Below are 43,093 nucleotides of genomic sequence, written 5' to 3' on the forward strand. Positions count from 1 at the left end.
AATTTTGTGGCTGCACAACTTTATAAAAGCCCAACAGAGCTGAAACCAAATCCTCAGCGCTGAAGCCGCTGTCGGTGTACCAGCTAAAAAACGGCATCGACTGCCAGTTCTCGAACGCAATCGCCGTTTCCATCATCATCGCCAGCGTAATGCTGTGCCTTTCTGCAAGCGTTCGCCCTCGTTTGATATTCCAGCGCGAACAGCGGCCGGTACGAACCTGTTTGTACGTCATTGTTTGCTGATACTCAACCAGATAGTAAGGCTGCCCGCTGGCCTCGCCCCTTTCCATTTGTCCAAGGCAATCCGTTATATCACCCCCACGCGCATGCCCTAAATCTATCCAGCCTAAAACTTCTGAATAGATCAACCCATACTCTTTTGTCCCTGATGCCTGGGGATCAATAATATCCTTACGTTTGCTCATAGCTATCCCTGCATGGTTAACAACAAGGTTTTGGCGAAAAAACAGCCCGTGCCATAAGCAAAATAAGGGAGAAGCGCAGCCGCACACTTAAGACCTGTCTCGAAAATGTACCAGGAAAAGGGCATTGCCCGGGATAACGTGATCGTCTGGCAGACGCCGGTCCGGGTGGCTGCAACAGCGTGATGCTACTGGCTTAGTAAACCTGGAAGCGCTGCGGATAGTCGTTGCTGTCCGGCTGGTTAGCGCACAGCTGGGTGAGAGTCTGGCTACGGAAGGGAATGACCTGGGTGCGATTATCTACGCTGACAATTTGGTAAAACTGCGGCAGGTTGAAATTAACGAAGCTGGAGCCGTAGGTAAAACGATCGTGCGAAGAGGAGTAGAAGCGGCTCACGTCGCGCACCAGCTCCTCTTTGCTGCCTTCGCAGTGGTGATAAACCTCAATGCGATTGGCCTCATCCAGAATATAGATATTGAAGCCGCTATCGTTATTGGTGTCCTCAAAAAAGAACTGGATGATCCCTTCGCTGGCATAGCCATTAACCACCGGCGGCAGCTGAACCTGCTCGGTCTCAACTTTAATCGACAGGCCGTGCAGCTTGTTGTTGGAAATCGCGCCGTAAAATTCCACCGCGTTTTCCAGTTTCTGCACCGAGACGCCCAGGCGTTCAAAAAAGAGCCCCCATGTCTGACCGGCGACGCGCAGGGCTTTAAAGCGGCCCGGATCCTGACGCGTGCTGGAGAGACGCAGCTCAATGCATTCGGAAACCAGCTGCTGGACGCGCGTACGGATCAGCCCGCGCAGATGCTGGCTATAGCAGAACACTTCAACCGCATCGGGCGGTGCTGCATCCTGATGCATCTTACCGAGAATGGTTTTTAACGCATCCAGCATCGCCTGCTCGCCGCTGAAGTGCAGCGTACGCACTTCATTCCACGAGTTACGGTAAAGCAGGTCGATACTGCCGATCAGGCACTGCTGCTGCTGGCCAAAGCTGAACACGTCCAGCTTACGGAAATCAAAATGCACGACCTGATTACGGAAGGCGGCGGTCGGGTCATATTCCAGATTAACGATCAACGCCAGATGACGAATTTCGCACGGGCTGTAGAGCGCTTTCGCCGTAGGGGCCGGCAGCCGCAGCGGGAAATGGTGCGAAACATCCGCTACCAGCTCCTGCAACCGCGCCAGATCGCAGATTTCGTTGCCTTTAATATGCAGACGGGTTCTTTCCGTCAGTAAGCCGTTAAACCAGGCCCAGGCCACCAGCTTATTCAGGTAGCGGTTATACTCCAGCGGCTGATGGCTGATAATCGAACTCATATCCGGCGCCTGGTTATACAGATACCAGCCTGACCGGTTAGCACGCCCGGCCGGAACATGAATAAAGGTTAAATGCGTTTCGGACAAATCGGGCGAAATCTGCGGGTTAACCAGCGTCACTTTGCCCGGCAGCGCTTCAAAAGCGGCATACAGCTTACGCGTCAGCACGCCAATATCCTGCGGGCTGGCGCTAACGCTTAAGTTGTTACGGCGCGCAAAACGAATCAGATTGCGATAGCTCTGCATCATCGCATCCAGCAGTTCATTATGCGCTTCACGCACACGTTCGATTTTCCAGTCGGCCCGGCTATCGAGCACCGCAAGACGCGCCTCGTCCCAACCCCATTCGCTGACCAGCTGCGCCAGAATCTCGCGCCGCCAGCCGGAGCGATGCGCGCTTTCATCCTGCGACAGTTTTTCACAGACTTTCAGGTAAAAGCAGCGCCGTACCAGATCGAGTCGGGCATGATCGTCGATGCTGGTCAGATAGTGCGTTACGCGTTCCAGCATCATGCAGTAGGGATCAAGACCGAACGACACGATTTCGCCATCGTGCAGGCGCTGTTTGATATCCATAGCCAGCAGGCGAGTCTGGGGATACTCCCAGGAGTAAGCCTCCAGCAGCAGGGTTTTCAATACGGCTTTATAGGGCGAGTCGATGCTTTTATAGAGCTGCCACAAGCTGGCGCCAAAATATTCTTCGGCAGAAAGCGTACTTAGCCCGCCCAGGTCGAGCCATTCATTTGGCGTGAGCACCCCTTGCGCATAAAGCGACATCACGTAGTCGTCGTAATGCTCTTCTTCTTCACCCGGCACCATATTCCACAGGATGCGCTTGCCAGCCATACGCACGGCGGTACGATAAAACTCATCCAGCAGTAATATATGCTGCGTTGAGCCGCAATCTTCGCCGCCCAGGCTGCCACTTTCATTATGGCGAAAGCGATTCTCGTCGATCAGAAAGAAGCTGACTTCAACGCCCATCGCCGCGCACCACTTCTGCAGCAGCTGACATTTTTTCTGCAGCGCCAGACGCTCTTCACCATCCAGCCATGACTGATGGCAAACCCAAATATCCAGGTCGGAAGTGCTGTTCTGTCCAACGGAAGAGGTACTGCCCATAGAATAGAGGCCGGTAATCGGCATCTCTCCTTTGGGCGGTATCGCGACAGGCTGGCTCGACTTGCGTTCAATTTCCTGCAAATAATGCAGTTGGCTTTCATCGGACGTGTAGAAGCTGATGCCGTAGGGAACGTTACCTTCAAGGTAACCCGGCATCAAAGGATGATGATGATGTAATAGGGTTGGCAGCAGACCGTATACCTGCTGGAAAGCAGGGCCCATTGCAGCCAGTGCGCGATCGACACGCAGTTGGTTGATGGCATCCAGTCTCTGTTTCAGTGTCTCAATGTAGAGGTACAAGACGTCTCGCCTGATTGTCCCAGTGCTTATAAATAACCCTGTTTCCGTACTCCGCCGCTTCATTAAAAAATTTTTCGGGCAGATTACTGCTGGAAACGTGATCAATCTAACACCTGGCAGATTGACCGTAAAGAAAGTTGCGCTACTTAACAGTTTAGCACGCTTTATCCACCGATCGATCTGTCCTGTCCCTTTTACGCTTTCCTTTACTCGTCTAAAAATCGTGGAAACTGACAGCCTTCCTGTATCAATGATAGGATAATCAATGAACGATCAAAACGGTATCAAGCATGTTAGATAAAATTTTAAGAATTGCCACCAGACAAAGTCCACTGGCGTTATGGCAGGCACAATATGTTCAGCAGCGTCTGATGGCCTGTCATCCGGGGCTGCAGGTGGAGCTGGTGCCGATGGTAACGCGCGGCGACATTATTCTTGACACCCCGCTGGCAAAAGTGGGCGGCAAGGGGCTTTTCGTCAAAGAGCTCGAACTGGCGATGCTTGAAAACCGGGCCGATATCGCGGTGCACTCTATGAAAGATGTGCCGGTAGAATTTCCGCAAGGTTTGGGCCTGGTCACCATTTGTGAGCGCGAAGATCCGCTGGACGCCTTTGTCTCGAATCACTACGCCACGCTGGATGCGTTACCGCAGGGCGCTGTGGTCGGCACCTCCAGCCTACGTCGTCAGTGTCAGCTGGCGGAGCTACGGCCCGACCTGACGATTCGCTCGCTGCGTGGCAACGTCGGTACGCGACTCTCAAAGCTGGACGCTGGTGAATATGACGCCATTATTCTGGCTGCCGCCGGTCTGAAACGCCTCGGCCTGCAGGATCGCATTCGTTATGCCATCCCCGCCGAAGTTTCTTTGCCTGCCGTGGGTCAGGGCGCCGTGGGGATTGAGTGTCGTCTGGACGATGAACAGACCATTATGCTGCTGGCGGCATTAAATGATGACGATACCGCGACGCGTGTAAAAGCGGAACGCGCTATGAATACGCGGCTGGAAGGTGGCTGTCAGGTTCCGATCGGTAGCTATGCCGTGCTTGAAGGCGATGATATTTGGCTACGCGGCCTGGTGGGTTCACCAGATGGTACATCCATGATCCGTGGCGAACGTCGCGGCCCGCGCACTCAGGCGGAGCAGCTGGGTATCTCCCTGGCGGATGAACTGCTTCAGAACGGCGCACGAGAGATCTTGCGCGAGGTTTATCAGGGAAATCCTCCAGCATGAGCATTCTTGTCACCCGCCCTTCCCCCTCAGGCGATGAGCTGGTGACGCGCCTGTGTGCGCTGGGTCATACGGCCTGGAGCTTTCCATTAATTGAGTTTTCCCCTGGACGTGAACTGGCGCAGCTGGCGCAGCAGCTTACTGCCCTGGCGCCTGGCGACCTGGTTTTTGTCCTTTCTCAGCATGTTATGCATTACGCGCAGCCCTGTTTGCAGCAGACGGGTTTAACATGGCCCGCTTCGCTGGACTATTATGCTATAGGGCGCACTACCGCCCTGGCGTTGCATCGTGCGTGCGGGCAGAACGTCCTCTGGCCGCCAGAGCATGAAACCAGCGAAATGCTGTTGCAATTGCCCACGCTGCGGCGGCTGAAGGGTAAAAAAGCGTTGATCCTACGCGGCAACGGTGGTCGCGAACTGCTTGGCACCACGCTGGCGCAGCGCGGAGCTGAGGTTCGCTTCCTGGAGTGCTACCAGCGTTGTGAAAAGTTTTATCATGGCCCCAGCGAAGGAAAACGCTGGCGTGACCGCGGTATTGATACGCTGGTGGTTACCAGCGGCGAGATGCTGCAACAACTTCATCGGTTATTCCCTGCGATAGATCGTGAGGAATGGCTGCTGGGCTGTCGGCTACTGGTCGTCAGCGAACGTTTGGCTACCCTGGCCCAGGAACTTGGCTGGCGTAATATCAAGGTAGCTGATGGTGCTGATAACGACGCGCTGGTGCGCGCGTTACAAACAACTTGAAAATGGGATGTGCCACAATGACGGAACAAAAAGATTCCTCCGCCATGGTTGAAGAGACAACGCCTGCGGTAGAAACCACGACTCCGCCTGCAAAAAAACCGACGCGTAAATCATCAGGCCAAACCGGCACCGCGCTGGGTGCTCTGGCGATTGTAGTTGCGTTGGCGATTGGGGCTGGGCTATGGGTCAATGGGCGTCATCAGGCGCAGCAACAGGCGCAGGTCAGCCAGACGTTAAGCGAACAGATCTCCGCGCTGACGCAGCAAAGCGAACGCGAAAAAGCGCAGCTGAAACAACAGCTGAGCACGCAGAGCAACGAACTGCATACCGCCCAGGCCCAGCAGGCAGCCCTGAGCCAACAGCTGGATGAATTGAAAGAAAAAGTGGCCACCATTTCAGGTAACGATTCTCGAACCTGGCTACTGGCGCAGGCCGATTATCTGGTAAAACTGGCCGGGCGTAAGCTGTGGAGCGATCAGGATGTGACTACCGCAGCGGCGCTGTTGAAAAGTGCTGATGCCAGCCTTGCGGATATGAACGATCCCAGTCTGGTTCCGGTGCGTCGGGCTATTACCCAGGATATCAGCAACCTTTCGGCGGTGAGCCAGGTTGACTATGACGGCATTATTTTAAAGCTGAATCAGCTCTCTAACGGCGTCGATAATCTGCGTCTGGCGGATAACGACAGCGATGATGCGCCCATGGATGCTGACAGTAATGAACTTAGCTCTTCGCTGCGAGAATGGCGTCAGAACCTGGTAAAAAGCTGGCACAACTTTATGGATGATTTTATTACCATCCGCCGCCGCGACAATACTGCAGAGCCGCTGTTAGCGCCGAATCAGGATGTTTACCTGCGTGAAAATATTCGCTCACGCCTGCTTATTGCCGCCCAGGCGGTGCCGCGTCATCAGGATGAGATCTATCGGCAGTCGGTGGATACCGTATCGACCTGGGTACGCGCCTGGTTTGATACCAGCGATGCCAGTACCAAATCTTTCCTGGCGCAGCTTGATGATTTAAGCCAGCAGACGGTTTCAATGGAAATTCCGGAGTCGCTGGAAAGCCAGCCGTTGCTGGACAAGCTGATGCAAACGCGGGTGCGTAACCTGCTGGCGCAGCCCGCTGAACCGGCAGCACAGCCGCAGCAGGGAGAGTAACGATGCTAAAAGTTTTTATACTATTTCTGTTGCTGATTGCCGGTGTGGTTATCGGTCCTATGATTGCGGGTCATCAGGGCTATGTGCTGATCCAGACCGACAACTGGAATATTGAAACCAGCGTAACCGGCCTGGCGATCATGCTCATTATCTCGCTGTTGGTGATCCTGGCCGTGGAATGGTTGCTGCGTCGCCTGTTCCGTACCGGCGCTAAAACCCGCGGCTGGTTTATGGGGCGCAAACGTAATCGCGCCCGTCGCCAAACGCATGAAGCGCTGCTTAAGCTGGCGGAAGGCGACTATCGCCAGGTAGAAAAATTGCTTTCGCGCAATGCCGATCATGCTGAGCAGCCAGTGGTCAACTACCTGTTGGCGGCAGAGGCGGCACAGCAACGCGGCGATGAGATGCGGGCGAACCAGCATCTGGAAAGAGCTGCAGAGCTGGCGCATAACGATCCTATCCCGGTGGAAATTACCCGCGTTCGTCTTCAGCTGGCACGTAATGAAGATCATGCTGCCCGTCATGGCATCGATCGTTTGCTGGACGTGGCTCCGCGCCATCCCGAAGTGCTGCGCCTGGCGGAACAGGCTTATATACGTACCGGCGGCTGGAGCGCGCTGATCGATATCCTGCCGGCGATGGAAAAAACGCAGGTGGCAGATGACGAGCATATTAAAGCGCTGCGTCAGCAGGCCTGGCTGGGTTTGATGAACCAGGCGATGGCGGAACAGGGTAGCGAAGGTCTGAAGCGCTGGTGGCAAAGCCTGACCCGTAAAACGCGCCACGAAACGGCGCTGCAGGTGGCAATGGCGGATCATTTAATTGCCTGCGACGATCATGATACCGCTCAACAGATCGTGCTGGATGGGCTGAAGCGTCACTATGATGAGCGCCTGATCCTGCTGATGCCTCGACTGAAAACCGGCAATCCGGAACAGCTGGAAAAAGCGCTGCGCCAGCAGATTAAACAGCACGGCGCTACACCATTGCTCTATAGCACCCTGGGTCAACTGTTAATGAAACATGGCGAGTGGCAGCAGGCAAGTGAAGCGTTCAGAGAAGCCCTGAAACAGCGCCCGGATGGTTTTGATTACGCCTGGCTGGCCGATACGCTGGATAAGCTGCATCATCCGGAAGAGGCCGCCCAGATGCGTCGCGAAGGTCTGTTGCTGACGTTAAAAAATAACCGCTAATAACAGCGTAAAAAAGCCGGGATAAAATCCGGCTTTTTTATGCGTGCTGTAATCCGCGATAAAAATTTAGCAAAGCTGTTTTCCTGACGTGACGATTGCCGTCTTGTTGCCGGAACAGCATAAGCGATGCAGTACTCAGATAAAAAAACACCTGCCTAAAACAGGCAGGTGTAAAGATCAGGTCGGTAAGACAACCGGATTGGTACCCGACTCAACGTAGTGCCCTTAAATCCAATAAGGCGAACGATATTGGCTGGCTGGACAACGGGTACCCTAATTTGGCTCTGCATCATTCCTGGTTTATGAAGCCGAAGCGAACATAAGAGGTGGAATGAGCATCTACGCAGATAGTATTGCATAAGCTGTGCCAGTCTGCGCTGATCTTTTCCGTTATTGTCTATCTCTTTGAATCAAGAAAAAATAGTCTGACGCCCTGTTTTAAGCAGCATATTGTTGTCATAAACAGGCGACAGCCTGCCAATAATTTGTCTCCATTTTGAGACAGCCCACACCCAACCAAAAGAGTTTATTTATAATCAATAGATTATATGTCTCTAGTCAGAGACATACGTGTTAGAAACAGCAAGAGCAGCATACGCTTAAACAAAAACCTTGTTACGTATCCGGGATGCAAACTCTTAGTCGATGCCCATCCGGATCAAGCGCCACGAAAGTTCTGCCAAATACCGCATCTTTTGGTGGCTGTTCTATTTCCACTCCTGCTCTGACCCAGCGCGTATAGAGCGCTTCTACAGCCTCGTTATTCGTCACCATAAAACATAGCTCCGTGCGATTATTCTGCCCGTTTGAGACAAAATCTTTTGCCTGAGTCGACCATAGCCCCAGGCTCAGACCATTATCAAAAGTAAAAGCGGCCCAGGTGGGAAGCACGACATCCGCTGGTTTTTCAAAAAGACGTTCATAAAACATACTGCTCTGTTCCGGACTCGAAACATAGAGGATTAACAAATTTGGCATTACCATGCTTTAATCTCCTGACCACAGAAAGATATGACTATGCCAGGGAGCCATGACAGAACGTGTCAGCATCAGGACCAAAACGGGCTGAACGCCTGCTAAATCTTCTTCAGATCCTGCGCCGACATCGCTATCCGGTTAGCGGTAATCATCTTGCTCAGGAATTACATATCAGCTTACGCACCCTTTATCGGGATATTACTTCATTGAGAACCCAGGGAGCCGATATTCAGGGAGAAGCCGGGACAGGATATATCCTTACGGCAGACTATCTGTTGCCTCCCCTGATGTTTACTCCTGAGCAACTGGAGGCGCTGGCCCTGGGGCTGCGCTGGGTTTCGCTATATAGCGATGCGGCTTTAAGCCAGGCGGCAGATGAGACTTTGAGTAATATTGCCTCTGTCCTGCCCGCTCGCCTTCAACCGGTTCTCACCCATTCAACGTTGCTTGTTGGCCGATCCGAAAACAAAAAAGAAAAAAGTGAAAATTTTAGTACGCTGCGTATGGCTATCAGAAGAGGATTAAAGATACGTATTGGCTATGAAGATCAAACAGGCAAGCAAAGTGAAAGGACGCTTTGGCCTTTTGCATTGGGTTATTTACCAGAGAGAAAGATGTTGACCGCCTGGTGCGAGCTGCGTAACGATTTTCGTCATTTTGATATAAACCGGCTCGGTTTTGTGCAGATGCTGGATGCACGCTATCCATATTCACGGCAGCGGTTGCTGAAACAGTGGCGTCAGGCGGGTTGTGATAAGGTCATTGGGGATAATAAATAAAGCAGAAGCAGAAGCAGAAGCAGAATATCAGATACAAAAAAACCTGCATAAGCAGGTTAATAAGATGGTCGGCGAGAGAGGATTCGAACCTCCGACCCACTGGTCCCAAACCAGTTGCGCTACCAAGCTGCGCTACTCGCCGACATAATGCTCTTATCTTACTTTCTTTTGCCTGGTGCGAAGAGAGGGACTTGAACCCTCACGTCCGTTAAGACACTAACACCTGAAGCTAGCGCGTCTACCAATTCCGCCACCTTCGCATGTTCCAGCAAAAGTTGGGGTGGCTAATGGGACTCGAACCCACGACAACTGGAATCACAATCCAGGGCTCTACCAACTGAGCTATAGCCACCATTACTTCTTACTACTAACGCGGTAAATGTTACCACCGCAGCTCTTGCGCCCGATTAATGGCGCGCCCGACAGGATTCGAACCTGAGACCTCTGCCTCCGGAGGGCAGCGCTCTATCCAGCTGAGCTACGGGCGCGTAGCGCCGTTGCGGATGGGGATACTACGGATTTGCACCCAAGCTGTCCAGTGCTTTTTTAATAAAAAAACGCGTTTGATTACGCTTTGTGCATTCCGTCTAAACAAACGCCAGTTCAGGTCGGCAAACGAATAAAAACCCCTCATTTAGCCGTTTGCCGCCCTGAAATAGCCGATCTTTATAACTGACCGCGATAGTAATAACGCAGGAATTTTATCAGACGCAGCTGACGACGCAGACGGCTGGGCTGGCTTAACAAGCGATAAAGCCATTCCAGCCCCAAACGCTGCCAGATAACCGGCGCGCGCTTCACATGTCCGGTAAAGACATCATAAGTGCCGCCTACGCCCATATAGAGCGCCTGCGGACAAACCTTTCGACACGCCTGCATCAGCAGTTCCTGCTTCGGTGACCCCATTGCCACCGTAACGATCTGCGCCCCGCTCTGTGCTACGCGTTTAAAAAGCGCTTCGCTGTCGTCTGCACTGAAATAGCCGTGCTGGGTGCCCACAATATTAACCTGCCACTGCTGGCGCAGCTTCGCTACCGTCTCTTCCATTACCTGCGGCTTGCCGCCGATCAGAAAGACCGGAATGCCTTGCTGCCCGGCACGCGCCATCAGCGCTTCCCACAAATCGGCCCCGGCGATGCGCGTAACCTGCGCCTGCGGATACTTTTTGCGGATCGCGCGCACAATGCTAATGCCGTCCGGGTATTTGATCTCCGCTGCATCAATCAGCTGACGCAGCGCCGGGTTTTCCTCATAGGCCAGCACCTTTTCCGCATTAATGGCGACCAGGGTGCCGCTACGTGCCTTGCCATCCGGGCAAAGATAGTCCAGGCATTCAGCCATGCCGGAAAAAGCGTGCAGCCTGATGCCACGAATCTGGTATTGGGGCGCCTTCGGCGTGACATCCATTTTAATAATCCTCACATCTTTCCGGCGTCGCGGCAGGCGTTTCCGCCAATATGCCAGCGCGTCGACGCGGACGAATCAAACCGGCGCTGTCCAGCAGCCAGAAAAGTAACTTAGCTATCATCACGCAGGCGGCAAAAATCAGGCAGAAGAAAACCACGCGGCTGACGAAGGCGTCCAGCCCTTCACGTGCCAGCACAATCATGTTGAACACCGCACCGAAACAGAAGCTTTGCAAGATTGCAGAGGTATAGCGGTTAGCGTGTTGTTTGCCTCCTTCATAAAGCCAGTCGAACCACTTAATAATCAGGCCCACCGCAACCGCGCCCACCGGAATAGCGGCTACGCCACCCATGACGATCAACGATCCCAACAAAGTGGGAGAGATCGCCAGACCTGAGTGGTTGTTCAGCACTTCCCAGGTGAAGTAGTTCGCGCTGTTCAGCACCAGTGAAGGTCGGCTCGGCCACAGCCAGCCGGGAATATAGACATAGAAATCACGAACAATCGGCGCCAGCCCCTGAAAGTGAATGTTGTCGTAGTTTTGTAACAGCAGCGCCAGGTTTTCCCACGGCGAGAAAGTGTCACGCGTCAGATAAAGAAATGTGTACAGCGCCTCGGCGCCGCTGACGTCAAGGTTATAGCGCCGCAGCGCCAGCCAGAACATCCCTACAATACCGAATGCGCCGGCGGCCGCCAGCATCCACAACGTGATCCAGCCGCGAATAATGCCGATGAACAAAAACAGGGCAAACGCAATAATGATGTTGGCGCGCGTGCCGCCAACAATGGCATAGGTCAGCAGGCCAAAGGCAACGGTGCTGGCAAGGAAAAATAGCCAGGCGCGTCGTCCTGGCTTCAGGAAGTAAACCACCAGCATTGCCGGAATAAAGAAATAGAAGAAGCGCTTGAGCGCCACGCTGGACACTTCACTGGAAAATATCTCGCTGTATGCATGCAGGCGAAACAGCAGAAAACCGTTACGCATAAAGAATATCGCCACGGTTACCAGCGCCAGCAGCGCCAGAATGCCCCAAATCAGATGCGCCTCTACCCGATTCACACTCAACAAGCTGCGCCCGCTATCAGTCCGTCGCGCCCGCAGACGCGTTTTATAGCTGACATAATAAATGGCGTAAAAACTGCCGGCCGCCAGCAACGCCTGCAATAAGAACGTCGGCGGTACTACCGTGACATCAAACCGGAAGACCAGCAAACTGGTTAAGGGAAAGCCGAAATAGAAGGTCAGCAAAAACAGTAGCGAGAAAAAGACGTTAAAGTTAAAGCGTACCCGCCGGAATTCGCGCCATGTCAGGGTCAGAATAAAGCCCAGCGACACCAGCCAGACCAGCAACAGGCCACCAAACTGCGCGAGACTCATTGCGCTCCTCCTTCTGCCAGCGTGAGCGCCTGCTTCCAGCCGCTAACAAAGGCTGGATCAAAGAAGGCGATGCCGGTTTTATCTATGCCAGAAAGCTGCTGACGAGCCTGAGCAACAATGTCCAGACTCAGCGCATCAGTATCAAACAATACGGGAAGCTGTTGCTCCACCATATCCTGCCAGAACGGGTTTTTCCGATTCAGTACCACCGGCACGTTGGCCTGCATCAGCAGACAAAGCGTCCCTATGCCCTGCTGACGCTCAAAAACAAAATAGCCCAGGTCGCAGTCGGCGATCAGTTGCAGATAGTCGTCAAACGCCATTTTATCGGTCAACAACGCCACCTGCCCATGGGGAAACAGATCGCGTGCAGCAGCGCTTACCTGATCGATATAAGCCTGATTATTGGGCGGATAACCGAGCGGCACTATCACCCTGACCTGTTCGCCAAACTGTTGCCGGATAGTCTGTAGCGCCGGAATGTGGCGATTGCTGGGATCGCCGGAGTTACCTAACAGCAGCGTAAAGGTTTTATCCTGACGCTGACGCGCTGGCATCGCCTGATGCATACGCGTAGGGAAATAGAGCAGCGAAGCTGGCACGCGCCGATGGCGCTGCTGATAATGGCTAATATCACCCCGGGTAGCGAACAGGTGCGCGACTCGTCCCTGCGCCAGTCGACGCAGCTGATAAAACAGACGGAACTTCAGGCTGCGTGACTCTTCATACAGATCCGCCCCCCAGACATGCCAGTAAACCTGATTGCGCCGCAGACTGCCGCTCAGTAATGCCAGCCACAGCCAGGGATTAAACTGCCCGTGCAGGAAAAAGTGGGTTTGCCGATCGCGCGCGCGTTGTAGCACCGCCTGGGCCAGCGCTTTTTTACTGGCAAAAATTTGCACCTGCAATGCCGGCCAGGCGGCGGCCAGCGTCATATCCTGGCTGACGACCATAAAGGTGCGCGGCGTGCGGCACGGCTGCGCTTCCCGCATTACATCATTAAAAAAACGCAGGATAGTCTGGTTATGATGCGGAATATCCGAACCCAGTACATGAATCAATGTCGTCATACTCTTCGGCGATAAATCAAAAAAGCGCATAAACAGAGCGCAAAATAGACAATATAGGTAGCCATATACGCCTGCGCGGCGCCGATGGCACCATAAGACGGTATTAACCAGCGCGAAAAAGCGGTCAGCAAAACAAACTGGCTAAGCTCGGCGGCAATATAAAAACGCAGCGAGGCTTTCGCAATCACCAAATAGCCGAAAACGTAAGCTCCAACCTTCAGCACATCGCCAATAAGCTGCCAGATAAAAAGGTCGCGCATGCCGGTGAACTGGCTGGAAAACAGCAGCCAGATCGCTACATCGCGCAGCAGCCAGACGCAAAAACCTACGGCAGCCACCGCTGGTAGCACAAAACGCAGCGTGCGGAAAATCTCGCGTGAGATTTCCGCTTTTGTATTCAGGCGTGAGAGCGTCGGCAGTAGCCAAACGCTAAAGGTGGCGGTAATAAACTGCAGCCAGGCATCGGATATGGTGGTAACGCCCTGCCATAGCCCGACTTCTTCCCAGCTATAGCGCGCTGCCAGCAGGTTACGCATCATCATCCAGGCAATAGGAAGCGTAGCGGACGTAATAAGCGCCATCAGCGTAAACTTAGCCAGCTGACGCGCCAACTCACTCCGCCAGCGCGGTGCCAGCGCGCGCAGCGGCAAGTGGTCGCGCTTTATCAGCAGCAGCAGCGCCGGAATGGCGATCAGCGCCGGCACCAGCGCCAGCCCAACCAGTGCGCCGCTATAGCCGCCCAGCCAGTAACAGATGACATAACCGATTACGCCGATGAGGCTGCCTGCCATCAGCGACAGCGCATTGCCCATCGCATCGCGGAACCCTTTCATGATTGCCAGCGCCAGATTGGCCCAGGCGATACCCATCTGCAAAAATGCCACGATGCGAATCACCTGCTGATAACGATCGTGACCAAACAGCAGCTGGCTAATGGGCGCGGCAGCCAGCAGAAAAATCACCGCCAACAGCGTGGAAAAGCCCAGCACCATGGTGACGGCAGTGCCGGTAACGGCGGCCAATTGCTGCGGCTGCTGTTGATACTGCGCGACATACTTAGTGACGCCATTAAAGATACCGGCACCCGCCAGCACGCCCAGCACGGTGATCAGCTGGCGGAAGTTGCCCGCCTGCCCTACTCCTTCCGGCCCAAAGCTGACTGCCAGCAGCTTTACCACCAGCAAGCCGACAGCAATTTTTACCAGCGTGGACGCTGCGGTCCACACCGAGGCTTTAGCTAATGACATATCAGGAGAAGAAACTCAGCAGAGAGTTGATAACGGTGCTTTGATTGTTATCTGACAGGTTATAGAACAGCGGCAGACGCAGCAGGCGTTCGCTTTCAACGGTGGTATAGCGATCCTCGCCCGCAAAGCGGCCAAACTGCTCTCCCGCAGGCGAGCTATGCAGCGGAATGTAATGAAAGACCGCCAGGATCTCCGCCTCTTTTAGCCAGTTAATCAGCGCCGCCCGATCGTCCGCATCGCGCAGTTTAATGTAAAACATATGGGCATTGTGTTGGCAATCTAAAGGGATGCCCGGCAGTTCAATACGGCCCCGAGCCGCAACCGGCTTTAGGGCATCATGATAACGCTGCCAGAGATGCAGCCGTTGCTGATTAATCCGCGTTGCCGCTTCCAGTTGCGCCCACAGATAGGCTGCCTGCAGATCGGACATAAGATAGCTGGAGCCGATATCGCGCCAGGTATATTTATCCACCTGCCCACGGAAAAACTGGCTCCGGTTAGTGCCTTTTTCACGAATGATTTCTGCCCGTTCCACCAGCGCGCTGTCATTGATCAGCGTGGCGCCGCCTTCACCGCCCGCGGTGTAGTTTTTCGTTTCGTGAAAGCTGAAACAACCGATGTGGCCGATGCTGCCCAGCGCCCGCCCTTTGTATGTAGACATGACGCCCTGCGCCGCGTCCTCAATCACATACAGTTGGTACTTGCGCGCCAGCGCCATAATCACGTCCATGTCACAGGCAACGCCTGCATAGTGAACCGGCACAATAGCCCGCGTTTTTTCAGTGATGGCCGCTTCGATACGGGTTTCATCAATGTTCAGCGTATCAGGACGCACATCCACAAACACAATCTTCGCGCCGCGCAGCACAAACGCATTGGCGGTAGAAACAAAAGTGTAGCTCGGCATAATCACTTCATCACCGGGCTGAATATTGATCAGCAACGCGGCCATTTCCAGCGATGCGGTGCAGGAGGGCGTCAGCAGAACCTTTTTACTGCCGAAACGCTGCTCCATCCACTGCTGACAGCGACGCGTAAAGCCGCCGTCGCCGCACAGCTTGCCGCTACTCATGGCGGATTGCATATATTCAACTTCGGTTCCCACCACCGGTGGCGCATTAAATGGAATCATGACGTTACCTGTATAACCAGTAAGCAGTGCTCTCAAGAGTGGCACCACAACGAAGATAGAGCCGCATTGCGGCCAGATTGCTGAGCTGCGTCGCAACATGCAATTTGTTACGCCGCCGCGCCCGGCACCAGTCAAGCGCCGCCAGCATCAGCCGGGTCCCAACGCCCTGGCCCTGCGCTGTCGGCAGGGTCGCCAGCAGGCCGATACGCGCCTCATCAACGCCCAGCTCGCGCAGCGAAACGAAGCCCTGCAGCTTGCCCTGTTCATCATGCGCGATCAGACACTGGTTATCGAACGTGCCGCGTACTGCGTTTTCGATCCATTGCGCATAAAAGCGGGCGCTGTCGTGCGGCTGATACCAGGGCGCGCGAAAGCGGCTGTAAGCGAAAGCGGCGCCAGCGGCGGTACGCAATGCCGGAATATGTTCCGGTCGCGCGATACGTATACCGGATTGACGCTCCCCGGCGGTGACGGCAAGCAGTAGATCCGCCTCTCCTTCCACCAGGTGGAACCCCAGCTGCTGTAGCGTATCCAGCTGTGCGGTCTGCTGGCTGTCGACTTTTGCCTGCACCACATCAAACGCGTCGAGCTGCGCCAAATCGAGCGTGGCGGAGGCATCCCATGCCAGTTGAGCGCTGTTGTGTTGGAAAAAGGCGTTTTCCCAGTCGAGCGTTTTAATACTGGCGTGGACGCGCATGTAAGATATCCAGTAGATACTGACCGTAGCCGGTTTTTTGCAGCGCCTGAGCCGCACGGCGCAGGCCATCATCATCCAGCCAGCCGTTGCGCCAGGCGATCTCCTCCAGACAGGCGATTTTAAAGCCCTGCCGTTTTTCAACCGTTTGCACAAAGGTGCTGGCTTCAATCAGGCTGTCATGCGTACCGGTATCCAGCCAGGCAAAGCCACGGCCCAGCAGTTCAACGCTGAGTTCGCCCTGTTCCAGATAACGCTGGTTAATAGAGGTGATTTCCAGCTCGCCGCGTGACGAAGGCTTAACCTGGCGTGCGAACTCCACGACCTGGCTATCGTAAAAATAAAGCCCGGTAATCGCCCAGTTAGATCGGGGTTTAACGGGTTTCTCTTCCAGTGAAATCGCGCGGAAATCGTCGTCAAACTCCACCACGCCAAAGCGCTCGGGATCCATAACCTGATAGCCAAAAACTGTCGCGCCCTGACTACGCGCCGCCACTTTTTTCAATTTGGGACTGAAGCCCTGACCGAACCAGATATTATCGCCCAGCGCCAGACAGCTCGGCTCGCCGTTAAGAAACGTTTCGCCAATAATAAAAGCCTGCGCCAGGCCATCCGGGCTGGGCTGGGCCGCATACGCCAGCCGGATGCCGAATTCGCTGCCGTCGCCCAACAGGCGCTGGAAGTGCGGCATATCATCCGGCGTGGTAATAATCAGAATTTCGCGGATGCCTGCCAGCATTAATACTGACAGGGGATAGTAGATCATCGGCTTGTCATAGATGGGCAGCAGCTGTTTCGAGATCCCTCGCGTGATAGGATGCAACCGCGTACCGGATCCACCGGCCAGAATAATGCCTTTCATGGTGATTCGCCTCAGTGAGGGGAAGAAAGCCCGAGCCGCTCGCCCTGATAGCTGCCATCAAGAATGCTGCGCCACCAGTTCTCATGACTCAAATACCACTGCACCGTTTTACGCAGGCCGCTTTCAAACGTCTCCTGCGGACGCCAGCCCAGCTCGCGCTCGATTTTTCCGGCATTAATCGCGTAGCGCTGATCATGACCAGGGCGGTCGGTAACAAAGGTAATCAGATCGCGGAAGTGCGCAATGCCCGCCGGTTTGGTCGGCGCCAGCTCTTCCAGCAGGTCGCAAAGCGTATTTACAACGTCGATATTACGCTGTTCGTTATGACCGCCAATATTATAGGTTTCTCCGGCCTGGCCAGTGCTCACTACGGTTACCAGCGCGCGCGCATGATCTTCCACATACAGCCAGTCGCGAATTTGTCCGCCATCGCCATAAACCGGCAGCGGTTTGCCTGCCAGCGCATTGATAATCATCAGCGGAATAAGCTTTTCGGGAAAATGGTAAGGACCATAGTTATTAGAACAGTTGGTCACGATAACCGGCAGGCCGTAGGTGCGCATCCAGGCACGAACCAGGTGATCGCTGCTGGCTTTACTGGCGGAGTAAGGACTGCTGGGCGCGTAAGGCGTGGTTTCGGTAAAGAAGTCATCGCTGCCATGCAGATCGCCAAACACTTCATCGGTGGAAATATGATGGAAAACAAACGCCGCCTGCTTTTCAGCTGACAGGCCGCGCCAGTAATGACGCGCCGCTTCCAGCAGCTGCCAGGTGCCGACAATATTGGTTTCAATAAATGGCCAGGAGCTGTCGATAGAGCGATCAACGTGGCTTTCCGCCGCCAGATGCATAATGCAGTCGGGCTGATAGCGTGTCAGCAGGCGATCCAGCGCGGCGCGATCGCAAATATCGACGTGCTCAAAAGCAAAGCGATCGCTATCCGCAACCGGAGCCAACGAAGAGAGATTGCCGGCGTAGGTCAGCTTATCGACCACCGCCACCCGGTGTCCGGTATGCTGGATAAGATGGCGAACCACCGCCGAACCGATAAAGCCTGCGCCGCCGGTAACCAGAAATTGCTTCATCGCCACACTCCTTTCGTGTCCACTACCCAGCGCTGGGTGACCTGCTCGCCGCTTACCGCTTTAAAAACGTGGTGATCAACCAGCATCACCAGAACATCCGCCTGCGTGAGCGCCTGCTCCAGCGTTACCAGTGTCGCTTCATCAGCCAGCGCCGCCGGGATCTGCTGCACATTAGGCTCCACCACCCAGGTCGTGCCGCTATGCCAGGAGGCGACCAGATGCGCAACCTCCATCGCTGGGCTTTCCCGTAAATCGTCAATGTTAGGTTTAAAGGCCAGGCCAAAGCAGGCAATGGTTAATTCGCTGGCGCGCTTGCCGCTCTCGCTCAGGCAGTCGGCAACCGCTGCTTTCACTTGATCCAGCACCCAGTGCGGCTTGGCGTCGTTTACTTCACGCGCGGTGCGGATAAGACGCGCCAGCTCTGGATTCTGCGCGACGATAAACCAGGGATCGACTGCAATACAGTGGCCGCCGACGCCCGGCCCCGGCTGCAGAATATTGACGCGCGGGTGACGGTTGGCCAGCGCTATCAGTTCCCACACGTTGATGCCCTGCTGCGCGCAAATCAGCGACAATTCGTTGGCAAAAGCGATATTAACGTCACGGAAGCTGTTTTCGGTCAGCTTGCACATCTCAGCGGTGCGGGCATTGGTGACTACGCATTCGCCCTCAAGGAAAATGCGGTACAGCTCGCTGGCGCGCTCAGAGCAGGCTGGCGTCATGCCGCCGATCACCCGATCGTTTTTAATCAGCTCAACCATTACCTGACCGGGCAGCACCCGCTCAGGACAGTAGGCGATGTGAATATCGGGGCTATCCGGCTGCTGCTGTGGAAACGATAAGTCAGGACGCGCTTCAGCCAGCCAGTCTGCCATCTGTTCCGTCGCGCCGACCGGCGAGGTGGATTCCAGGATCACTAAATCGCCCGGCTTTAACACCGGCGCAAGCGACAGCGCGGCTGCCTGAACATAGGTCATATCAGGCTGATGGTCGCCTTTAAACGGCGTGGGAACAGCGATCAAAAACGCATCGGCCGCCACCGGCTGCGTGGCGGCACGAAGAAACCCCTGCTGTACGGCCTGCTTAACTACCGTATCCAGATCCGGTTCGACGATATGAATTTCGCCACGGTTTATGGTCTCAACGGCGTGCGCATTGATATCAATTCCCACAACATGCTGCTGGCGCGATGCAAACGCGGCGGCGGTAGGCAGCCCGATGTAGCCCAGGCCAATAACCGAAATCGTTCTAAAACTCATAATGTTACTCTGTGATTTTTTAACGCCTGCAGAATGCGGGCACAGGCATGGCCATCGCCATACGGATTATGCGCATGGCTCATCGCCTGCCAGGCTTCTTCATGGGTGAGCAGATGGGTAACCTCTGCCACAATCTTCTCTTCGCGGGTTCCAACCAGGCGCACCGTTCCGGCCTCAATCGCCTCGGGACGCTCCGTGGTTTCGCGCATGACCAGAACCGGTTTACCCAGCGAAGGCGCTTCTTCCTGAATGCCGCCGGAGTCGGTCAGAATGAGCCAGGCCCGATTCATCAGCCAGACAAAGGGCAAATACTCCTGCGGCTCAATAAGAATAATATTGTCGATGCCGCTCAGGATACGTTTAACGGGCTCGCTGACGTTGGGGTTCAGGTGCACCGGGTAAACTATCTGGATATCAGGATGCTGACGCGCCAGCGTCGCCAGCGCGCTGCAAATGCGCTCAAAACCGTCGCCAAAGCTTTCACGGCGGTGCCCGGTAACCAGAATCAACTTTTTCGCCGCATCAAGAAAAGGATAACGCGCGGCCAGGCTCTCGTGGTGCTGGCGATCGGAGAGAATGCGATCGCGCACCCAGAACAGCGCATCAATAACCGTATTACCGGTAACAAATATCTGCTTATCCGACAGGTTTTCCCGCAACAGGTTCTGCCGGGAGTATTCAGTAGGGGTAAAGTGCCACGTAGCCAGATGGCCGGTCAGTTTACGGTTCGCTTCCTCAGGCCATGGCGAATAGAGATCGCCGGTGCGCAGCCCGGCCTCAACGTGCCCCACCGGGATGCGATGATAAAAAGCGGCCAGGCTGGCTGCCAGCGTTGTGGTGGTATCGCCATGCACCAGCACGACATCAGGACGGAAAGAGGCAAATACGCCTTTTAGCCCCTCCAGTATCCGGCTGGTGATTTCCGTGAGTCCCTGCTCCGGACGCATAATATCCAGATCATAGTCTGGCTTTAGCGTGAAAAGGCGCAGAACCTGATCGAGCATCTCGCGATGCTGGGCCGTCACACACAGGCGGGCATCAAATGCGGCATCGTTCGCCAGCGCATGCACCAGCGGAGCCATTTTGATAGCTTCCGGCCTCGTGCCAAAAACGGTAAGTACTTTCACTGTTTTTCTCTTCGTTCGTTAGCCGTGTCAGTCACAGCGACACCTGCAACGCGCGTATCAGGCACGAGGACGGCGAATAAGGGCAACGCCTGCACCCACCAACGCGCCAATGGCGCCCCACATAATCATGACCAACGTCCGGCGCGGGCTGTCGCGCTTCACCGGCTCTTCCGGGGTGCGCAAATAGCGGTAGGTCTGAAACTTCTGCTCAAGCGTAGGCCCAACGTTCAACGTATCGAGCATGGCCCGATTTTGATCATAGTCCAGATCGTATGTCGGCCCATTCGCCTGCAGGTTTTCCAGGCGCGCCTGCAGCATCGGCCTGCCAAGCAAAAAGAGTTCTGAATCGGGCAGCTGCTCCGATGGCGTACTGGTTTTTGCCTGGTCGATCCCCTGCTGTTGCGCAATTTTTAGCGCCTGCTCTACGCTGCGTAGCTGCCGTTGATACACCGCATTGGCCACCTTTTCCTGGCGTTTGACCTGCGCTTTCAGTTGAACGGTACGCGCCGCCCAGGCCGCCGTCAGTTCCTGATTTAAATGACGCGCCGCGCGTTCGCTGGCGAAAGCAACATACTGACGCAGCAGATTGTTGGCATCTACTGCGGTTTCCGCTACCAGCCTGACGCTATCGCTCAGGTTTTTCGCGCTGTCCGCCGGGCTGAACTGAATATTGCTGACCATTTCGTCCAGCAGCGCGGCATCTTTATGGACATTGCCGCTTTTGCGGTGCTTATAGTAGTCAGTTTGTAACCAGAATTCGCGCCGCGTGTCCCATGAAGAGAGTTGCATAAGAAATTCCTGGTAGGCATCGTCCATTACCGAGGGCTGCGGTACCGTCAGCGCGGTGGCGCCATTACGGTTATCCAGGTTGCGTAAGAATTGCTGCTGCGAATAGTAGCCGCCAATCATATTTACCGTGGGACGATCGGTGATTGCCGTGGTGCTCCACTCCTGTTTAACCAGCAGAGACCAGATAAACGCCAGTAGCATGCCCAACAGCGCCAGCCCGATAATCCAACGTTTGCCGCGCCACAGCGCGCAAAACAGGCCACGAATATCCAATTCGTTATCCACGAAGTCAGAGGTCATATGCAGGGTATCCTTGTCCAGAGGGCGCTTAGCCCGGGTGCTTATTTTTATTAGCGCGACGCAGGCGGCGCTTGAGACGTTTGATCATGCGGGCAACGCGCCAGGCGCGCTTGATGCAGTAGCCGTAGAGGACGAAAGCAAACAGAAAAAGCAGCAGCATCACCCACTCAGGAATAAACGCCAGATACTCACCCAATACGCCTACAGCAGCCAGTAGCGCAGCGGCAAGCGTGATCAGCACAAACGCCTGTCGTGAAGTAAACCCGGCGCGCATGATCAAATGATGAATATGCTGACGATCGGCAGAGAAAGGACTCATTCCTTTACGCAGTCGGCGATACATGATCGCCACCATATCCATCAGCGGAATGGCAATCAGCCACAGCGCCGTAACCGGCGTAATGGGGTGCGTAACGCCCTGGGTGGTTTCCAGCAGGATCCAGATAATGGTAAAGCCAATCAGCGTACTGCCCGCATCGCCCATAAACACTTTATAGCGTTTACCGAAAACGCCCAGATTAAGGAGAATATAGGGAAGCGTGGCGGCAATCATGGCAAAGCACCACATCGCCAGGCTGTGCTGGCCGTCGAAAAAGAGGATGATGCCCATTGCGCCAAAGGTCACGCAGGACAAACCGCCCAGCAGACCATCAATGCCGTCAACCATATTGAAAGCATTGATTGCCGCCCAAACGGCAAACAGCGTCAACACATAGCCAAATGGCCCGACAACCAGTTCCATTGGTCCGATAATATAGCCAAGACTGAGCAAGTAGAGTTTGCCCACCACCATCATCACTATCGCGATAGCAGCCTGTACGACGGCACGAATCTTGACGCTAATGTCAAAACGGTCATCCAGCGCCCCAACCAATACCAGCACACCGGCACAGGCCAGATAGAGTATCGCGTGGGGCAGATAATAATTAGTGATAACAAAAGTAAAGCAGATGCCTGCATAAACGGAGATGCCGCCAACCAGCGGAATCAGTCCCTGATGACGTTTACGATAATTCGGGCGGTCAACCAGGCCGACTTTTTTAGCTGCTTTGCGGGCAAAAAAAATGAATGCCAGTGAAAACAGAAAAATTAGACCAAGCTCGGTACTCATGGTGAGTAAATTCACATTAACAACTCTCAGCTAAGACACCGGGTAAATATAAGCAATAATTATGCCTGCCACCCTGACTGACGTCCTGATAACGCGATTTGGCCGCACGACCGCTGGTTATTTAAGCAAAAGCGTCTGCTTTTATTACACTTAGCGACCGGTGACGTCCGACAGTCGCTTTATCCTATAGCCCAAAAATAAAAAACGCCACGTCTGAGCGTGGCGTTACCCGAGTTTTCTTACCGTGCTAAAGAGTCTTGAACTCTCCCTAACGCAACGGCTAAAAAATTATGAACGTTTCATCATGTCGAAGAATTCATCGTTGGTCTTGGTCATGGCCAACTTATTGATGAGGAATTCCATTGCGTCGATTTCGCCCATCGGGTGAATAATCTTGCGCAGGATCCACATCTTCTGCAGCTCTTCCTGGGAAGTGAGCAGTTCTTCTTTACGCGTCCCGGAACGGTTGTAGTCGATAGCCGGGAACACGCGTTTTTCAGCGATTTTACGTGCGAGATGCAGCTCCATGTTACCGGTGCCTTTGAACTCTTCGTAAATCACTTCATCCATCTTCGAACCGGTATCTACCAGCGCAGTAGCGATAATGGTCAGGCTGCCGCCTTCTTCCACGTTACGCGCCGCACCAAAGAAGCGTTTCGGACGATGCAGGGCGTTTGCATCCACACCACCGGTCAGAACCTTACCGGAAGCTGGCACGACGGTGTTGTAAGCACGCGCCAGACGCGTGATGGAGTCGAGCAGAATAATAACGTCTTTTTTATGCTCAACCAGGCGCTTGGCCTTTTCGATCACCATTTCGGCAACCTGAACGTGACGAGATGCTGGCTCATCAAAGGTAGAAGCAACCACTTCGCCTTTGACCAGACGCTGCATCTCGGTCACTTCTTCAGGACGTTCGTCAATCAGCAGCACCATCAGCACGCAGTCAGGATGGTTGTAGGCAATGCTCTGCGCAATATTCTGCAGCAGCATGGTTTTACCCGCTTTCGGCGGTGCAACAATCAGACCACGCTGGCCACGGCCAATCGGTGAAGCGAGATCCAGCACGCGTGCGGTCAGGTCTTCTGTTGAGCCGTTACCGCGCTCCATACGTAAACGAGAGTTCGCGTGCAGCGGCGTCAGGTTTTCAAACAGAATCTTACTGCGCGCATTTTCCGGTTTATCGTAGTTGACCTCGTTAACCTTCAGCAGTGCAAAGTAACGCTCGCCCTCTTTCGGCGGACGAATTTTGCCTGAAATGGTATCACCAGTGCGAAGGTTAAAGCGGCGAATTTGGCTGGGGGAAACATAGATGTCGTCAGGACCGGCGAGGTAGGAGCTATCTGCGGAGCGGAGGAAACCAAATCCGTCCTGCAGTATCTCCAGTACGCCATCACCGAAGATATCCTCACCGCTTTTCGCGTGTTGTTTGAGGATAGCAAAAATGATGTCCTGCTTACGCATGCGCGCCAGGTTTTCCAGCCCCATGTTCTCGCCAAGAGTAATCAGCTCTGAAACCGGCGTATTTTTTAGTTCGGTAAGATTCATAATGGTGGGTTCTTAAACTCGGGGTATATCTCGAAAAGGTTGTCGTGAATGGTATGGCAAAAGAAGGTCCATGCCCGTTAATGGCTCCGTTTCCGTGTCTGCTCGATGATCTTATGCGTGAATGCCGATCTGAAAACGAGGAGACGGTTGAAAACAGATGCCGGAAATTGTGATGCTAACCGTCAGATTGTTGAGGCACTGGGAAGATAACGCCAGCGTTCAACAAGGGAAACAAACTACAGGTAAGTTCGTAATGCAGTAGATTTAACTTAGCACGCTTCATGCCGGGCGTCTAGCGGTCTGGCAAAAATTACTCTGACCGCCAGCGCCGGCAATGAATCAGCTCAGGTTCGCGTTCAGGAACTCTTTGAGCTGGCCTTTCGACAGCGCACCAACTTTGGTCGCTGCAACTTCACCATTTTTAAACAGCAGCAGCGTCGGGATGCCGCGAATACCGTATTTCGGCGCCGTTTCCGGGTTCTCATCGATATTCAGTTTGGCAATGGTCAGCTTACCGTCATACTCTTCTGCTACTTCGTCGAGGATCGGGGCGATCATTTTGCACGGACCACACCATTCTGCCCAGAAGTCCACCAGCGTTAAACCTTCGGCTTTCAGCACGTCAGTTTCAAAGCTATTGTCGGTTAGATGAACGATTTTATCGCTGCTCATGTCTTACTCCACAAGATTATGCCTGGCTGGTTGGCGTAAAATCTGCCAACGTAGGTTGACTTTATTTCACCGGATACGCTTTCGTAAAGCAATAGTAAGCTGATATTCTACCACACTATGAGCAAAACACACTTAACCGAACAGAAGTTTTCCGACTTCGCCCTGCACCCACAGGTTATCGAAGCCCTTGAAAAGAAAGGCTTCCATAATTGTACGCCTATCCAGGCGTTAGCATTGCCCCTTACACTGGAAGGGCGCGATGTCGCGGGCCAGGCGCAAACCGGAACCGGCAAAACGATGGCGTTTCTAACGTCAACGTTCCATTATTTGCTTTCTCACCCTGCAGCCGAAGGCCGTCAGATCAATCAGCCACGCGCGCTGATTATGGCTCCGACGCGCGAACTGGCCGTACAGATTCATGCCGATGCTGAACCGCTGGCGCAGTCCACCGGCCTGAAGCTGGGTCTCGCCTATGGCGGCGACGGCTATGACAAACAGCTAAAAGTGCTGGAAAAAGGCGTCGATATCCTGGTGGGCACCACCGGTCGCCTGATCGATTACGCTAAGCAGAACCACATTAACCTGGGCGCAATTCAGGTGGTGGTGCTGGATGAGGCCGATCGCATGTTCGATCTGGGCTTCATTAAAGATATTCGTTGGCTGTTCCGCCGTATGCCTGCGGCAAATCAGCGTCTGAGCATGTTGTTCTCCGCCACGCTTTCTTATCGCGTACGCGAGCTGGCGTTTGAGCATATGAACAACGTCGAGCATATCGAAATCGAGCCGGATCAGAAAACGGGCCACCGCATTCAGGAAGAGCTGTTCTACCCTTCTAATGAAGAAAAGATGCGCCTGTTGCAAACGCTTATTGAAGAAGAGTGGCCGGACCGCGCCATTATTTTCGCCAATACCAAACATCGTTGCGAAGATATCTGGGGCCATCTGGCAGCAGATGGACACCGTGTAGGGTTGCTGACCGGCGACGTGGCGCAGAAAAAACGCCTGCGTATCCTGGAAGACTTTACCCGTGGCGACGTAGACATTCTGGTTGCGACCGATGTTGCCGCACGCGGTTTGCATATTCCGGCAGTGACGCACGTCTTTAACTACGATCTGCCTGACGATTGCGAAGATTACGTTCACCGTATCGGTCGTACCGGACGCGCCGGCGCCAGTGGTCACTCTATCAGCCTCGCCTGTGAAGAGTACGCGCTGAACCTGCCTGCCATCGAAGAGTATATTGGTCACGGCATTCCGGTCAGTAAATATAACAGCGACGCGTTGATGACCGATCTTCCGCCGCCGAAACGCCTGACGCGTAACCGTCCGGGTAGCGGTCCGCGCCGTGCTGCGGGCAACAACCGTCGCAGCGGTGCACCGCGTAACAATAACCGTAAACGTTCAGGTTAATCACACCATGTTCAGCGCGTCGTCACTTTATGCTGCGATTGATTTGGGCTCTAACAGCTTTCATATGTTAGTGGTGCGCGAGGTGGCGGGAAATATTCAGACCGTCGCCCGCATCAAGCGTAAAGTGCGCCTCGCCGCCGGCCTTAACAGCGCCGGAGAGCTTTCTGAAGAAGCGATGGAGCGAGGCTTACAGTGCCTGAGGCTGTTTTCAGAGCAGCTGCAGGATATCCCTGCCGATCAGATTCGTGTGGTTGCCACCGCAACGCTGCGTCTGGCGGCAAACGCGAAACATTTCCTCGCCCAGGCCGAAGCGATTCTTGGCTGTTTAGTTAACGTTATTAGCGGCGAAGAAGAAGCGCGGCTGATTTACCAGGGCGTAGCGCATACTACCGGTGGCTCTGATGAACGCCTGGTGGTGGATATCGGCGGCGGTAGCACTGAACTGGTTACCGGAACCGGCGCGCAAACAACCGCGCTGTTCAGTCTGTCGATGGGCTGCGTCACCTGGCTGGAGCGTTATTTCGCTGACCGGCATTTAGGTAAAAAGAACTTTGAGCAGGCGGAACAGGCCGCTCGCGCCATGATTCAGCCTGTCGCGGGACGATTGCGCGATCAGGGCTGGCAAATTTGCGTGGGCGCTTCCGGCACCGTGCAGGCGCTACAGGAAATCATGGTAGCGCAGGGCATGGATGAGCGTATTACGCTGGATAAACTGCAGCAGCTTAAACAGCGTGCGATCAAATGTGGCAAGCTCGAAGAGCTGGAGATCGAAGGCCTGACTCTGGAGCGGGCACTGGTTTTCCCCAGCGGCCTCTCTATTCTGATTGCCATCTTTGAAGAATTAAATATTGAAAGCATGACGTTGGCAGGCGGCGCTCTGCGTGAAGGCTTGCTGTACGGTATGCTGCACTATCCGGTCGATCGGGATATTCGTAGCCGAACCATCCACAATGTTCAGCGTCGTTTTATCATCGACGTTGAACAGGCGGAGCGCGTACGTCAGCTGGCGATGAGCTTTGTTCAGCAGGTAAGCCCGCACTGGAAGCTGGATGCTTATTGTCGTGAGCTGCTGGAAAATGCCTGTCTGATCCATGAAATTGGTCTGAGCGTGGATTTCCGTCTTGCCACCCAGCATGCCGCTTATCTGGTGCGCCATCTTGATCTGCCCGGGTTTACGCCCGCTCAGAAAAAGCTGTTGGCCACGCTGTTGCAGAATCAAAGTAACGGTATTGACCTGGCGCTGCTGAACCAGCAAAACGCTGTGCCGCCCCGCATGGCAGAACGGATGTGTCGGCTGCTGCGTCTGGCGGTGATTTTCGCCAGCCGTCGTCGTGATGACAGTTTGCCAACGGTGCAGTTGCACAGTGAAGACGAGGCGCTACAGGTGCTGTTGCCGTCAGGCTGGTTGCAGGCTCACCCGCTGGGCGCGGAGATGCTGGAGCAGGAGAGCCGCTGGCAATCCTATGTGCACTGGCCGCTCAGGATAATTTAGCAGTTGGGCTGCGTCATTGCAGACGCAGCCTTCTCTGTCAGGTTCCTTTCCTGGCTTTATCCAGCATCGCACGCAAACCGGCAACCCGACTTTGCCCGGTTTTCATGCGCTCTTCCGCACTGACAACTTTACGTTCAGTTTCCCACATCAGATCATCCTGCGGCAGCTCCAGCAAAAAACGGCTGGGCTGCGGACGTACCAGTTCGCCATATTGCCGACGCTCGCGGCACAGCGTGAACGTGAGCTCTTTTTGCGCGCGGGTAATGCCAACGTAGGCCAGCCGCCGCTCTTCCTCGATGTTATCTTCATCAATGCTGCTCTGATGCGGCAACAGCCCCTCTTCCATGCCGACCAGGTAGACATAAGGAAACTCCAGGCCTTTCGACGCGTGCAGCGTCATTAGCTGAACCTGATCTAACTCCTCATCGCTTTCGCCACGCTCCATCATGTCGCGCAGCGTAAAACGGGTTACCACCTGCGTCAGCGTCATTGGCTCATCCAGTTCGCTGCCTTCCAGCATCTCCGTCATCCACTGGAAGAGCGTATTAACGTTTTTCATGCGCATTTCAGCGGCCTTCGGGCTGGCGGAAGTTTCAAACAGCCAGCTTTCGTAGTCGATGCCGCGAATGAGATCGCGTACCGCATTTATCGGCTCCCGCTCCGCCAGCTGGGCAATTTCCCGTAGCCAGCCGGTAAAACGCTGCAGATTTTCCAGGCTGCGCCCGGTCAGCGTTTGGCCCAGTCCTAAATCAAAGCTGGCGCTGAACAGACTTTTGTTACGCTGATTCGCCCATTCGCCCAGCTTTTGCAGCGTTGCCGGGCCAATCTCACGACGCGGCGTATTGATAATGCGTAAAAAAGCGCTGTCATCATCCGGATTGGTTAATACGCGCAGGTAGGCCAGCAGATCCTTGATTTCAGGACGTGAAAAGAAAGATGTCCCGCCCGAAATACGGTAGGGAATGCGGTTTTGCATCAGCATCTTTTCAAATACGCGCGACTGATGATTGCCACGATAAAGAATGGCGTAATCTTTATACTGCGTTTTGTTAATAAAATGGTGCGCAATAAGCTCGCCGGTCACGCGCTCCGCCTCATGATCTTCATGATTCGCGCTCAGCACCTTAAGCTCGGCGCCGTAGCCCAGCTGTGAAAACAGACGCTTTTCAAACACGTGCGGATTATTGGCGATCAAAATATTCGCCGCTTTCAGGATGCGCTCGGTGGAGCGATAGTTCTGCTCCAGCTTAATCACCTGCAGCGCCGGAAAGTCCTCTTTCAGCAGCACCAGGTTTTGCGGCCGCGCGCCGCGCCAGGAATAGATTGACTGATCGTCGTCACCGACCACGGTAAAGCGCGCCCGCGCACCCACCAACAGCTTTACCAGTTCATACTGGCTGGTGTTGGTATCCTGATACTCATCCACCAGCAGATAGCGAATGCGCTGCTGCCAGCGTTCACGCACCTCCTGATTGCGCTGCAACAATAGCGTCGGCAACAGGATTAAGTCATCGAAGTCCAGCACGTTACAGGATTTAAGATGACGATCGTACAGTTCATAACAGTGAGCAAAGATACGATCCCGCTCTGACTGCGCCCGCGCCTGGGCGTGTGCAGGATCAATCAGATCGTTTTTCCAGTTGGAAATGGTAGAAACCAGCAGCTGCAGCAGATTTTTATCATTTTCCAGCCACTGCTCGGTTAAATCTTTTAGCAGCGCCAGCTGATCCTGGTCATCAAACAGGGAAAAGTTAGATTTCATCCCCAGCGCGGCATATTCACGCTTGATGATTTCCAGTCCCAGCGTGTGGAAGGTAGAGATCATCAGCCCGCGCGCTTCTTTCCGGCCCAGGGTTTGCGCCACGCGCTCTTTCATTTCACGTGAGGCTTTATTGGTAAAGGTGACCGCCGCAATATGGCGAGCCTGATAGCCGCACTCACGGATCAGATGGGCAATTTTATTGGTAATGACGCGCGTCTTGCCGGAACCCGCGCCCGCCAGCACCAGGCACGGGCCGGTGACATATTCGACGGCTTGTTGTTGGCTGGGATTCAGACGCATAGAAGTACTCAGTGAAAATAAGGAGGGTTAACTAACAGCGTGGTAGTATATCCAGCAGCATCCATACGACTCAAGGCACGATCATGGCAAAAACCGCAGCGGCAATGCATATCCTTGTAAAAGAAGAGAAACTGGCTCAGGAGCTGTTAGCGCAGCTGGAAAAGGGCGCAGACTTTGAAAAACTGGCGAAGAAACACTCAACCTGTCCGAGCGGACGTAAAGGCGGACACCTGGGCGAGTTTAAAAAAGGGGCAATGGTGCCGGCTTTCGATAAAGTCGTGTTTTCCTGCCCTCTGCTGACGCCTTACGGACCTCTGCACACCCAGTTTGGCTATCACATCATCAAGGTGCTGTACCGCAACTAATAAAAAACCGGTGTTGAACACACCGGTTTTGTCTGTTTCCGCTTTGCTTATCAAGTCCGGGCCACAGGGACTCCGCTATGGTGTTCGTCCTGCAGCAAGGGGCAGGTAAGAACAGCCCCAGCAGCATGGATAACGGTGTGCTGGGGCGTGCAAACATGGTCAACGCAACGGCAAGCTAAAAGACGCTATCAGCCCGCGACAGAAATACGTTTCATATCGGTCATATAACCACGCAGTTTACGTCCCACCGCCTCAATCGGGTGATTACGTACCGCTTCGTTAACGTCACGCAGCTGAGCGTTATCTACTGCGGCTGGCGCAACCTCTTTGCCTAAATCACCCGCCTGCAGCGTGGTCATGAACTCTTTCAACAATGGCACGGCGGCGTTAGCAAACAGGTAGTTGCCATATTCAGCGGTATCGGAGATTACCACGTTCATTTCATACAGACGCTTACGGGCAATGGTATTGGCGATCAGCGGCAGTTCATGCAGTGATTCATAATAAGCGGATTCTTCGATAATGCCGGAATCCACCATGGTCTCGAACGCCAGCTCAACGCCCGCTTTGACCATCGCAACCATGATCACGCCACGATCGTAATATTCCTGCTCGGAAATCTTACCTTCATACTGCGGCGAGTTTTCAAAAGCGGTCTGGCCCGTCTCTTCACGCCAGGTCAGCAGTTTCTTATCATCATTTGCCCAGTCAGCCATCATGCCGGAAGAGAATTCGCCCGAAATGATGTCATCCATATGCTTCTGGAACAGTGGCGCCATAATAGTTTTCAGCTGCTCAGAAAGCGCAAAGGCGCGCAGCTTAGCGGTGTTGGAAAGGCGATCCATCATCAGCGTGATACCGCCATGTTTCAGCGATTCGGTGATGGTCTCCCAGCCGTACTGCAGCAGCTTGCCTGCATAAGCTGGATCGGTGCCATCGGCCACCAGCTTGTCGTAGCACAGGATAGAACCCGCCTGCAGCATGCCGCAGAGAATGGTCTGCTCGCCCATCAGGTCAGATTTTACTTCGGCAACGAAGGAGGATTCCAGCACGCCCGCACGGTGACCGCCGGTCGCTGCGGCCCAGGCCTTGGCAATGGCCATACCTTCGCCTTTTGGATCGTTTTCCGGGTGTACCGCAATCAGCGTCGGTACGCCAAAGCCACGCTTATACTCTTCACGCACTTCAGTACCCGGACATTTCGGCGCAACCATCACCACGGTAATGTCTTTACGGATCTCTTCACCCACTTCAACGATATTGAAACCGTGGGAATATCCCAACGCCGCACCTTCTTTCATCAGCGGCTGCACAGCCTGCACCACGGCTGAGTGCTGTTTGTCTGGCGTCAGGTTAATCACCAGATCGGCCTGCGGGATCAGCTCTTCATATGTCCCAACCTTAAAACCGTTTTCGGTGGCCTTGCGCCAGGAAGCGCGCTTTTCAGCAATCGCTTCGGCACGCAGCGTGTAAGAGACATCCAGACCAGAATCACGCATGTTAAGGCCCTGGTTAAGGCCCTGAGCACCACAGCCAACAATGACGACTTTTTTGCCCTTCAGGTAACTTGCTTCATCAGCAAACTCATCACGCGTCATAAAGCGACATTTACCTAATTGCGCCAGCTGCTGACGCAGGTTCAAAGTGTTGAAATAGTTAGCCATGGGCACTCCGTTTTGAGGTTGTGTTTACCGTTATTTTTTACGCGAAGCCGGTGACAGCCTCGCCTTCTATAGCCCCATCATATGACAGGAAATCTGTTGCTTAAATTGATATATTAACAACGTCGTATTGCAATAACTGCAACGTAGAAATGAGGCCTGAATCGCATGGATTTACGAGACCTGAAGCTTTTTTTACATCTGGCGGAAAGCCGCCACTTTGGCCGCACTGCCCGCGCCATGCATGTTTCGCCCTCTACACTTTCGCGCCAAATACAGCGACTGGAAGAGGATCTCGGCCATAGCCTGTTTCTGCGTGATAACCGCACCGTTACGTTGACCGACGCAGGAGAACAGCTGCGTCAGTTTGCACAGCAAACCCTGTTGCAATATCAGCAGATGCGTCATGCCATGGGTCAACATGGCCCTTCACTGAGCGGCGAGCTGAAACTCTTCTGTTCCGTTACTGCCGCCTACAGTCATCTGCCGCCGATACTTGACCGCTTTCGCGCGGAACATCCGCAGGTGGAAATTAAACTCACCACCGGTGATGCTGCCGACGCCGTGGAGAAAGTTCAGACCGGCGAAGCCGAACTGGCCATTGCCGGTCGCCCCGAAACGCTACATGCCAGTATTGACTTCACGCCGCTGGGCCATATTCCTCTGGTATTGATTGCGCCAGCCTTGCCCTGTCCGGTACGCAACCAGGCGACACAGCCTGAACCCGACTGGACGCAGATCCCCTTTATCCTGCCGGAACAGGGCCCGGCGCGACGACGGATCGACCTCTGGTTTCGCCGCCTGCGTATTGCTAATCCGCTTATTTACGCGACCGTTTCCGGTCATGAAGCCATTGTTTCCATGGTGGCGCTGGGCTGTGGCATCGCCCTGCTTCCGGACGTGGTGCTGGAGAATAGCCCGGAACCGGTACGCAACCGTGTTCTGGTACTGGAAGACATTGACTCAGTCGCGCCTTTTGAACTGGGCGTCTGCGTTCAGAAAAAGCGGCTCGGCGAGCCGCTGATCAAAGCGTTCTGGCAACTGTTGTAACTAGCCAGCCAGGAAAAAACGAAACGCCGGGTTCTGGCTTTCATCATGGAAATCGTAGCCGAGCGCGGTGAGATGCTCTTCGAAACGGGGTTCATTCTCGCCCAGCTCAAACGCCGCCAGCACCCGACCATAGTCGGTGCCGTGGCTACGATAGTGGAACAGTGAAATATTCCAGTAAGTGCCCAGCGTTTGCAGGAACTTCAACAGCGCGCCTGGCGCCTCCGGAAATTCAAAACTGAACAGGCGCTCACGAAGCGGCTTGGAGGGACGACCGCCAACCATGTAACGAACATGCAGTTTGGCCATTTCGTCATCAGAGAGATCGACCACCTGATAGCCGCCTGCCGTTAACTCGTCGATGATTTCCCGTCGCTCTTCCCGACCGCGCGTCAAACGAACGCCAACAAAAATGCAGGCGTCTTTGGCATCCGCGTAGCGGTAGTTAAATTCCGTTACCGCGCGTCCGCCCAGCGTCTGACAGAACTTCAGGAAACTACCCTGCTGTTCCGGGATGGTGACAGCCAGCAACGCCTCGCGCTGCTCGCCAAGCTCACAACGCTCGGAAACATAGCGTAGCCCGTGAAAGTTAACGTTAGCGCCAGAGAGAATATGCGCCAGTCGCTCACCCTGCAGGTTATGCTGCTGGATATACTTTTTCATGCCGGCCAGCGCTAATGCTCCGGAAGGTTCCGCTACGGCGCGCACATCTTCAAACAGATCTTTCATCGCCGCACAGATGGCATCGCTGTCAACGGTAACGATATCATCTAAATAGGCCTGGCACAGACGGAAGGTTTCGCTGCCAATACGCCTTACCGCCACGCCTTCAGCAAACAGTCCGACACGCGGTAAATCTACCGGCTCGCCCGCTTTCAGCGCCGCCTGCAGACAGGCTGACTCGGCTGCCTCTACCGCTATCACTTTGATTTGTGGCATTAATTGTTTAATCAATACCGCCACGCCAGCAGCCAACCCACCGCCGCCTACCGGAACAAAGATACGATCAAGATGCGCATCCTGCTGCAACAGCTCCATCGCCAGCGTTCCCTGACCGGCAATGACCGCAGGATGATCGAAAGGGGGAACAAAGGTGTAACCCTGCCGCTCCGACAGCTCGATCGCTTTCGCTTTCGCCTCGTCAAAGTTGGCGCCGAACAGATAAGCCTCACCGCCAAACGCGCGTACCGCCTCAACTTTGATATCTGCCGTGGTAACCGGCATCACAATCAGTGACTTAATGCCCAGTTTGCTGGCGGAAAGCGCAACGCCCTGCGCGTGATTTCCCGCAGAGGCGGTGACCACGCCTCGCGCCTTTTGCTCTTCATCCAGACCGGCAATCATCGCGTAGGCACCGCGCAGTTTAAAACTGTGTACCGGCTGACGATCTTCGCGTTTAACCAGTACCGTATTGCCAAGACGGGCAGAGAGCTTTTCCATCTTTTGCAGCGGCGTCACCTGTGCCACTTCGTAAACCGGCGAGCGCAGAACGGCGCGCAGATATTCAGCGCCGCAGGGCGCGTCGGGTAACGATTGAGACTCAGCCATCCTTAGCCTCCAAGCTTCGATTTATCACGCACTGCACCTTTATCCGCGCTGGTTGCCAGCGAGGCATAGGCGCGCAGAGCCAGCGAAACCTGACGCTGACGCGAATGCGGTGTATATGCGGCTTCTCCACGCGCTTCTTCCTGTTCACGACGCGCATGTAATTCATTGTCCGGTACATCAAGCCTGATGCCACGGTTTGGAATATCGATTTCAATCATGTCGCCATCGCGCACCAGGGCGATTGTGCCGCCGCTGGCCGCTTCCGGTGAGGCATGACCGATAGAGAGACCTGACGTACCACCAGAAAAACGTCCATCGGTGATCAGTGCGCAGCTTTTACCCAGTCCCATAGATTTCAGGTAAGTGGTCGGATAGAGCATCTCCTGCATGCCCGGTCCGCCTTTCGGCCCCTCGTAGCGAATCACCACCACGTCTCCGGCCACGACTTTGCCGCCAAGGATCGCCTCAACCGCATCATCCTGACTTTCATACACTTTCGCCGGGCCACGGAATGTCAGGATCTCTTTGTCTACGCCTGCGGTTTTAACGATACAGCCATCTTCCGCCATGTTGCCGTACAGTACCGCCAGACCCCCGTCCTGACTGTAAGCATATTCGCGTGAACGAATACAGCCTTCCTTACGGTCATCGTCCAGCGTGTCCCAGCGGCAATTCTGCGAGAACGCCTGGGTGGTGCGGATACCTGCCGGTCCGGCGCGGAACATTTTCTTCACTGCCTCATCCTGCGTCAGCATGATGTCATAGTTATCCAGCGCATCACGCAGCGTCGTACCCAACACGTTATGTACGTTGGTATTCAGCAAGCCTGCGCGATCCAGCTCCCCCAGGATACCGATAACGCCGCCCGCACGGTGAACATCTTCCATATGGTATTTGGGAGTGCTGGGTGCCACTTTGCATAAATGCGGCACCACACGCGACAGGCGGTCAATATCGGAAATATTAAAATCGATTTCACCCTCTTGCGCTGCTGCCAGCAGGTGCAGAACAGTATTGGTTGAACCGCCCATGGCAATATCCAGCGTCATCGCATTTTCAAAAGCGGCTTTATTGGCGATATTGCGCGGCAGCGCGGTTTCATCATCCTGTTCGTAATAGCGTTTCGCCAGACTGACGATGCGCTTACCGGCATTAATGAATAACTCTTTGCGATCAGCATGCGTAGCCAGCAGTGAACCGTTGCCCGGCTGAGACAGTCCCAGCGCTTCGGTCAGGCAGTTCATGGAGTTAGCGGTAAACATGCCGGAGCAGGAGCCGCAGGTAGGACAGGCGGAACGTTCGATCTGATCGCTTTCAGCATCGCTGACATTAGGGTTCGCGCCCTGAATCATGGCATCAACCAGATCCAGCTTGATGATTTTATCGGACAGTTTGGTTTTGCCCGCTTCCATCGGTCCGCCAGAGACGAAAATGGCCGGAATGTTCAGGCGCAGCGCTGCCATCATCATTCCCGGGGTGATTTTATCGCAGTTGGAAATACACACCATCGCATCGGCGCAGTGCGCATTCACCATGTACTCTACCGAGTCGGCAATCAGTTCGCGCGACGGCAGAGAATAGAGCATGCCGCCATGACCCATGGCAATACCATCATCTACCGCAATGGTATTGAATTCTTTTGCTACGCCGCCCGCCGCTTCGATCTGTTCAGCGACCAGTTTACCAAGATCGCGCAAATGAACGTGGCCCGGCACAAATTGGGTAAAGGAGTTAACGACAGCGATAATCGGTTTGCCAAAATCGGCGTCGGTCATTCCTGTGGCGCGCCACAGGGCACGGGCACCGGCCATGTTACGGCCGTGAGTGGTAGTGGCGGAACGGTACTTAGGCATGCTCTGTTTACTCCAGTCTGGATATATAAGCGGGCCGATAATCGCGCCCGCAAAATCATGAATTTATGGGTTTACCGGATCCAGCCAGCCCCATTTATCTTCAGTTTCGCCGGTGAACAGGCCAAAAAATGCCTGCTGGATACGTTTCGTCACCGGACCGCATTTACCTTCGCCTACTTTAATGCCATCGACGCTACGCACTGGCGTAATTTCAGCCGCGGTGCCGGACATAAAGACTTCATCGGCCAGGTAGAGAGACTCACGTGACAGCACCTGCTCACGCACTTCAATGCCAGCGTCTTTCGCCAGTTTGATAATGGCATCGCGGGTAATGCCGGGTAATGCCGAGGAGGTAAACGGCGGGGTAAACAGGATGCCATCTTTTACTTCAAACAGGTTTTCGCCCGCACCTTCAGAAATATAGCCGTTGGTATCCAGCGCAATGCCTTCCTGGTAACCATGGCGACGCGCTTCGCTGCCCACCAGCAATGAGGAGAGGTAGTTACCGCCCGCTTTCGCCGCGGTAGGGATCGTGTTAGGCGCTACGCGATTCCACGAAGAGACCATCGCATCGATGCCCTGCTCCAGCGCTTCTGCGCCCAGATAAGCGCCCCACGGGAAGGCGGCAATGATGACATCAGTGCTGTAGCCATCCGGTGGGTTAACGCCCAGACCAACATCACCAACAAATGCCAAAGGACGAATATAAGCACTCTGCAGCTTGTTCACGCGCAGCACTTCACGGCAGGCTGCCATCAACTCATCCACGCTGTGCTTCAGCGGGAATCGATAAATTTTGGCAGAGTCGTGCAGGCGCTGCATATGTTCACGGTGGCGAAAAACCACAGGCCCCTTGTGGGAGTCGTAGCAGCGGACGCCTTCAAAAACAGACGTGCCGTAATGCAGGGCGTGAGACATGACGCTGACTTTCGCCTCTTCCCATTTCACCATCTCACCGTTGAACCAGATAAAGTCTGCTTTCTTCGTACTCATTCTTATTTCCTTTCGCGACTATGCGCGGATTTGTTGTGTTGTCTGTTGTTGAATCTGGACGCAAGCGACATCCATCAGTTTGCTCAGCTGTGTTGACAGTAAATCGACTGAGCGCTGACTGGCAACGGTCATTTCGATATTAATATTCTCGGCGTTAGCCACGCTGGCCATATTCATAGCACAGACCTGAAAGCCGCGATGACGAACAACGCGCAAAATACGCTCCAGAACTTCAGGCCGGAAACGCGCTTCGATAGACAACTGGTGCTGGTTCATACGGTTTTCTCCATCATGTTTGCGTTGCTGGCGCCGGGGGGCACCAGAGGCCAGACGTTCTCAAGTTCATCAATAGCCACATGCAACAGATAAGGGCCTTCACTGTTCAGCAGCGCATCTAATGCGGCGTCGACCTGATCTTTACGAGTGATACGCTGGCCAGGAATATCAAAAGCGCGAGCCAGCATCAGAAAATCGGGATTATCGGACAGGTTGGTTTCACTGTAGCGCTCTGAAAAAAACAGCTGCTGCCACTGGCGCACCATGCCTAAACGCTGGTTATCCATCAGTACGATTTTTATCGGCAGCTTTTTACGCTTGATGGTGCCCAGCTCCTGCACGTTCATCATGAAAGAGCCATCGCCCGATACGCAGATGACACAATCTTCCGGCCGGGCGACCTGAGCGCCAACCGCGGCTGGCAAACCGAACCCCATGGTTCCCAGCCCGCTTGAGGTGATAAAGTTCTCCGGCGCGCTGAATGACATATGCTGCGCCGTCCACATTTGATGTTGACCAACGTCAGTGGTGACAATCGCGCTTTTAGCTTTGCGATCTGACAGCTGGCGCAAAAACAGAGGCGCGTAGATGGCCTCGCCCGGATGATCGTAACGCCAGCGGTGCTCGCTCTTCAGCGCAATAACCTCAGCGCGCCATTCATCGATATCACAGGGTTGCGCCAGCTCCGGCAGCAGCTCATTAAAGTCACCCTGCAAGCCAACGTGCGCCCGACGCAGCTTGTTTAGCTCGGCCGGATCGATATCCATATGGATAACGCTGGCATGCGGTGCAAAAGTATCAAGCTTGCCGGTCACCCGATCGTCAAAACGGGCGCCAACGGCAATCAGCAAATCACACTGCTGTACGGCCAGGTTCGCCGCTTTCGTGCCATGCATCCCCAACATTCCGAGGTAACAGGCATCGCTGGCATCCGGCGCACCCAGACCTTTCAACGTTGCTACCGTTGGCATACCGGTTTGCTGAACAAACGCGCGCAACGCCGGTACGGCCTGGGCGATGCCTACGCCGCCGCCAACATACAAGACCGGCTTTTTCGCCTGCGCAATCAGCGCGCGCGCCTGCTGTAACTCATGATGAGGATGCGCAACCGTCTCGGCTACGGGCAGCAAATGCGGCGTCAACTCGCCGCTGGCTACCTGAATATTTTTGGGGATATCAACCAGCACCGGGCCGGGACGACCAGATTGCGCTATCGCAAAAGCTTCTGCCATTACTTCCGGCAGCGTCTCTAACGACTCAACCAGAAAGCTGTGTTTAGTGCAGGCCAGAGATAAACCCAGTACGTCAATTTCCTGAAAGGCATCGGTGCCGATAAGCGGGGCGGCAACCTGGCCGGTGATAGCGACAACCGGTACAGAATCCATCATGGCATCGGCAAGGCCGGTGATCAGGTTGGTGGCACCCGGCCCGGAAGTCGCGATACAGACGCCTACGTTACCGGTTGCTCGGGCATAGCCGATGGCGGCCATGGCAGCGCCCTGCTCATGACGGCACAGTAGGTGTTCAACGCCTCCGTCATACAGCGCGTCGTAAACCGGCATAATCGCGCCACCCGGATAACCGAACACGGTTTTTACCCCTTGCGCACGCAACGCTTGAACCACCCACTGAGCACCTGTCATCGTTATTCCCCTGCCTGATCCCGGGAACAACAGTATTTTATGCTACTGTACATTGTTTGTTCCTCTTTCATTAACTATCCCGATACCTGACCATAAAAAAACCCCCGGACCTTTCGGTGCGGGGGTTCTTTTAGATTCAGGCTTGATTTTTAAGCCTTTCTTCCTCCGAGCGCAGCCCCGCACGGTGTGATAATAATCACCACCACGCTAATCACGACTAGGCTAATCACTCGTAGAAGGGCTTTCATATGCTGTTCAAAATTTCACTTATTCGAAGTAATGCCTAAAGAGTTATCACAGACAGGCATAGCTCGACAACCTTTTTCATCACAAAATTTTATATCTGCTTTAGCCATATTTAAAAATAGCCTTTCATTTCAAAAGATAGCAAGCATTGAAAGTTATTCATTACGAACCTGTCGCAATGAGTTATCCAGGATGAAGTCTCTTTCTGCTTGAGCAACTTTTTAATGTTATGAACGTAGAAGCAAAACTTTTCGGCAAGGCACGCAACTTTATTTAACCAGCATCGCCTTGTTGCCGAACCCTCTGCATACTTCTCTGGAGATGACACAAGGAGCGAGTATGTCTTTATCCCGCGTTATTACACGTGCGGCCCTGGGCGTAGAAGCGCCGCTGGTGACGGTAGAAGTTCATATAAGTCGTGGTTTACCCGGCCTTTCGCTGGTTGGGTTACCTGAAAAAACGGTGAAAGAAGCGCGCGACAGGGTGCGTAGCGCGATTATTAATAGCGGCTTTGATTTCCCGGCAAAGCGTGTCACGGTTAATCTGGCTCCTGCTGATTTGCCAAAAGAAGGCGGCCGCTTCGATCTCCCCATTGCCGTTGCCATTCTTGCCGCTTCAGAGCAACTTCCTGGCGTAGAACTGGCCCAGTTTGAATTCCTGGGAGAGCTGGCGCTTAGCGGTGCGCTCAGAGGCGTACAGGGCGCGATTCCCGCAGCAATGGCCGCCAAAGAAGCGGACAGAAGATTAATTTTACCTGCTGAAAATGCTGCCGACGTGGGTTTGGTCCAACAGGGAGAATCACTGGTTGCTGAGAGCCTGATGGAGATCTGTGCTTTTCTCTTAAAGCAGCATTCTCTCTCACCAGGGAAAGCAGAGGAGATAGTTAACGAAGAGAAAAGCGAGGACTTGTGCGATATCATCGGTCAACAGCAGGGAAAGCGAGCGCTGGAAATCGCCGCGGCAGGAGGACACAACCTACTGCTTATTGGCCCGCCGGGAACAGGAAAAACTATGCTGGCGATGCGGCTAACCGGGCTATTACCTCCCCTTACCGAACGTGAAGCATTAGAGTGCGCCATTATTGCCAGTATCGTAAAAAGTGGCGATGTGCATAAACAATGGCGTAGACGACCGTTTCGGCTTCCCCATCATAGTTCAACGCTCTATGCGCTTATCGGCGGTGGTAGCATTCCGCAGCCCGGCGAAATTACCCTGGCACATAACGGAGTACTGTTTCTGGATGAACTGCCCGAGTTCAATCGAAAAACGCTGGATGCGTTACGTGAGCCGTTAGAAACCGGTGAAATTACCATTTCGCGCGCACGGGCCAAAGTCACCTGGCCTGCACGCTTTCAACTTGTTGCCGCAATGAATCCCAGCCCAACCGGGCATTATCAGGGCAATCATAATCGCAGCACGCCACAGCAAACGTTGTGTTATCTCAGCCGCTTATCAGGGCCCTTTCTTGATCGTTTCGACCTTTCGCTGGAGATACCGCTGTTGCCGCCAGGAATGTTAAGCCAGCCGCAAAAAAACGCCGAGGGCAGTAATGAGGTCCGGTTACGGGTGCTGGAAGCGCGTGAACGTCAGCTGGCGCGTCAGGGCAAAGTGAATGCGTTAATGAGCAATGCAGAAGTACAGCAATGGTGTGGGTTACAACAAGCCGATGCAGAATGGCTTGAGTCAGTATTGGTTAAACTGGGGCTTTCTGTCAGAGCCTGGCAACGCTTGCTAAAGGTCTCACGTACCATCGCTGATTTAGCAGGGCAAGAAAGGCTTAGTCGTGCGCATCTGTTGGAAGCTTTAAGCTATCGCGGCATGGATCGTATGATGGCGCATTTGCATAAAAGCCTGGAATAGAAATGGGGCCGCAGCCCCATTTTAACGTCAGATGATTGCTATCTTTTCTGAAGAAGGTTTTGCTTAATCGTCAGAATCGCTATAGTCTTCAACGCCTTCCATTTGTGGCTTACCACCTGAAAGAGTATGAAAGCGTTTTGGACGCTTGATACGCGTCATATACTTACTCCATACGCGCTCAGCTTCAGTTTGTGGTTCACGTAAACCACGACATACTTCTATGAACTGACGCTCTTCTTCTGTCACAGGCTCACGTCTGGACAGATCAAGCTCATTAAACGCGTAACCGTGCCTTTCGAGAAGCTGAGCTTCTTTAATTGTAAAGTCACCATGACGCGAAAACCCACGCGGGTAGTGTTTGTTATCAAAAAAACGATTAGTTGTTGCGAAGCTATCCGCCATTTTACACGCTCCTAACTCTTCTATGGCCGTGCGATTTATGGCGCGGAGTATTAGTTAGGCTTGACAGAGTGTAAAACAAAACATTTAAATCATTACGACAAACAAATTTTTGGGAGTGGGCTGTGGATACGGAATTATTAAAGACCTTTCTTGAGGTGAGCAGAACGCGCCATTTTGGCCGCGCAGCAGAAGCCCTCTACCTTACGCAATCTGCAGTGAGTTTTCGCATCAGACAGCTGGAAAACCAGCTGGGTGTTAATCTTTTTACCCGTCATCGTAATAATATTCGGCTCACTTCTGCCGGCGAGCGTCTGCTTCCCTATGCTGAAAGCCTGATGAGTACCTGGATGATGGCGAAAAAGGAAGTCGCGCACACTCAGCAGCATCATGAGCTGTCGATAGGTGCCAGTGCATCCCTTTGGGAGGCTTACCTTACGCCATGGCTGCAAACGCTGTACGAAAACCGTGAAAGTCTGCACCTTGAGGCACGCGTTGCACAGCGGCACTTACTGGTTAAACAACTGCACGAGCGTCAACTTGATCTACTGATTACCACCGAAGCGCCTAAAATGGATGAGCTGACCAGCCAGCAGATCGGACATATTTCACTCACGCTATTTCGCTCGCGCAAAAGTGAAAAGCGGGAAAAGTATGACTATATCAAACTGGAGTGGGGAGCGGATTTCCATCAGCATGAAAGCTATCTGGCCGGTGCGGATGATGTGCCCGTACTAACAACGACATCAGCGCATTTAACCCGTCAGTTACTCCATACTACGGGCGCCTGCGCCTTTCTACCGGATAACTGGATACAGCTGTATCCTGATCTAACGGTTATTCCTGACACGCCCGTGGCCGTCAGGCCGTTATATGCGGTTTGGCTACAAAACAGCGATCAGCAGTCTCATATTCGTCAGTTACTGAAGTTTCCGGTACTAGTGCCAGCATAATTTATTAAAACAGTAAACGGGAAGTTATAAGAGAAGAGGGGTGAGGGGAATATTCCATTCATCCTGCCATCATAAAAGTGGTGACTGGCTAACGGAAAGCAAAAAAAAATCCTTTGCGTTAGCAAAGGATTGTTTATCTGGCAGGGGCGGAGGGACTCGAACCCCCAACACCCGGTTTTGGAGACCGGTGCTCTACCAATTGAACTACGCCCCTAAATAAGGGTGGCGGTGCGGACGGGACTCGAACCCGCGACCCCCGGCGTGACAGGCCGGTATTCTAACCGACTGAACTACCGCACCACCGAATACTGCATTACCAGCGGGGTCTCGCTGATAACCGGTGTTACCT

The 43,093-nt window shown here is 54.0% G+C and carries 36 protein-coding genes, 6 tRNA genes and 1 pseudogene; 11 read left to right on the forward strand and 32 right to left on the reverse strand.

Annotation, left to right across the window (positions count from 1 at the left end):
* Positions 1-424: pseudogene (locus tag ACQE3Y_RS19510) on the reverse strand (hypothetical protein); the annotation flags it as partial.
* 193 nt (positions 425-617) lie between these two features.
* Complete coding sequence (locus ACQE3Y_RS19515; protein ID WP_426975089.1) at positions 618-3,170, reverse strand: class I adenylate cyclase; 2,553 nt, start codon at positions 3,168-3,170, stop codon at positions 618-620.
* Positions 3,171-3,460: 290 nt separating this feature from the next.
* Here ACQE3Y_RS19515 and hemC point away from each other — a divergent pair, with 290 nt between their 5' ends.
* Genes hemC through hemY form a run of 4 tightly spaced genes read left to right on the forward strand, consistent with a single transcriptional unit; the run spans position 3,461 to position 7,498 of the window.
* A complete protein-coding gene (gene hemC / locus ACQE3Y_RS19520; RefSeq protein WP_085069454.1) occupies positions 3,461-4,402 on the forward strand; it encodes a hydroxymethylbilane synthase in 942 nt (313 codons plus the stop codon).
* Complete coding sequence (hemD, locus tag ACQE3Y_RS19525) at positions 4,399-5,145, forward strand: uroporphyrinogen-III synthase (RefSeq protein ID WP_426975088.1); 747 nt, start codon at positions 4,399-4,401, stop codon at positions 5,143-5,145. The genes hemC and hemD overlap by 4 nt, the downstream gene beginning before the upstream one ends.
* Before the next feature lie 17 nt (positions 5,146-5,162).
* Positions 5,163-6,305, forward strand: a complete 1,143-nt coding sequence (gene hemX / locus ACQE3Y_RS19530) for a uroporphyrinogen-III C-methyltransferase (protein WP_250651140.1) — start codon at positions 5,163-5,165, stop codon at positions 6,303-6,305.
* Positions 6,306-6,307: 2 nt separating this feature from the next.
* Positions 6,308-7,498, forward strand: a complete 1,191-nt coding sequence (gene hemY, locus ACQE3Y_RS19535; RefSeq protein ID WP_426975087.1) for a protoheme IX biogenesis protein HemY — start codon at positions 6,308-6,310, stop codon at positions 7,496-7,498.
* Between the two features lie 615 nt (positions 7,499-8,113).
* Here the strand turns inward: hemY and ACQE3Y_RS19540 are convergent.
* A complete protein-coding gene (locus tag ACQE3Y_RS19540; protein WP_426975086.1) occupies positions 8,114-8,482 on the reverse strand; it encodes a VOC family protein in 369 nt (122 codons plus the stop codon).
* 56 nt (positions 8,483-8,538) lie between these two features.
* Between ACQE3Y_RS19540 and ACQE3Y_RS19545 the strand changes: the two genes are divergently transcribed.
* Positions 8,539-9,255 carry a helix-turn-helix transcriptional regulator gene (locus ACQE3Y_RS19545; protein WP_426975085.1) on the forward strand — a complete coding sequence of 239 codons (717 nt, stop codon included), beginning with the start codon at positions 8,539-8,541 and terminating at the stop codon, positions 9,253-9,255.
* Positions 9,256-9,320: 65 nt separating this feature from the next.
* Here the strand turns inward: ACQE3Y_RS19545 and ACQE3Y_RS19550 are convergent.
* The 18 genes from ACQE3Y_RS19550 to trxA form a co-directional block, all read right to left on the reverse strand.
* Positions 9,321-9,397: transfer RNA gene (locus ACQE3Y_RS19550), tRNA-Pro, on the reverse strand.
* Between the two features lie 31 nt (positions 9,398-9,428).
* Positions 9,429-9,515, reverse strand: a tRNA-Leu gene (locus ACQE3Y_RS19555).
* A 16-nt stretch (positions 9,516-9,531) separates the two neighbouring features.
* Positions 9,532-9,607 (reverse strand) — tRNA-His (locus ACQE3Y_RS19560).
* Between the two features lie 59 nt (positions 9,608-9,666).
* Positions 9,667-9,743: transfer RNA gene (locus ACQE3Y_RS19565), tRNA-Arg, on the reverse strand.
* 178 nt (positions 9,744-9,921) lie between these two features.
* Complete coding sequence (wecG, locus tag ACQE3Y_RS19570; protein WP_426975124.1) at positions 9,922-10,662, reverse strand: lipopolysaccharide N-acetylmannosaminouronosyltransferase; 741 nt, start codon at positions 10,660-10,662, stop codon at positions 9,922-9,924.
* A 1-nt stretch (position 10,663) separates the two neighbouring features.
* On the reverse strand, positions 10,664-12,040 hold the full coding sequence (gene wzyE / locus ACQE3Y_RS19575; protein WP_426975084.1) for an ECA oligosaccharide polymerase: 1,377 nt from the start codon (positions 12,038-12,040) through the stop codon (positions 10,664-10,666).
* Positions 12,037-13,110, reverse strand: a complete 1,074-nt coding sequence (locus tag ACQE3Y_RS19580) for a TDP-N-acetylfucosamine:lipid II N-acetylfucosaminyltransferase (RefSeq protein ID WP_426982325.1) — start codon at positions 13,108-13,110, stop codon at positions 12,037-12,039. Before ACQE3Y_RS19580 ends, wzyE begins: the two co-directional genes overlap by 4 nt.
* On the reverse strand, positions 13,107-14,357 hold the full coding sequence (wzxE, locus tag ACQE3Y_RS19585) for a lipid III flippase WzxE (protein ID WP_426982326.1): 1,251 nt from the start codon (positions 14,355-14,357) through the stop codon (positions 13,107-13,109). The genes ACQE3Y_RS19580 and wzxE overlap by 4 nt, the downstream gene beginning before the upstream one ends.
* A 1-nt stretch (position 14,358) precedes the next feature.
* The gene (gene rffA / locus ACQE3Y_RS19590) at positions 14,359-15,489 is read right to left on the reverse strand and encodes a dTDP-4-amino-4,6-dideoxygalactose transaminase (protein WP_426982327.1); all 1,131 of its coding nucleotides are present in this window, start codon (positions 15,487-15,489) and stop codon (positions 14,359-14,361) included.
* 4 nt (positions 15,490-15,493) lie between these two features.
* Positions 15,494-16,186 (reverse strand): dTDP-4-amino-4,6-dideoxy-D-galactose acyltransferase, encoded by a 693-nt coding sequence (rffC, locus tag ACQE3Y_RS19595; RefSeq protein WP_426982328.1) that lies wholly within the window; start codon positions 16,184-16,186, stop codon positions 15,494-15,496.
* On the reverse strand, positions 16,164-17,045 hold the full coding sequence (gene rfbA, locus ACQE3Y_RS19600; protein ID WP_426982329.1) for a glucose-1-phosphate thymidylyltransferase RfbA: 882 nt from the start codon (positions 17,043-17,045) through the stop codon (positions 16,164-16,166). Before rfbA ends, rffC begins: the two co-directional genes overlap by 23 nt.
* 11 nt (positions 17,046-17,056) lie before the next feature.
* A complete protein-coding gene (rfbB, locus tag ACQE3Y_RS19605; RefSeq protein ID WP_426982330.1) occupies positions 17,057-18,130 on the reverse strand; it encodes a dTDP-glucose 4,6-dehydratase in 1,074 nt (357 codons plus the stop codon).
* A complete protein-coding gene (gene wecC, locus ACQE3Y_RS19610; protein ID WP_426982331.1) occupies positions 18,127-19,389 on the reverse strand; it encodes a UDP-N-acetyl-D-mannosamine dehydrogenase in 1,263 nt (420 codons plus the stop codon). The genes rfbB and wecC overlap by 4 nt, the downstream gene beginning before the upstream one ends.
* The gene (gene wecB / locus ACQE3Y_RS19615; protein ID WP_426975076.1) at positions 19,386-20,516 is read right to left on the reverse strand and encodes a non-hydrolyzing UDP-N-acetylglucosamine 2-epimerase; all 1,131 of its coding nucleotides are present in this window, start codon (positions 20,514-20,516) and stop codon (positions 19,386-19,388) included. Before wecB ends, wecC begins: the two co-directional genes overlap by 4 nt.
* 57 nt (positions 20,517-20,573) lie before the next feature.
* The gene (gene wzzE, locus ACQE3Y_RS19620) at positions 20,574-21,605 is read right to left on the reverse strand and encodes an ECA polysaccharide chain length modulation protein (RefSeq protein WP_426975075.1); all 1,032 of its coding nucleotides are present in this window, start codon (positions 21,603-21,605) and stop codon (positions 20,574-20,576) included.
* A 28-nt stretch (positions 21,606-21,633) separates the two neighbouring features.
* A complete protein-coding gene (wecA, locus tag ACQE3Y_RS19625) occupies positions 21,634-22,716 on the reverse strand; it encodes a UDP-N-acetylglucosamine--undecaprenyl-phosphate N-acetylglucosaminephosphotransferase (protein WP_426975123.1) in 1,083 nt (360 codons plus the stop codon).
* Between the two features lie 288 nt (positions 22,717-23,004).
* Entirely contained in the window at positions 23,005-24,264 is a 1,260-nt protein-coding gene (gene rho / locus ACQE3Y_RS19630; RefSeq protein ID WP_038628983.1) for a transcription termination factor Rho, read from the reverse strand.
* A gap of 339 nt (positions 24,265-24,603) precedes the next feature.
* The gene (trxA, locus tag ACQE3Y_RS19635; protein WP_085069436.1) at positions 24,604-24,936 is read right to left on the reverse strand and encodes a thioredoxin TrxA; all 333 of its coding nucleotides are present in this window, start codon (positions 24,934-24,936) and stop codon (positions 24,604-24,606) included.
* A 117-nt stretch (positions 24,937-25,053) separates the two neighbouring features.
* On the opposite strand from trxA, the gene rhlB reads away from it, so the two are divergent.
* A complete protein-coding gene (gene rhlB / locus ACQE3Y_RS19640) occupies positions 25,054-26,346 on the forward strand; it encodes an ATP-dependent RNA helicase RhlB (RefSeq protein WP_426975074.1) in 1,293 nt (430 codons plus the stop codon).
* Positions 26,347-26,353: 7 nt separating this feature from the next.
* Positions 26,354-27,838, forward strand: a complete 1,485-nt coding sequence (gene gppA, locus ACQE3Y_RS19645) for a guanosine-5'-triphosphate,3'-diphosphate diphosphatase (RefSeq protein WP_426975073.1) — start codon at positions 26,354-26,356, stop codon at positions 27,836-27,838.
* A gap of 37 nt (positions 27,839-27,875) precedes the next feature.
* Here gppA and rep read toward each other — a convergent pair whose 3' ends face one another.
* The gene (rep, locus tag ACQE3Y_RS19650; protein WP_426975072.1) at positions 27,876-29,900 is read right to left on the reverse strand and encodes a DNA helicase Rep; all 2,025 of its coding nucleotides are present in this window, start codon (positions 29,898-29,900) and stop codon (positions 27,876-27,878) included.
* 83 nt (positions 29,901-29,983) lie between these two features.
* Here rep and ppiC point away from each other — a divergent pair, with 83 nt between their 5' ends.
* The gene (ppiC, locus tag ACQE3Y_RS19655; RefSeq protein ID WP_038628993.1) at positions 29,984-30,265 is read left to right on the forward strand and encodes a peptidylprolyl isomerase PpiC; all 282 of its coding nucleotides are present in this window, start codon (positions 29,984-29,986) and stop codon (positions 30,263-30,265) included.
* 188 nt (positions 30,266-30,453) lie between these two features.
* Here ppiC and ilvC read toward each other — a convergent pair whose 3' ends face one another.
* Positions 30,454-31,929 carry a ketol-acid reductoisomerase gene (gene ilvC / locus ACQE3Y_RS19660; protein WP_426975071.1) on the reverse strand — a complete coding sequence of 492 codons (1,476 nt, stop codon included), beginning with the start codon at positions 31,927-31,929 and terminating at the stop codon, positions 30,454-30,456.
* Between the two features lie 165 nt (positions 31,930-32,094).
* On the opposite strand from ilvC, the gene ilvY reads away from it, so the two are divergent.
* Entirely contained in the window at positions 32,095-32,976 is an 882-nt protein-coding gene (gene ilvY, locus ACQE3Y_RS19665; protein WP_250651153.1) for an HTH-type transcriptional activator IlvY, read from the forward strand.
* Here the strand turns inward: ilvY and ilvA are convergent, their stop codons facing one another.
* The 6 genes from ilvA to ilvL form a co-directional block, all read right to left on the reverse strand.
* On the reverse strand, positions 32,977-34,521 hold the full coding sequence (ilvA, locus tag ACQE3Y_RS19670) for a threonine ammonia-lyase, biosynthetic (protein WP_426982332.1): 1,545 nt from the start codon (positions 34,519-34,521) through the stop codon (positions 32,977-32,979). It lies immediately after the preceding gene.
* Between the two features lie 2 nt (positions 34,522-34,523).
* Positions 34,524-36,374 carry a dihydroxy-acid dehydratase gene (ilvD, locus tag ACQE3Y_RS19675; RefSeq protein WP_085069426.1) on the reverse strand — a complete coding sequence of 617 codons (1,851 nt, stop codon included), beginning with the start codon at positions 36,372-36,374 and terminating at the stop codon, positions 34,524-34,526.
* A gap of 63 nt (positions 36,375-36,437) precedes the next feature.
* Positions 36,438-37,367: a branched-chain-amino-acid transaminase gene (gene ilvE / locus ACQE3Y_RS19680; RefSeq protein ID WP_085069423.1), complete on the reverse strand. Its 930-nt coding sequence runs from the start codon at positions 37,365-37,367 to the stop codon at positions 36,438-36,440.
* 18 nt (positions 37,368-37,385) lie between these two features.
* Positions 37,386-37,643 (reverse strand): acetolactate synthase 2 small subunit, encoded by a 258-nt coding sequence (ilvM, locus tag ACQE3Y_RS19685; protein ID WP_250651154.1) that lies wholly within the window; start codon positions 37,641-37,643, stop codon positions 37,386-37,388.
* Positions 37,640-39,286: an acetolactate synthase 2 catalytic subunit gene (gene ilvG, locus ACQE3Y_RS19690; RefSeq protein ID WP_426975069.1), complete on the reverse strand. Its 1,647-nt coding sequence runs from the start codon at positions 39,284-39,286 to the stop codon at positions 37,640-37,642. The genes ilvM and ilvG overlap by 4 nt, the downstream gene beginning before the upstream one ends.
* A 149-nt stretch (positions 39,287-39,435) precedes the next feature.
* A complete protein-coding gene (ilvL, locus tag ACQE3Y_RS19695; protein WP_071883719.1) occupies positions 39,436-39,534 on the reverse strand; it encodes an ilv operon leader peptide in 99 nt (32 codons plus the stop codon).
* 337 nt (positions 39,535-39,871) lie between these two features.
* Here ilvL and ACQE3Y_RS19700 point away from each other — a divergent pair, with 337 nt between their 5' ends.
* Positions 39,872-41,392: a YifB family Mg chelatase-like AAA ATPase gene (locus tag ACQE3Y_RS19700; protein WP_426982333.1), complete on the forward strand. Its 1,521-nt coding sequence runs from the start codon at positions 39,872-39,874 to the stop codon at positions 41,390-41,392.
* A gap of 63 nt (positions 41,393-41,455) precedes the next feature.
* On the opposite strand, the gene ACQE3Y_RS19705 is transcribed toward ACQE3Y_RS19700, so the two are convergent.
* On the reverse strand, positions 41,456-41,794 hold the full coding sequence (locus tag ACQE3Y_RS19705) for a DUF413 domain-containing protein (RefSeq protein WP_085069415.1): 339 nt from the start codon (positions 41,792-41,794) through the stop codon (positions 41,456-41,458).
* Positions 41,795-41,916: 122 nt separating this feature from the next.
* On the opposite strand from ACQE3Y_RS19705, the gene hdfR reads away from it, so the two are divergent.
* A complete protein-coding gene (gene hdfR / locus ACQE3Y_RS19710; protein WP_085069413.1) occupies positions 41,917-42,744 on the forward strand; it encodes an HTH-type transcriptional regulator HdfR in 828 nt (275 codons plus the stop codon).
* Positions 42,745-42,882: 138 nt separating this feature from the next.
* Here hdfR and ACQE3Y_RS19715 read toward each other — a convergent pair.
* Both ACQE3Y_RS19715 and ACQE3Y_RS19720 read right to left on the reverse strand, forming a co-directional pair.
* Positions 42,883-42,958: transfer RNA gene (locus ACQE3Y_RS19715), tRNA-Trp, on the reverse strand.
* A gap of 9 nt (positions 42,959-42,967) precedes the next feature.
* Positions 42,968-43,044: transfer RNA gene (locus ACQE3Y_RS19720), tRNA-Asp, on the reverse strand.
* Positions 43,045-43,093: the final 49 nt, after the last annotated feature.

The sequence above is a fragment of the Pantoea sp. FN0305 genome (genome assembly GCF_050113845.1).
Lineage (GTDB): Bacteria > Pseudomonadota > Gammaproteobacteria > Enterobacterales > Enterobacteriaceae > Mixta > Mixta alhagi.

Excerpts from the sequence above, each read along its gene's own strand:
- hemC (WP_085069454.1), top strand. The coding sequence starts at position 3,461 with ATGTTAGATAAAATTTTAAGAATTGCCACCAGACAAAGTCCACTGGCG.
- hemD (WP_426975088.1), top strand. The coding sequence starts at position 4,399 with ATGAGCATTCTTGTCACCCGCCCTTCCCCCTCAGGCGATGAGCTGGTG.
- hemX (WP_250651140.1), top strand. The coding sequence starts at position 5,163 with ATGACGGAACAAAAAGATTCCTCCGCCATGGTTGAAGAGACAACGCCT.
- hemY (WP_426975087.1), top strand. The coding sequence starts at position 6,308 with ATGCTAAAAGTTTTTATACTATTTCTGTTGCTGATTGCCGGTGTGGTT.
- ACQE3Y_RS19540 (WP_426975086.1), bottom strand. The coding sequence starts at position 8,482 with ATGGTAATGCCAAATTTGTTAATCCTCTATGTTTCGAGTCCGGAACAG.
- wecG (WP_426975124.1), bottom strand. The coding sequence starts at position 10,662 with ATGGATGTCACGCCGAAGGCGCCCCAATACCAGATTCGTGGCATCAGG.
- wzyE (WP_426975084.1), bottom strand. The coding sequence starts at position 12,040 with ATGAGTCTCGCGCAGTTTGGTGGCCTGTTGCTGGTCTGGCTGGTGTCG.
- ACQE3Y_RS19580 (WP_426982325.1), bottom strand. The coding sequence starts at position 13,110 with ATGACGACATTGATTCATGTACTGGGTTCGGATATTCCGCATCATAAC.
- wzxE (WP_426982326.1), bottom strand. The coding sequence starts at position 14,357 with ATGTCATTAGCTAAAGCCTCGGTGTGGACCGCAGCGTCCACGCTGGTA.
- rffA (WP_426982327.1), bottom strand. The coding sequence starts at position 15,489 with ATGATTCCATTTAATGCGCCACCGGTGGTGGGAACCGAAGTTGAATAT.
- rffC (WP_426982328.1), bottom strand. The coding sequence starts at position 16,186 with ATGCGCGTCCACGCCAGTATTAAAACGCTCGACTGGGAAAACGCCTTT.
- rfbA (WP_426982329.1), bottom strand. The coding sequence starts at position 17,045 with ATGAAAGGCATTATTCTGGCCGGTGGATCCGGTACGCGGTTGCATCCT.
- rfbB (WP_426982330.1), bottom strand. The coding sequence starts at position 18,130 with ATGAAGCAATTTCTGGTTACCGGCGGCGCAGGCTTTATCGGTTCGGCG.
- wecC (WP_426982331.1), bottom strand. The coding sequence starts at position 19,389 with ATGAGTTTTAGAACGATTTCGGTTATTGGCCTGGGCTACATCGGGCTG.
- wzzE (WP_426975075.1), bottom strand. The coding sequence starts at position 21,605 with ATGACCTCTGACTTCGTGGATAACGAATTGGATATTCGTGGCCTGTTT.
- wecA (WP_426975123.1), bottom strand. The coding sequence starts at position 22,716 with ATGAGTACCGAGCTTGGTCTAATTTTTCTGTTTTCACTGGCATTCATT.
- rho (WP_038628983.1), bottom strand. The coding sequence starts at position 24,264 with ATGAATCTTACCGAACTAAAAAATACGCCGGTTTCAGAGCTGATTACT.
- trxA (WP_085069436.1), bottom strand. The coding sequence starts at position 24,936 with ATGAGCAGCGATAAAATCGTTCATCTAACCGACAATAGCTTTGAAACT.
- rhlB (WP_426975074.1), top strand. The coding sequence starts at position 25,054 with ATGAGCAAAACACACTTAACCGAACAGAAGTTTTCCGACTTCGCCCTG.
- gppA (WP_426975073.1), top strand. The coding sequence starts at position 26,354 with ATGTTCAGCGCGTCGTCACTTTATGCTGCGATTGATTTGGGCTCTAAC.
- rep (WP_426975072.1), bottom strand. The coding sequence starts at position 29,900 with ATGCGTCTGAATCCCAGCCAACAACAAGCCGTCGAATATGTCACCGGC.
- ppiC (WP_038628993.1), top strand. The coding sequence starts at position 29,984 with ATGGCAAAAACCGCAGCGGCAATGCATATCCTTGTAAAAGAAGAGAAA.
- ilvC (WP_426975071.1), bottom strand. The coding sequence starts at position 31,929 with ATGGCTAACTATTTCAACACTTTGAACCTGCGTCAGCAGCTGGCGCAA.
- ilvY (WP_250651153.1), top strand. The coding sequence starts at position 32,095 with ATGGATTTACGAGACCTGAAGCTTTTTTTACATCTGGCGGAAAGCCGC.
- ilvA (WP_426982332.1), bottom strand. The coding sequence starts at position 34,521 with ATGGCTGAGTCTCAATCGTTACCCGACGCGCCCTGCGGCGCTGAATAT.
- ilvD (WP_085069426.1), bottom strand. The coding sequence starts at position 36,374 with ATGCCTAAGTACCGTTCCGCCACTACCACTCACGGCCGTAACATGGCC.
- ilvE (WP_085069423.1), bottom strand. The coding sequence starts at position 37,367 with ATGAGTACGAAGAAAGCAGACTTTATCTGGTTCAACGGTGAGATGGTG.
- ilvM (WP_250651154.1), bottom strand. The coding sequence starts at position 37,643 with ATGAACCAGCACCAGTTGTCTATCGAAGCGCGTTTCCGGCCTGAAGTT.
- ilvG (WP_426975069.1), bottom strand. The coding sequence starts at position 39,286 with ATGACAGGTGCTCAGTGGGTGGTTCAAGCGTTGCGTGCGCAAGGGGTA.
- ilvL (WP_071883719.1), bottom strand. The coding sequence starts at position 39,534 with ATGAAAGCCCTTCTACGAGTGATTAGCCTAGTCGTGATTAGCGTGGTG.
- ACQE3Y_RS19700 (WP_426982333.1), top strand. The coding sequence starts at position 39,872 with ATGTCTTTATCCCGCGTTATTACACGTGCGGCCCTGGGCGTAGAAGCG.
- ACQE3Y_RS19705 (WP_085069415.1), bottom strand. The coding sequence starts at position 41,794 with ATGGCGGATAGCTTCGCAACAACTAATCGTTTTTTTGATAACAAACAC.